General features: G+C 67.2%; 47 protein-coding genes and 2 tRNA genes (2 of these 49 only partly in view). 29 read left to right on the top strand and 20 right to left on the bottom strand.

Annotation, left to right across the window (positions count from 1 at the left end; genetic code table 11):
- On the top strand, positions 1-264 hold the end of the coding sequence (locus ACR65K_RS03860) for a 3'-5' exonuclease (RefSeq protein ID WP_440151385.1). 795 nt of this gene lie to the left of the window's left edge; 264 of the gene's 1059 nt are visible here — the last part of the coding sequence; the start codon falls outside the window, past its left edge; its stop codon occupies positions 262-264.
- An 82-nt stretch (positions 265-346) separates the two neighbouring features.
- Positions 347-826, top strand: coding sequence for a DUF4395 domain-containing protein (locus ACR65K_RS03865; protein ID WP_056335164.1), 480 nt, complete (start codon positions 347-349; stop codon positions 824-826).
- On the opposite strand, the gene ACR65K_RS03870 is transcribed toward ACR65K_RS03865, so the two are convergent.
- Positions 807-1892 carry an ADP-ribosylglycohydrolase family protein gene (locus ACR65K_RS03870; protein ID WP_440151386.1) on the bottom strand — a complete coding sequence of 362 codons (1086 nt, stop codon included), beginning with the start codon at positions 1890-1892 and terminating at the stop codon, positions 807-809. The two genes, ACR65K_RS03865 and ACR65K_RS03870, sit on opposite strands and share 20 nt — an antisense overlap.
- 232 nt (positions 1893-2124) lie before the next feature.
- Here ACR65K_RS03870 and ACR65K_RS03875 point away from each other — a divergent pair, with 232 nt between their 5' ends.
- From ACR65K_RS03875 to ACR65K_RS03890, 4 genes are all read left to right on the top strand, one after another.
- Entirely contained in the window at positions 2125-3057 is a 933-nt protein-coding gene (locus ACR65K_RS03875; protein WP_440151387.1) for an aquaporin, read from the top strand.
- Between the two features lie 57 nt (positions 3058-3114).
- Positions 3115-4293, top strand: a complete 1179-nt coding sequence (locus tag ACR65K_RS03880; RefSeq protein WP_440151388.1) for an exonuclease SbcCD subunit D — start codon at positions 3115-3117, stop codon at positions 4291-4293.
- Complete coding sequence (locus ACR65K_RS03885) at positions 4290-7403, top strand: AAA family ATPase (protein ID WP_440151389.1); 3114 nt, start codon at positions 4290-4292, stop codon at positions 7401-7403. The genes ACR65K_RS03880 and ACR65K_RS03885 overlap by 4 nt, the downstream gene beginning before the upstream one ends.
- Positions 7404-7485: 82 nt before the next feature.
- Positions 7486-8823: an MFS transporter gene (locus ACR65K_RS03890; protein ID WP_440151390.1), complete on the top strand. Its 1338-nt coding sequence runs from the start codon at positions 7486-7488 to the stop codon at positions 8821-8823.
- 36 nt (positions 8824-8859) lie between these two features.
- Here ACR65K_RS03890 and ACR65K_RS03895 read toward each other — a convergent pair whose 3' ends face one another.
- The gene (locus tag ACR65K_RS03895; RefSeq protein WP_440151391.1) at positions 8860-9591 is read right to left on the bottom strand and encodes an IclR family transcriptional regulator; all 732 of its coding nucleotides are present in this window, start codon (positions 9589-9591) and stop codon (positions 8860-8862) included.
- 254 nt (positions 9592-9845) lie between these two features.
- Here ACR65K_RS03895 and ACR65K_RS03900 point away from each other — a divergent pair, with 254 nt between their 5' ends.
- Positions 9846-11180, top strand: a complete 1335-nt coding sequence (locus tag ACR65K_RS03900) for an MFS transporter (RefSeq protein WP_440151392.1) — start codon at positions 9846-9848, stop codon at positions 11178-11180.
- A 124-nt stretch (positions 11181-11304) separates the two neighbouring features.
- Here ACR65K_RS03900 and ACR65K_RS03905 read toward each other — a convergent pair whose 3' ends face one another.
- The 3 genes from ACR65K_RS03905 to ACR65K_RS03915 form a co-directional block, all read right to left on the bottom strand.
- Positions 11305-11952 carry a phosphoribosyltransferase gene (locus tag ACR65K_RS03905; RefSeq protein ID WP_440151393.1) on the bottom strand — a complete coding sequence of 216 codons (648 nt, stop codon included), beginning with the start codon at positions 11950-11952 and terminating at the stop codon, positions 11305-11307.
- Between the two features lie 152 nt (positions 11953-12104).
- Positions 12105-12932: an alpha/beta fold hydrolase gene (locus tag ACR65K_RS03910; RefSeq protein WP_307089334.1), complete on the bottom strand. Its 828-nt coding sequence runs from the start codon at positions 12930-12932 to the stop codon at positions 12105-12107.
- Positions 12933-13013: 81 nt separating this feature from the next.
- Entirely contained in the window at positions 13014-14411 is a 1398-nt protein-coding gene (locus ACR65K_RS03915) for an amino acid permease (RefSeq protein WP_056335194.1), read from the bottom strand.
- Positions 14412-14714: 303 nt separating this feature from the next.
- On the opposite strand from ACR65K_RS03915, the gene ACR65K_RS03920 reads away from it, so the two are divergent.
- Genes ACR65K_RS03920 through ACR65K_RS03940 form a run of 5 tightly spaced genes read left to right on the top strand, consistent with a single transcriptional unit; the run spans position 14715 to position 20570 of the window.
- Complete coding sequence (locus tag ACR65K_RS03920) at positions 14715-15425, top strand: NUDIX hydrolase (protein WP_056335555.1); 711 nt, start codon at positions 14715-14717, stop codon at positions 15423-15425.
- Complete coding sequence (nadA, locus tag ACR65K_RS03925; RefSeq protein WP_056335196.1) at positions 15422-16726, top strand: quinolinate synthase NadA; 1305 nt, start codon at positions 15422-15424, stop codon at positions 16724-16726. The genes ACR65K_RS03920 and nadA overlap by 4 nt, the downstream gene beginning before the upstream one ends.
- Positions 16726-18486, top strand: coding sequence for an L-aspartate oxidase (nadB, locus tag ACR65K_RS03930; protein WP_440151394.1), 1761 nt, complete (start codon positions 16726-16728; stop codon positions 18484-18486). The genes nadA and nadB overlap by 1 nt, the downstream gene beginning before the upstream one ends.
- Positions 18479-19396 (top strand): carboxylating nicotinate-nucleotide diphosphorylase, encoded by a 918-nt coding sequence (gene nadC, locus ACR65K_RS03935; RefSeq protein ID WP_440151395.1) that lies wholly within the window; start codon positions 18479-18481, stop codon positions 19394-19396. The genes nadB and nadC overlap by 8 nt, the downstream gene beginning before the upstream one ends.
- Positions 19397-19403: 7 nt before the next feature.
- A complete protein-coding gene (locus tag ACR65K_RS03940) occupies positions 19404-20570 on the top strand; it encodes a cysteine desulfurase family protein (RefSeq protein WP_440151396.1) in 1167 nt (388 codons plus the stop codon).
- A gap of 17 nt (positions 20571-20587) precedes the next feature.
- Here the strand turns inward: ACR65K_RS03940 and ACR65K_RS03945 are convergent, their stop codons facing one another.
- Together ACR65K_RS03945 and ACR65K_RS03950 are read right to left on the bottom strand one after the other, a co-directional pair.
- On the bottom strand, positions 20588-21076 hold the full coding sequence (locus tag ACR65K_RS03945; RefSeq protein ID WP_056335207.1) for a GtrA family protein: 489 nt from the start codon (positions 21074-21076) through the stop codon (positions 20588-20590).
- Positions 21077-21162: 86 nt separating this feature from the next.
- Positions 21163-21825: a DUF1684 domain-containing protein gene (locus tag ACR65K_RS03950; protein WP_056335210.1), complete on the bottom strand. Its 663-nt coding sequence runs from the start codon at positions 21823-21825 to the stop codon at positions 21163-21165.
- Between the two features lie 195 nt (positions 21826-22020).
- Between ACR65K_RS03950 and ACR65K_RS03955 the strand changes: the two genes are divergently transcribed.
- Positions 22021-22848 (top strand): hypothetical protein, encoded by an 828-nt coding sequence (locus tag ACR65K_RS03955; protein ID WP_440151397.1) that lies wholly within the window; start codon positions 22021-22023, stop codon positions 22846-22848.
- A 69-nt stretch (positions 22849-22917) separates the two neighbouring features.
- Entirely contained in the window at positions 22918-23724 is an 807-nt protein-coding gene (locus tag ACR65K_RS03960; protein WP_440151398.1) for a transglutaminase-like domain-containing protein, read from the top strand.
- Between the two features lie 72 nt (positions 23725-23796).
- Here the strand turns inward: ACR65K_RS03960 and ACR65K_RS03965 are convergent, their stop codons facing one another.
- From ACR65K_RS03965 to bcp, 8 genes are all read right to left on the bottom strand, one after another.
- Complete coding sequence (locus ACR65K_RS03965; protein WP_142031582.1) at positions 23797-24264, bottom strand: MarR family winged helix-turn-helix transcriptional regulator; 468 nt, start codon at positions 24262-24264, stop codon at positions 23797-23799.
- On the bottom strand, positions 24264-25373 hold the full coding sequence (locus tag ACR65K_RS03970) for an LLM class flavin-dependent oxidoreductase (protein WP_056335226.1): 1110 nt from the start codon (positions 25371-25373) through the stop codon (positions 24264-24266). The genes ACR65K_RS03965 and ACR65K_RS03970 overlap by 1 nt, the downstream gene beginning before the upstream one ends.
- Positions 25374-25478: 105 nt before the next feature.
- Entirely contained in the window at positions 25479-28709 is a 3231-nt protein-coding gene (locus tag ACR65K_RS03975) for an efflux RND transporter permease subunit (RefSeq protein ID WP_440151399.1), read from the bottom strand.
- 69 nt (positions 28710-28778) lie between these two features.
- Positions 28779-30281: a malate:quinone oxidoreductase gene (locus tag ACR65K_RS03980; protein ID WP_440151400.1), complete on the bottom strand. Its 1503-nt coding sequence runs from the start codon at positions 30279-30281 to the stop codon at positions 28779-28781.
- A gap of 79 nt (positions 30282-30360) precedes the next feature.
- A complete protein-coding gene (locus tag ACR65K_RS03985; RefSeq protein ID WP_440151401.1) occupies positions 30361-32028 on the bottom strand; it encodes an ABC transporter substrate-binding protein in 1668 nt (555 codons plus the stop codon).
- A 161-nt stretch (positions 32029-32189) separates the two neighbouring features.
- The gene (locus ACR65K_RS03990; RefSeq protein ID WP_440151402.1) at positions 32190-32882 is read right to left on the bottom strand and encodes a fasciclin domain-containing protein; all 693 of its coding nucleotides are present in this window, start codon (positions 32880-32882) and stop codon (positions 32190-32192) included.
- Positions 32883-33111: 229 nt separating this feature from the next.
- Positions 33112-33193, bottom strand: a tRNA-Leu gene (locus tag ACR65K_RS03995).
- Between the two features lie 121 nt (positions 33194-33314).
- On the bottom strand, positions 33315-33788 hold the full coding sequence (bcp, locus tag ACR65K_RS04000) for a thioredoxin-dependent thiol peroxidase (RefSeq protein WP_440151403.1): 474 nt from the start codon (positions 33786-33788) through the stop codon (positions 33315-33317).
- 96 nt (positions 33789-33884) lie between these two features.
- On the opposite strand from bcp, the gene ACR65K_RS04005 reads away from it, so the two are divergent.
- Positions 33885-34343: a MarR family winged helix-turn-helix transcriptional regulator gene (locus tag ACR65K_RS04005; RefSeq protein ID WP_142033003.1), complete on the top strand. Its 459-nt coding sequence runs from the start codon at positions 33885-33887 to the stop codon at positions 34341-34343.
- A gap of 241 nt (positions 34344-34584) precedes the next feature.
- Here the strand turns inward: ACR65K_RS04005 and ACR65K_RS04010 are convergent.
- From ACR65K_RS04010 to ACR65K_RS04020, 3 genes are all read right to left on the bottom strand, one after another.
- Positions 34585-34660: transfer RNA gene (locus tag ACR65K_RS04010), tRNA-Lys, on the bottom strand.
- A gap of 114 nt (positions 34661-34774) precedes the next feature.
- Positions 34775-35995: a PQQ-dependent sugar dehydrogenase gene (locus tag ACR65K_RS04015; protein WP_440151404.1), complete on the bottom strand. Its 1221-nt coding sequence runs from the start codon at positions 35993-35995 to the stop codon at positions 34775-34777.
- Entirely contained in the window at positions 35949-37058 is a 1110-nt protein-coding gene (locus ACR65K_RS04020; RefSeq protein WP_440151405.1) for a sunset domain-containing protein, read from the bottom strand. The genes ACR65K_RS04015 and ACR65K_RS04020 overlap by 47 nt, the downstream gene beginning before the upstream one ends.
- Before the next feature lie 260 nt (positions 37059-37318).
- Between ACR65K_RS04020 and ilvD the strand changes: the two genes are divergently transcribed.
- From ilvD to ACR65K_RS04070, 10 genes are all read left to right on the top strand, one after another.
- Positions 37319-39040, top strand: a complete 1722-nt coding sequence (ilvD, locus tag ACR65K_RS04025) for a dihydroxy-acid dehydratase (RefSeq protein WP_056335245.1) — start codon at positions 37319-37321, stop codon at positions 39038-39040.
- 373 nt (positions 39041-39413) lie between these two features.
- A complete protein-coding gene (locus ACR65K_RS04030; RefSeq protein WP_056335248.1) occupies positions 39414-41321 on the top strand; it encodes an acetolactate synthase large subunit in 1908 nt (635 codons plus the stop codon).
- 2 nt (positions 41322-41323) lie between these two features.
- A complete protein-coding gene (gene ilvN, locus ACR65K_RS04035) occupies positions 41324-41836 on the top strand; it encodes an acetolactate synthase small subunit (protein ID WP_056335251.1) in 513 nt (170 codons plus the stop codon).
- A gap of 83 nt (positions 41837-41919) precedes the next feature.
- Positions 41920-42945, top strand: coding sequence for a ketol-acid reductoisomerase (ilvC, locus tag ACR65K_RS04040; protein ID WP_056335254.1), 1026 nt, complete (start codon positions 41920-41922; stop codon positions 42943-42945).
- Between the two features lie 124 nt (positions 42946-43069).
- The gene (gene serA / locus ACR65K_RS04045) at positions 43070-44659 is read left to right on the top strand and encodes a phosphoglycerate dehydrogenase (RefSeq protein ID WP_056335256.1); all 1590 of its coding nucleotides are present in this window, start codon (positions 43070-43072) and stop codon (positions 44657-44659) included.
- Positions 44660-44874: 215 nt separating this feature from the next.
- Entirely contained in the window at positions 44875-47673 is a 2799-nt protein-coding gene (locus ACR65K_RS04050) for an ABC transporter permease (protein WP_440151406.1), read from the top strand.
- Positions 47670-48425, top strand: coding sequence for an ABC transporter ATP-binding protein (locus ACR65K_RS04055; protein WP_056335262.1), 756 nt, complete (start codon positions 47670-47672; stop codon positions 48423-48425). Before ACR65K_RS04050 ends, ACR65K_RS04055 begins: the two co-directional genes overlap by 4 nt.
- 34 nt (positions 48426-48459) lie before the next feature.
- Complete coding sequence (gene metG / locus ACR65K_RS04060; RefSeq protein WP_440151407.1) at positions 48460-50016, top strand: methionine--tRNA ligase; 1557 nt, start codon at positions 48460-48462, stop codon at positions 50014-50016.
- A 91-nt stretch (positions 50017-50107) separates the two neighbouring features.
- Entirely contained in the window at positions 50108-51160 is a 1053-nt protein-coding gene (locus ACR65K_RS04065; RefSeq protein WP_440151408.1) for a 3-isopropylmalate dehydrogenase, read from the top strand.
- Positions 51161-51263: 103 nt separating this feature from the next.
- Positions 51264-52376 carry a branched-chain amino acid aminotransferase gene (locus tag ACR65K_RS04070; protein WP_440151409.1) on the top strand — a complete coding sequence of 371 codons (1113 nt, stop codon included), beginning with the start codon at positions 51264-51266 and terminating at the stop codon, positions 52374-52376.
- 84 nt (positions 52377-52460) lie between these two features.
- On the opposite strand, the gene ACR65K_RS04075 is transcribed toward ACR65K_RS04070, so the two are convergent.
- Entirely contained in the window at positions 52461-53054 is a 594-nt protein-coding gene (locus ACR65K_RS04075) for a hypothetical protein (protein ID WP_440151410.1), read from the bottom strand.
- Between the two features lie 140 nt (positions 53055-53194).
- On the opposite strand from ACR65K_RS04075, the gene ACR65K_RS04080 reads away from it, so the two are divergent.
- Genes ACR65K_RS04080 through ACR65K_RS04095 form a run of 4 tightly spaced genes read left to right on the top strand, consistent with a single transcriptional unit; the run spans position 53195 to position 57115 of the window.
- Complete coding sequence (locus tag ACR65K_RS04080) at positions 53195-54022, top strand: MBL fold metallo-hydrolase (RefSeq protein ID WP_440151411.1); 828 nt, start codon at positions 53195-53197, stop codon at positions 54020-54022.
- A 5-nt stretch (positions 54023-54027) separates the two neighbouring features.
- A complete protein-coding gene (locus tag ACR65K_RS04085; RefSeq protein ID WP_056335278.1) occupies positions 54028-54804 on the top strand; it encodes a fumarylacetoacetate hydrolase family protein in 777 nt (258 codons plus the stop codon).
- 56 nt (positions 54805-54860) lie between these two features.
- Positions 54861-56375, top strand: a complete 1515-nt coding sequence (gltX, locus tag ACR65K_RS04090) for a glutamate--tRNA ligase (RefSeq protein WP_440151412.1) — start codon at positions 54861-54863, stop codon at positions 56373-56375.
- Positions 56375-57115: an HAD family hydrolase gene (locus ACR65K_RS04095; protein WP_056335285.1), complete on the top strand. Its 741-nt coding sequence runs from the start codon at positions 56375-56377 to the stop codon at positions 57113-57115. The genes gltX and ACR65K_RS04095 overlap by 1 nt, the downstream gene beginning before the upstream one ends.
- 65 nt (positions 57116-57180) lie before the next feature.
- Here ACR65K_RS04095 and ACR65K_RS04100 read toward each other — a convergent pair whose 3' ends face one another.
- A protein-coding gene (locus ACR65K_RS04100) for a hypothetical protein (protein WP_440151413.1) crosses the window boundary here: on the bottom strand, positions 57181-57671 show its final stretch. Its footprint extends 1117 nt past the window's final position; only the last 491 of its 1608 coding nucleotides appear in the window; its start codon lies beyond the right edge, outside the window — the gene reads right to left on this strand; its stop codon occupies positions 57181-57183.

Consider the following 57671-nt stretch of genomic DNA (forward strand, 5'->3'; position numbering starts at 1 on the left):
AGGTGCGGGGCCCGGACGGAGAGCCGGGTCACCGGACGCACCACGGTCCTGGTGGTGGGGGACGGGTTCGTAGCCTCGGACCTGCGTTCCGGCAGGCTCACCGGCAAGGCCCGCCGCGTCCTGGAGCTCCATGAACGGGGACAGGCCATCGAAGTGCTGTCCGAGGGTGAGTTCCTGCAGATGGTGGGAGGCGGTGACCTCCGGCAGGCCGCGCACGCCGGCGTCGGGGAAGCCTGGGACGGCGCGGCTGCCGTCAGCGCCTGACCTGAGCCGGTACTGGAGTGGCGCACGGTCATGCGGCGCAACACAGCTTGGCCGCGCTGCGGCAGGGTCCTACCCTTTCGTCATGGCCTCCCTCTTTGCTTTCCCGAATCCGGTGAACGAGTACGCTGCCCGTGTCACGGCAGCGCTGGTGGTGGTGCTCGCCGTCGTCACCGCCGTGACAGGTTCCTGGCTCGGGCTGCTGGCCATCAGCATCGGGTTCTGGCTGCGGCTGCTCTTTGGCCCCAGGATTTCACCCCTGGCCCTGCTCTCGGTCAAGGTCATCACCCCGGCACTGGGAAAGGTGAAGCTGGTGCCCGGGCCGCCCAAGCGCTTTGCCCAGGGGATCGGCGCTGCCGTATCCACCGCCGCCCTGCTGCTGTCCGCCGCAGGTGCAGCCCCCGCAGCCTGGGCCCTCCTGGGGATCCTGGTGGTCGCGGCGTCGCTGGAGGCGTTCGCCGGATTCTGCCTGGGGTGCACCATTTTCGGCTTCCTGCAGCGCCGCGGACTGATCCCTGAGGACGTCTGCGAGGCCTGCAACAACATCAGCCTTCGCCGGTCGTAACCTTCACCAACTGGTCGGCCATGCCGCGGACCACCTCCGGCGCCTCCAGGGCCCCCAGCCACTGCGCCGGCAGGCAGTCCTCCCCGTACAGGGCTCCCAGGATGTTTCCCGCCAGCGAACCAGTGGTGTCGCTGGGGCCGCCGTGGTTCACAGCCAGCACCACAGCCTCCCGGAAATGCCGGGACGGCTGCACCTCTGCGCCGTCAGCCGGCAACGTGGCAAGTACTGCATAAAGCGCGACGGCGAGGGCCTCCCCGGCCGTCCAGCCTTCGCCGAGCACCTGGACAAGTTCCTCGGGGGCAACAATGGCTTTGTCGGCGAGTCGGAGGGCCGCCTCAAGCCGGTCAGGGAGCTCCGGTGCCACCTCCGGGAGGGTGGCTGCATGCGCGGTGACTGCGGCAGCGGCATCCCGGAGCGCCTCACCCGACACCAGCTTATGGATCAGGAGGCTGAAGATGCCGGCACCCTGGCGGGCGGAAGGATGTCCGTGCGTGAGGGAGGCGGCGTCGGCACTCAACTTGTAGACGGCGTCGGGCGCGATGTGCGGAACCAGCCCAAATGGCGCCGAGCGCATCACCGTGCCGGCGCCTTTCGCTTCGGGATTGACGGGCCGGATGGACGTACCCATCTCTCCCGTAGCCAGGCCCGTAATGCAGTCCTGGTCCGGATGCCGGCGCTGCCGGAGCACCCCGTTGCCGTCGATCCAGCGGGGCTGGGGTGCCGGCGCTGCCGGACCGGCGTCCTTGCCCTGCGTGGCCAGCCAGCGCAGGTACGCCAGCCAGAGGCAGGCGTTCACGTCCGCACCCACCCCCGAATTGGCCCACTCCAACGCCTCCACGAGTCCGTCCACGGTGTACAGGGTCAGCTGCGTGTCGTCCGAAAAGGGCCAGGGGCCGGACAGGGCGTCAAACCCGGTCAGGCCCTCCGCTCCGAACCGCTGCCGGATTGCTTCGATCGAATCAGCCTCCACGGCGTAGCCCAGCGCATCGCCGAGCGCCCCGCCCACCAGGGCGCCGTGGATCCGGGACTTGAGGGTGGGCGCCGGAGTGCCGTGGTCTGTGCTCATGCAGTAAATTTACCGTCCCGGTACCGGTTGCGGTTCAGCACCATCGCTGCAGGGAGTCCCTTCCACCCGGCACGCGCCACGGACAGCGGCCGTCCAGCAAACGCACAGCCTGGGCTGGAATACTGCACGGGTTGCCCCGCGCGCACCTGCCGGCCGGTTGAAGCACCGGAACGGGCAGCATCCGGACACCAGGCAACGCAAGCACCAGGCCCCAGGAAGCGAAGGTCCCATCATGAGCACCCCCGTCCCCGCCCGCGACGCACTGCACCCCGGCACGGCTGCCGGGCGGACGGCCCTGCTGCCCCGCCTCGCGGCCGAGGCCTTCGGCAGCCTGTTCCTGGCGGTGGCCGGGCTGGGCGTGCCGCTGTTCAGCATTCCGCAGTCCAGCCCGGTGCCGGCCGCCCTTGCTGCCGGGCTGGCCATCACCGCGGCAATGCTCGCGTTCGGACAGATTTCCGGCGGCCATTTCAATCCGGCCATCACCCTGGGCCACCTCCTGGCGGGACGCATCCGCGCCGGCGCCGCCGCAGCATACGCCGCCGCCCAGGTCGTGGGAGCCCTGGTGGGCGCGCTTGCCTTGTTCGGGATCCTGCGCACCCTGCCCGGCATCGCCGACAGCCGCACTGCCTTCGATACCGTGACCGCCGGCTTCGGCGAACACTCCATCATCCAGGCGCCGCTCGCCGCAGCCGTGCTCCTGGAATTACTGGGGGCCGCCATCATCGTGGCTGTCTTCCTCGGCGCCGGCCGCTCCGGCGGCAGCCGTACCGTAGCGCCCGTTGCCGTCGGCCTGTCCTTCGCGGCGCTGCTGCAGCTGGGCCAGTCGGTGGGGAACCTGCCCTACAACCCCGCCCGGGCGGTGGCGTCCGCAGTCTTCAGTTCCGGCTGGGCCGTGGAGCAGCTGTGGGTCTTCCTGGTCGCGCCGCTGGCTGGTGCAGCCATCGCCGGGCTGGTGTTCCGCATCACTGGCATGGAAGCGTCCGCTGCTCCCGTTCAGGACGGCGGGGACGTCGACGCCGCCGAGGCCGCGGGTCACGACGACGCCGATGACGAGGGCCTGGAAAGTGCGGGCCCGGACGCGGCTGCGCCGGCACCGGCTGCCCGCCATGAGAAGGCAGGAAGCGTCAGTGAGGCCCAGGAATTCTTCGAGGGCAAACGGTCCTGACCGGCGCCGGCCGCGGCGGTTTCTTTGAGTGTCAGTGGTTGCCGATAGCTTAGGGATATGCGGTTACTTCACACCTCGGACTGGCACCTGGGCCGTTCCTTCCATGGCGTAGGCATGCTGGACGCCCAGCGCGCTTTCGTTGACCAGCTGGTCGCTGCGGTCCAGCGGGACGGCGTGGACGTTGTCCTGATCGCCGGCGATGTCTATGACCGGGCGCTGCCGGGCGTGGACGTGGTCCACCTGCTCGACGACGCACTGGTCCGCCTGACTGCCCCGGGCGCCAGGGTGGTCCTCACCAGCGGGAACCACGACTCCGCCATCCGCCTGGGTTTCGCCTCGCGCCTGCTGGAACGCGGGGGAGTGCACCTGCGCACCCGGGTGGAGGACCTCGCCACCCCGCTCCTCCTGCCGCTGGGCACGGATGCCGCCGGAAAGGAAGCCGTCCTGGCGCTTTACGGCATCCCATGGCTTGAGCCCCGGCTGGTTGCCGAACAATTGGGCGCTGAAACGGCGAGCCATTTCGAGGTCACCAGGGCGGCCACCGGCCTGATCCGCGAGGACATCGCCCGGCGCGCGGTTTCCGCCACCGTCCACTCGGTGGTCCTGTCCCACACCTTCGCCAGCGGCGGCATCAGTTCGGACAGCGAGCGGGACCTCAGCATCGGCGGCGTGGGTGCGGTGCCGCTGGACCTGTTCAACGGTTTCAGCTACACGGCACTGGGCCATCTGCACGGCCGGCAGCAACTGTCCGGTTCCGTCCGGTACTCCGGTTCGCCTCTGGCCTATTCCTTCTCCGAATCCACCCATCAAAAGGGTGCCTGGCTGGTGGACATTGGTCCGGAGGGTGTCACGTCCGTCACGGAGGTGCTGTGGGAGGCCCCGCGTTCCCTCGCAGTGCTGCGCGGAACCCTGGAGGACCTCCTGGCGGACCCCGGCCATGCATGGGCCGAAACCGCCTATTGCCAAATCACGTTGACCGATCCCCAGCGTCCCGTCCGTGCCATGGAACGGCTGCGCGCCAGGTTCCCGGACACCCTGGTCCTGGCATTCGACCCGGAGGGTGCGGCTGCCACGCCCCGGACCAGCTACAGCAGCAGGCTTGCGGGCGCGCCGGACGATCTCGCCCTGTGCTGCGGATTCCTGGAACACGTGCGGGGACGCAGCGCTGACCAGGCAGAGAAGAACGCGCTCGCCGCCGCGCTGGAGAACGTCAGGCTGCTGGAGGCGTCACGGTGAGAATCCACCACCTTCGCATCTGCGGCTTCGGTCCCTTCGCCGGGAGCGAGGACATCGACTTTGACCGCCTTGGCGCCCACGGCCTGTTCCTGCTGAACGGGCCCACCGGTGCCGGTAAGACCAGCGTGCTGGATGCCATCTGCTTTGCCCTGTACGGCTCCGTCCCCGGAGCCCGCCAGGACGGCAAGCGGCTGCGCAGCGACCATGCGGAACCTGCCCAGGAACCGGCCGTGACGTGCGAATTCTCGTCGCAGGGCCGCCGTTTCGAGGTGACCCGCTCTCCGGCGTGGGACAAGCCCAGCGCTCGGGGCAAAAACGGCTTTACCGTCCAGCAGGCCAAGACGCTGCTCCGTGAGCGGGTGGACGGCGCATGGGTGGAAAAGTCCGCCCGCAACGACGAAGCAGGCGCGGAAATCACGGCCCTGCTGGGCATGGACCGCGAGCAGTTCACCCGGGTGGTAATGCTGCCGCAGGGTGATTTCGCCGCCTTCCTCCGCTCCAAGGCTGCCGACCGCCTGGACCTGCTGCAGAAGCTTTTTGGCACCCAGCGTTTCGAAGCGCTGGAACAGGAACTGTCGCGGCAGGCTGCCGCTGCCCGGGAGGACGTGGCTGCACTCTCCGGGCAACTCGCCCTTCTCGCCTCGCGTGCCGCCACCGAGGCCGCTCCGCTCCAGCTTCCGGACGCCGGGGCTCCGCCGGAGGAAGACGTCCCCGCCCGCCTCGACTGGCTCAAGGCTTCCGTTGCCGGCCGGCTGACGGAACTCACCGGGCATGCCGCCGCTGCCGCGGCCGCCAGCCAGGACCGCCGCAGCGCTGTGGACCGGGAAGCCGCGCGGCATGAACGGCACCGGAAACTGCAGGCGGCCACGGCGCGGCGAAACGCCGTGGAGGAAGGCGCCGCACGTCAGGAAGAGCTCTCCACCCGCCTCGCCCGGCACCGCCAGGCCGAGGTCCTCCAGGGGCAACTGCAGGCCGTGGACGCGGCGGCCGCCAAGGTCCGCAGTGCGGAGGCCGCTGCCGAATCTGCCATGACGTTGCTCCGCATGGCGGCCGGTGACGACGGCGAGCTGGCCCAGCTGCGCCTGGAAACACGGGGATGGGAAACAGCTGGCCTGGATCCTGCCGGCCCGGAAACACCAGGCCCGGAAACGGGGGTCAGCCTTGGAAGCCTGGCCGGGGCAGCGGACGAACTTGGCCGCCTGCGGTCACTGCTGGCCGTCGTCGAAGCGCGGCTGCCGGACGAGGACCGGCTCCAGGACCTTCAGGCCCGGCACCGCACCCTGGCCGGCCGGGAGGAAGAGCTCCGGCTGGCTATCGGGACCCTGGGCAGCCGGGCCCATGAGCTGCAGGGGCATCGGGCAACGCTGGCCGAGGGCATGGAGCAGCTGGAGTCCCGTTCCATCGAGGCGGCCCTGCGCCGCAAGGAAGCTGCAGCGGCAGCGGAGCTGCTGGACGTTGTCCGGAGGTACGGAAAAGCGGACCGGCGCAGGGATTTGGCCAGGATCCGCCACGACGAATCGCGGGAAACACTGCTGGAGGCCAAACGCCAGTGGCTGGACCTGCGGGAGGTGCGTCTGGCCAACGCAGCATCCGAGTTGGCTGCCAAGCTGGTGGACGGGGAGCCCTGTCCGGTCTGCGGCAACGGGCAGCATCCCCAGCCCGCAGATGGTGGTGATGCAGGCCCGGGCCTTGCGCAGGCCGAGGAAGAGGCCCACGGCGCCTACGAGGCCGCAGAGGCAGCCCACACCCTGGTTGCCGCTGATCTTGCGGAGGCGGAGCAGGCAGTGGCTGTCCTCGCCGGCCAAGGCGGGACCACCCCGGTTGAGGAGGCACGCTCCGGCGCCGATGCCGCACTCGCTGCAGCAGCTGATGCAGAGCAGGCCGCGGACGAGCTGCAGGACAGGCGGCAACGGCTGGAAGCGCTGGACGCCAGCATCGGGCAGGCGCTTGCCACGCTGTCTGAAACGGAGGCGGAGCTGTCCCAGACCGCCGTGTCCCTTGCCGACGTGGCGGAGCAGGCTGCAGCACTGGACAAGGCGCTGGCCGGCCTGCGGGGACACCACCGCAGCCTGAACCGCCGGCTGCGGGCACTTGAGGGGGCCGTGGCGGTCCTGGACAAGGCCGTTGAAGCGCAGGCGCGGCTGGATGCGGCGCGCCTTAGATCCGCTGAAGTGCAGGAACATTTGGAGCTGGCACTGCCGGCTGCGGGCTTTGCCACGGCCGGCGATGTCCGGGACCAGCTCCTCGGAGCGGCTGAAGCGGCAGACCTGGAAGCTGCCATCCGTGCAGCCCAGGACGAAGCGGCGCGCGTGGCCGGGCTGTTCGAGTCCGAGGACATCGTGCTCGCCCTAGCGGAGGCCGCCGACGGCTTCCTGGCGGACGAGGAACAGCTGGCGGCGCTGCGCCTCGAGGCCGCCGCTGCCCAGAACGACGCGAGGGAAGCTGACCTGGCCGCCGGCCTCGCCACCCACTGCCTGGAATCCCTGGAATCCATCACCGCCGAATACCATGACCTGGTCCGTTCGTCCCGGGAGCCGGCGGAGCGGGCACAGATGCTGGCCGGATTGGCGGACGCCGCTGCCGGCCGGGGCGAAAACACGTACCGGATGAGCCTGAACAGCTATGTCCTGGCCGCCCGGCTGGAACAGGTGGCTCTCGCCGCGTCGGAGCGCCTGGTGGCCATGAGTGACGGCCGCTACCTGCTTCAGCACACCGACGCCAAGGCGGCCCGCGGTGCCAAGTCGGGGCTGGGCCTTGAAGTGGTGGACCAGTGGACGGGATTCCGGCGGGACACCTCCACCCTGTCAGGGGGCGAGTCCTTCATGGCATCGCTGTCGTTGGCCCTGGGGCTCGCGGACGTGGTCCAGCAGGAGGCCGGAGGGGTGGAAATCGAGACCCTGTTCGTGGATGAGGGCTTCGGAAGCCTGGACGAACAGTCCCTGGAGCAGGTCATGGACGCCATTGAAGGGCTCCGTGACGGCGGCAGGGTGGTGGGGCTGGTCAGCCATGTTGCAGAGATGAAACAGCGCATCGGCACCCAGTTGCAGGTGCTCAAGAGCCGGAACGGCTCCACCCTGCGGATCTCCGAAAGCCTGGACGCCCTCCTCTGACCCGGCCGATATAATGGAGCCCGTTACCGGGTTGCGCGCATCGGGAGGAGGGACGATGCGCACCTACTGAACGAGCCCGGAATTGACGCCTCAAACTACTCCTTCAACCACCCGCAACACTCTTTCCCCCGCCGCCGGAGAGCAGGAAGGGCCCGGCCCGGCACTGACGGAAGGGGCAGCAAGGGGACGATTCTCCCGGCTGCCACAGCTTGCCGGCAGAAGCTTCATCCCGCTTGGACTTTTCGCGCGGCTTCCCCTGGCCATGCTGGCCATGGGCACCCTTACGCTCGTCACCTCGGTCAGCGGCTCGTTTGCCGCCGGTGGCGCCGCAGCGGGGGCCGTGGGCATTGGCTCTGCTCTGGGAGCTCCCGTGCTGGGATCCCTGGCAGACAGGCGGGGGCAGCGCCCCGTCCTGCTGCTGGCGGCGGTGCTCAATACCGTGGCTGTGCTGGCCCTGGTCCTCGCCGCAAACGCCACCGGGTCCGGGGACTTCCCGCCGGTTGTCCTGGCGGCTGCCTTTGCCGCGGGCGCCACCTGCCCCCAGGTGGGCCCCTTGGCCCGGGTCCGATGGATGGCGTTGACAACGGACGCTACAGGCCCCTCGATGCCGCCCGGGGGTGCTGCCCGTGACCTGGATACCGCCCTTTCCTACGAGAGCACGGCCGACGAAGTGACGTTTGTCCTCGGCCCGGCCCTGGTGGGTATCCTGGCCAGCCTTGTGGCGCCCTGGCTTCCGCTGGCGCTGGCGGCGGCCATGACCATTACGCTTGTCCCAGCCTTCGCCATCCACCCCACGCATCACGCCGTGCCTGCCGCTCCGCGCCGGGGCGGCAGGAAGGGGAAGGGTGCTGCGCCTGCCGCCAAGCTGCCGTGGGCAGTGGCCCTGCCGGTTGTTGCCATGGTCTGCATGGGGACATTCTTTGGTTCCACCCAGGCCGCCCTCAGCGCCTTCTCCGCCCGGCTTGCCGGCGCGGAAATAGCCGGTCTGCTGTATGCCGTCATGGGCCTCAGTTCCGCAGCGGCGGCACTCTCAGTTGCCTACTGGCCGCGGCGTGCCGGCCTGGCACTGCGCTGGGTGCTCTGCGCGGTCCTGATGGCGGGACTTGCGGTCCTGCTGCTGCTGCCGGCATCACTGCCCTCGATGGCGGCGGTCCTGCTGGCCCTTGGGCTCCCGGTGGGTCCGGTCATGGTCACCGTCTTCGCGGTGGGCGGAAAGCTGGCTCCCGCCGGCCGGCTGGGCACGGTCATGACTGGACTGGCCAGCGGCATAGTCGCCGGAACCGCCATCGGTTCCTCTGTCGGCGGTCAGCTGGCCCAGCATCAGGGGCCATCGGCCGCGTTCCTCGTCCCGGTCTGCGCGGCGGCGGCGCTGGCGCTGCTTGGGGCGGGAGCCGCCGTCGTTATCCGCCGGCGGGGCTGACAGGCCAATTCCCCGGGCCGCGGGCCTCCCATGCGGTCAGGCCAGTTGCCGCTCAATCCTGGCCGCGCTTTCGGCGAGGGCCGCCCCCACCGCTTCCGGATCATGGGCGGAACGGATATAGACCACCGCGAGTGCTGCCGGACGCCCACCGGGAACCCGGACAGGGGCTGCCAGTGAGGACACCCCGGCGATGACCTCGTCGTGGCTGGCCGAGTAACCCTTCCGCCGCGCTTCCGCCGCCTCCGGCCGGTAAGGAATTCCCGTTTCCAGCCGGTCCCACTCCGCCTCGGAAAGGGCCGACTGGATGGCGATGCCCGGCGCGCCGGCGTTAATGGGGTGCCGCGTACCCGGGTGCTGGGCCACGGTTGCCCCCGAATGCCGTGGTTCAACGGTGACCAGGGTAATGCAGTCATGGTGGTCCCACACCGCCACGAACGCCGTCATGTCCAACGAGTTTGCCAGCTGGGTGAGCTCGGGGAGGGCTGCGCTCTGCAGGTTGCGTGACACGCCGCGTGCCAGGACTGCAAGACCGGGGCCGGGCTGGACGCGTCCGGCGTCATCACGCACCAGGAGGGAATGGTCTTCCAGGGTACGCAGGATCCGGTACGCCACGGACCGGTGGACGCCCATTGCGTCGGCCAGCTCGGCGATGGTCAGCGGACCCGGGGCAGCTGCCAGGATCTCCAGGGCACGGATGCCGCGCGAAAGGGTCTGGGACGGCGAAGCCTGCGGCGCCGCCGTCCTGGCTGCGGCTGCTGGAGGTGTCATGACATCCATCCTAGGTGGCAATCCCGGGCATGCCGTGACCCTTGTCTCATCAGCGGTCGCAGAGTATTGTCCTCTATACGAACTGCTCGTTCAAATAAAGAACATTGAAGTTCCGGGTGATGCTCCCATAAAAATTTCCGCGCCCCGTGTCCCGCATCACAAATCCGTAGTACCCTACTAACTAACTGACCGTTCTGTCGGTAATTCTGAAGGCGTCCGGGCGGCACTGCTGCCCAATGAACAATGGAGTTTCAATGACCACACCTTCCAAGGTGGATACCCCCGCCGGTCCCAGCAGCCGGCGGGAGGAACGCAAGGTCCTCGCCGGCACCCTCGTCGGAACCACCATCGAGTGGTACGACTTCTTCATCTTTGCCCAGCTGACCGCAACGCTGCTGTCACCGCTGTTCCTGGCGCCGCTGAACGCGTCCAATCCGGGCCTGGCGCAGATCCTCTCCTTTGCCCTCATCGGCATCAGCTTCCTGTTCCGCCCCCTCGGCGCCGTCATCGCCGGCCACCTGGGCGACCGCCTGGGACGGAAGGCGATGCTCGTCTTCACCCTGGTCATGATGGGCGCCGCGACGGCCCTGATCGGCATGCTCCCCACGTATGCGCAGATCGGTGCCTGGGCTCCGGTGCTCCTGATCCTGCTGCGCGTCATCCAAGGCTTCTCAGCCGGCGGCGAATGGGGCGGTGCCGCCCTGATGGCCGTGGAGCATGCGCCGATCGGCCGCCGTGGCCTCTTCGGTGCCTACCCGCAGATCGGCGTACCGGTGGGCATGATCCTGGCCACCGGCCTGCTGTTCTTCCTCAACACCAGCATGTCCAAGGAAGACTTCGCCGCCTGGGGCTGGCGCGTGCCGTTCCTGCTGTCCATCGTCCTGATCGTGGTGGGCTACCTGATCCGCCGCGCTGTAGCCGAGAGCCCGGTCTTCCAGGAGATGGCCCTGCGGAAGAAGGAAAGCAAGGCGCCGCTGGGCGAGCTGATCCGGAACCACAAGCTGCCCGTCCTGTACTCCACCCTGATCTTCATTGGCAACAATGCCGCAGGCTACCTGCTGATCGCATTCTTCATCTCCTACGCGACCAAAACCCTGAAGATGCCCACCCCGCAGATCCTCCTGGCCACCACGCTGGCGTCCTTTGGCTGGCTGATCTTCACCCTGGTGGGCGGCTGGCTCTCGGACCGGATCGGGCGCGTGAAGACCTTCCTGACCGGCTACGCCATCGTCTTCGCCTGGATGATCCCCATGTTCGCGCTCATCGACACCAAGAACATCCTGCTTTACGGCATTGCACTGTTCGTCCTGACCATTGGCCTGGGCCTGTCCTACGGCCCCATGTCGGCCATGTACGCCGAAATGTTCCCTGCAGAAGTCCGCTACTCGGGCATCTCCATCGGATACGCGTTTGGAGCCATCCTGGGTGGGGCCTTCGCCGCCACCATTGCTGAGACCTTGCTGCAGTCGACCAAGTGGACCGGTTCCATCGGCATCTACATCATGGTCCTCTGCGTGATTTCGGCGGTCGGCGTGGTCCTGGCCAAGGAAACCAAGGGCCGCCCGCTCGGAGTCAGCAGCCACCACTGATCCCCACCGTCCCCCTGCCTCGCTTCGCGTCGGCAAGGGAACCCTGACGGCGTGAGCCCACCCACCGTCCCAACACAGCAGGCCCGGACCGAAAGGTCCGGGCCTGCTGTTGTTGACGGCTCCCTTAGCGCGCCAGCAGCCTGACCGCGTCGTCGTCGCGCAACTGCCCAAAGTGCCGGTAATAGCTGCCCACGGCCCGGAACCTTCCCGGCAGGTGCAGGCACACCACGGCATCGCACACCCGCTCCAGCGAGGCTTCGGCGTCGATCGATCCCACGGGCGCTGCCGCCACCACGGCAGCCGCCCCGCCTTCCCGCACGGCCTCCACGGCGGCACGCATCGTGGCCCCCGTGGCCAGCCCGTCATCCACCAAAAGAACCGTCCTGCCGGCCACGTCGGTGTTGCTTCCCGGGTACAGCTCCACCCGTCGGAGCAGTTCCCCGCGTTCGCGCCTCTCAACACCGTCCAGCCATTCCTGCTGCACGCCGTGTTCAAGGACGCGCTCCAGCAGGGGCTTGTTGATCAAGCGGACGGTGCGCCCGTGCGCCCAGGCCAGCGCCCCGTAGGCAGTTTCGTCGTGCCCCGGAATCCCCAGCTTCCGCACCAGGACGGTGCCCAGGGGCAGGTGGAGGGTATCCGCTGCCGCGGCGGCGACGGGGATGCCCCCACGTGCGAGGCCCAGGACCACAGTGTCCGGATGATCCCGGAACTGGCCAAGCGCAGCGGCCAGGCGTCGACCGGCGTCGGTGCGGTCTTCGAAACGCGTCCCCATGTACCCCTCCCGGCAACTGTGGCCTGACTGCCCCCAGCGTACTTCCGGCTGCCCCGGGCGTTCACGGCAGCGGCCGCCGTTTTTCCGGAACGCCCGGACGGGCGGGTGCCTGGACGGCCAGGCTGTACAGACGCTGTCTGGCGAGTCAGTGCCTAGACGGCCAGGAACGAGATGGCGGCCTGTTTGAAGGCCCTGCTGGTGATGGCGTTGGTGTGGTTCCGGCCCGGGAGGACCAGCTGTTCAGGCATGGAACCGGCGCCCCGGGCCAGTTCGGCGAGCTTGGGCAGGATTCCGGCGCGCTCGTCCTTGTCTCCGGCCACCAGCAGCATGGGAACGTGGGGGACTGCTTCGGCGGGATCGTAGGGCTCAGCCTTGATGGCTTCAACCAGGGATAGCAGCGCGAAAATGTTGTTGCTCGGCAGCAGCAATGCCATCTTCAGGAGCTGGGCGGTCGATTCGTCCTGGATCGGCGTGCCGTCCGCCAGGTAATCCTGGGCAGCCCGGAGGTCGAACGCGGCCAGGGGATCGGAATCGTTGGGCCCGCCAAGCACCAGCCGGTGCACCAGTTCGGGCTGGGTTGCGGCGAACTCCCAGGCGAGCCGCGATCCCAGCGAGTAGCCCACCACGTCCAGCCCGCTGGAAGGATCACCTTCCTGCAGGGGGCGTGTGCCGGCGTCGAACGCTGCCTGGAGAAGGTCCGCCCTGATCCTGCTGGGTGAGTAGGAGTCGCGGTCCTCCGGCGCGCCGCTGCGGCCGTGGCCGGGAAGGTCCACGGTGATGACCCGGCGGCCGGCGTCAAGCAGGGCGGACACCCAGCCGGTGTCTTCCCAGTTGAGCTTGGACGAGGAGGAAAAGCCGTGCAGCAGCAGGACGGGCCGCAGGCCGGCATCGGTTGCGGGGTCATGGACTGCCACGAACAGCTGGGGATCGGTCCCTTCAACGGTGTGCGCGTGCTGCTGTCCGGTGTGCCTGCCGCTCATGGTGTCAGTTCCCCAATCAGGTACGGCGCCTGGGCGGGCCCGGCGCGTCGGTGCGTCTTCCTTGGAAAGGTACGCACCACTCTACCTGCTGGCGGCCCGGTTCCTGCTGGTGAGGCAGGCCCCGGCGGCACAGGCCAGGGCGATGCCGGCGATCAGTGCGAAGGTACTAAAGAGCTGCACCCGGCTGCTCTCCGCGCTGAAACCGACGGCGAATATCAGGCCCAGGAGGACCAGGCCCAGGATGGTTAGCGCGGGGAAGCCCTTCATCCTCAGGGGCAGCGGGATTCCCTCCCGGTCGGCCCGCCGGCGCAGGATCAACTGGGAGACCAGCGCGCTGCCCCAGACCACCAGGCACGTGGAGCCCACCAACTGGAACAGGGCAGGCAGGATCCGTTCCGGAAACAGCAGTTCCAGGACCGTGGCGATGAAGCCGAAGGCCACCGATACCGCCACGGCCAGCAGCGGAACGGCCGCGCGGTTGAGGCGGGTCAGGACCCGCGGCGCTTCACCCCGCTGCGCCAGGGAGTAGGCCATCCGGGAGGCGCCATAGAGGTTGGCGTTCAGTGCCGAGAGGAGGGCGACGACGGCCACCAGGGTGATGGCGGTGGAGGCGCCGGGGATCCTGGCGGCGTCCAGTACACCGGCGAAGGGTGAGGCAAGGCTTTTGGACGTGGCGGGGAGGACGGCGGCGATGACGAACACTGAGCCGATGTAGAACACGAGGATGCGCCACACCACGGTGCGGATGGCCTTTCCCACGCTGCGTTCCGGATCCTCGGTTTCGGCGGCAGCCACGGAGACGATTTCCGTCCCGCCGAAGGCGAAGATCACCACAAACAGGGCCGACGCAACCCCGCCCAGGCCCTGGGGAGCGAAGTTCCCGGTGAGGTTGCCGGCACCGGGGGAGGCGACGCCGGGCAGGAGGCCAAGAAGCAAAGCGGCACCGACTGCCAGGAAGAGCACGATGACGGCGACCTTGAGGATGGCAAACCAGAACTCGAACTCGCCGAAATTCCGGACACCGGCCAGGTTGATGCCGGTGAACACCACCATGAACAGCAGCGCCAGCGCCCAGACCGGGACCACCGGCCAGACGGAGAACAGCAGTCCGGCGGCACCGAGTGCCTCGGCGGCGATCACGACTACCAGCTGCAGCCACCACAGCCATCCGATGGTGGCGCCGGCGGTACGGCCAAGGGCCCGCTCCGCGTAAACGGAGAAGGCGCCGCTGGCCGGGTTTGCGGCGGCCATCTCGCCCAGCGCCCACATCACCAGGATGATCAGTGTGCCGGCCACCAGGTAGGAGATGAGGACTGCCGGACCGGCTGCCTGGACCCCGGCACCCGATCCCAGGAACAGGCCCGCACCGATGGCACTGCCGAGCCCCATCATGGTGAGCTGGCGCGGTTTCATGCTGTGGACGCCTGTGGTCTTCGGCGGGAGTGTGGCGGACGCGGTCCGGTCAGACTTCATCGTCATGGGGCAGTGCACCTTCTGGGGCTGGTTGTACGGTCCGGTCCGGATGGTCCGGGGATCCTTTTGGGACCTCTTGAATTTACCGCTTCCGGTGGCGGGCCAAAAACGGAAGGGGAGCCCCGGCGACGGGAGTCGGCGCGGCGACAGGAACGGTTGTGTTGGCCGTGTGGTCCCGCAGCCATGAAAAGGCGGCAGAAACATTTCCTTTCCGGCGTTCCGGGCCGTAGAATTAGTTTTGGTCAAGTTGACCATAACTCTGAAGAACCGCCGGGGCGGGCACGATGAGCGCGACGGAAGGCGGTGGATGTGTACTACAGTTCGGCAAATGTTTCCGAGCGGCAGGCCGCGCCGCCGTCGCTCGCCATCTCCACGGTGATCTTCGCCCTGCGGCCAAGTGAAACCTCCGGCCGTCCCACGCTGTGGCTGCCCTTGGTGCGCCGCATCCGCGAGCCTTTCAAAAGGCTGTGGGCATTGCCCGGCGGCCCCCTCAGCCATGAAGAATCCCTCCAGGACGCCGCAGCCCGGAACCTGCGGGAGACCACTGGCCTCGCGCCCCGCTACCTCGAGCAGCTGTACGCCTTCGGTGGCCTGCACCGCTCACCCACCCAGCGCGTGGTCTCGATTGTCTACTGGGCCCTGGTCCAGCCGACGGAAGCCGCCCTGGCGGACGAGTCCGAGAACGTCAGGTGGTTCCGCGCCGACCGGCTCGGCGAACTGGCCTTCGACCACAATGCCATCGTGGACTACGCCCTCTGGCGCCTGCGCAACAAGCTGGCCTACGGCTCGGTGGCGTACCACCTGCTGGGCGAGTACTTCACCCTGGCTCAGGTCCGCGAAGTCTACGAAGCCGTCCTTGACCGCCAACTGGATCCCGCCAACTTCCGCCGGCAACTCAAATCCACCCCGGAAATCGAAGAAACCGGGGAATACCTCCAGGGCGGCAAACACCGTCCGCCACGCCTTTACCGCTACACCGGCCGGCCAGGCCTTGACCCAGACAACAGGAGCACACCATGAGCAGCGTCAACACGGCAATCCAGCTGATTACGCGCGAACAGGCCGCAAAAGGCGCAGCGGCTGAGCGCAGCACCTGCAGCCCGGCACTGGCCAGGGGCCCGTGGGACTACGACCTGGCCGAGGCGCTCGCCGGTGTTCCCGCCTATGGACCGGGCGCGTCAAGCGCCGACCCTGCCCCCGCCACCACGCCGCGCCAGGGCCAGCTCCCGGAGGAGTACAAGCTCGCCGGCGACGCCGAGCTCGGGGAACGGATCAACGCCGCCAAGGCCACGCTGGGCGAACGCGCCGTCATCCTGGGCCACTTCTACCAGCGCGACGAAGTGATCCAGTACGCGGACTTCGTGGGGGACTCCTTCCAGCTCGCCAACGCGGCGCTCACCAGGCCGGAGGCCGAGGCCATCATCTTCTGCGGTGTCCACTTCATGGCCGAGACCGCGGACATCCTTTCCACCCCGGAGCAGGCGGTCGTCCTGCCCAACCTTGCCGCCGGCTGCTCCATGGCAGACATGGCGGACGCGGACTCCGTGGAGGAATGCTGGGACCAGCTGGCGGAGATCTTCGGCACGGAGCCCGACGCTGAGGGCCGGGTTCCGGTCATCCCCGTCACCTACATGAACTCCTCCGCAGCGCTGAAGGCTTTCTGCGGCGAACACGGCGGCATCGTCTGCACCTCCTCCAATGCCAGGACCGTCCTGGAGTGGGCCTTCCAGCGCGGCCAGCGGGTGCTGTTCTTCCCCGACCAGCACCTTGGCCGCAACACGGCCAAGGCCATGGGCGTGCCCCTGGAGCAGATGCCAATGTGGAACCCGCGCAAGGAACTCGGCGGCAACGACGAACAGGCGCTGCTGGATTCCCGCGTCATCCTCTGGCACGGATTCTGCTCCGTGCACAAGCGCTTCAACGTGGCCCAGATCGAGAAGGCCCGCGCGGACTTCACCGGCGTGCAGGTCATCGTGCACCCTGAGTGCCCCATGGAAGTGGTGGACGCCGCTGATTCCGCCGGCTCCACCGACTTCATCAAGAAAGCCATCGCCGCGGCCACCGAGCCCACCACGTTCGCCATCGGGACGGAAATCAACATGGTGAACCGGCTTGCGGCCGAATATCCGCAGCACACCATCTTCTGCCTGGACCCGGTGATCTGCCCGTGCTCCACGATGTACCGCATCCACCCCGGCTACCTGGCCTGGGTCTTGGAGGAACTGGTGGCCGGCCGCATCGTCAACCGCATCACTGTGGACGACGACGTGCAGGCCAATGCCAGGACGGCGCTCGAGCGCATGCTCGCTGCGAGGCCCTGATGAGCCGCCGGCTCGCCGTGGTGGGAAGCGGCATCGCGGGGCTCTACGCGGCACTGCTTGGCGCGGAGGCCGGCGCCGACGTGGTGCTGCTGACCAAGGGCGCCCTGGAGCACAGCAACACCTGGTACGCGCAGGGCGGCATTTCTGCCGTACTCGCCCAGCCCGCCCCGGGGGACACCGTTGCCGCCCACATCGCCGACACCCTCCGGGCCGGGGCGGGGCACTGCAACGAGGCTGCCGTCCGGCTCATGTGCTCGCAGGCGCGGCAGGACATCGCGGGCCTCCAGCGCTACGGGGTGGCCTTTGACGCAGGCCACCGGGACGGGACGCACAACGGCGGCCCTGCCCTTGGGCTCGAAGCAGCGCACAGTGCCGCCCGCATCCTGCACGCAGGAGGGGACGCCACAGGCGCGCGCGTCGCCGGCGCGCTGATCCAGGCTGTCCTGTCCCGGCGGGACGAAGGAAAGCTCACGCTCCTCACGCATGCCCACGCCACAGCCCTCACCACCTCTGAAGGGCGCGTGGTTGGGGTCCAATACCTCCATGACGGCCGCCACGCCAGCCTGGAAGCCGACGCCGTCCTGCTCGCCACCGGGGGAGCAGGCCAGCTGTTCGCCCAGACCACCAACCCCGCGGTGGCCACCGCCGACGGCCTGGCGCTCGCCGTCCGCGCCGGCGCAGTTACCGCAGACCTCGAATTCTTCCAGTTCCACCCCACCTGCCTGGTGAGTTCCGCCACCGCCCACCCGTCCCGGCTGGACGGCCCGCTGCTGATCTCCGAAGCCGTCCGCGGTGAAGGCGCCGTCCTGCTCGACTCCAACGGCCGCCGCTTCATGAAGGCCTACCACCCCGACGCCGAACTGGCACCCCGGGACGTCGTCTCCCGCAGCATCGCCCTCCACCTCGCCAAACTCGGAGACCCCAACGGCCATGTCTACCTCGACGCGCGCGCCATCGAGCAGGCCGGGGGCCACGGCTTCCTGCAGCAAAGGTTCCCCACCCTCACCCGCAAGACCCTCGACGCCGGCATCGACTGGACCCGCGAACTGGTCCCGGTCGCCCCCGCCGCCCACTACTGGATGGGCGGGGTGCGGACCGACACCCACGGACGCACCACCGTCCCCGGCCTCTACGCCGCCGGCGAAGTTGCGTGCACCGGGGTCCACGGGGCTAACCGGCTGGCCAGCAACTCCCTCCTTGAGGGACTCGTCTTCGGCCGCCGCGCTGTTGAATCTTTCCTCTCCGGTGACCCTGCTTGGGGGTCGCCTGAAGGCGCCCCTCCGCGTGCTGTCTCGGCTGCTGCCGGCCTCCCCTTGACGCACGCTCCCGGGGCACCTTCAGACGACCGATCGAACGTCCCCCTCCCTGCTGCTTTAGAAGGCGCGCTGGGCGGAATGGACACGACGCGCGGGACCTGGCCGTCCTCCTTCGGTGGGGGAATCAGTGCCGGGGAGCCGTTTTCGCGGGACGCTCTTCGTCGCCTCATGACCTCGCACGCCGGGGTTTTGCGCTCCGGGGAATTGTTGGCCGGGGCCGCCCTGGTCCTGGCCGGCTGGGCCGGCGTCGTCCGTCCTGATGCTGACCGTTCCTCCGACCCTGTGGTGCTTGAGGACCGGAACCTGTTGTTGGCTGCGCAGCTGCTGGTCGCCGGAGCCCTCCGCCGGCCTGTATCCCTCGGGGCGCACTACCGCAGCGACGAACCCGTCCACACCGAAGCCCCTTACCCTCCGCGCACGAAAGCGAGCCTGCTCCATGACTGAACCCGCCGTGATCGACCAGGCAGCCACCCTGCGCCCCGCACTGGACCTCACCCTTCCGGCAGCACCGGTCCGGGAGATCCTGGAACGGGCCTTCGCCGAGGATGCCCCCTCCGGCGACATCACCTCCCAGCTGCTCATTCCCGCCCAGGCACGCGCCACAGCCGTCCTTAATGCCCGCGTCCCGGGCGTGCTCAGCGGCGCAACCGTGTTCCGCGACGCGATGCAGCTGGTGGACCCCGCCACCCGGGTGGAGCTGCTTGTAGCGGACGGGGAAACGTTCGACGCCGGCACGCACCTTGCGCGGGTCAGCGGCAGCGCCCGCTCCGTGCTGATGGCCGAACGCGTGGCCCTCAACCTGGTCCAGCGGATGTCCGCCATCGCCACCAAGACCGCCGAATTCGTCCGGCTGGCAGAAGGAACCAGGGCCCGCATCACCGACACCCGCAAGACCACGCCGGGCCTGCGCATCCTGGAACGTTTCGCGGTACGGTGCGGGGGCGGTTCGAACCACCGGTACAGCCTCTCCGATGCGGTGCTGGCCAAGGACAACCACCTGGCCGTGATGACCGGGGGTGACCCTGCGAAGCTCACCGGCCTCCTGCTGGCCGCCAAAGCCCACCTGGGACACACCACCCATTTTGAGGTCGAGGTGGACAGCATGGACCAGATCGAACCGGTCCTCGCCGCTGGTGTGGACACCATCATGCTGGACAACTTCACCGTGGCGGAGCTGAAGGCCGGCGTGGCCCTCGTGGCCGGACGTGCCCGCGTGGAAGCCAGCGGCAATGTCAACCCCGACACTGTAGCGGCCATTGCCGGCACAGGCGTGGACATCATCTCCGTGGGAGCACTGACCCATACCGTGGCCGCGCTGGACCTGGGCCTCGACGTCGAACTGACCGCCGGGTGAGCGTGCCGTGATCTTCCTTGACGCAGCTGCCACCACCCCGGTCCGCCGTGAAGTGGTGGACGCCATGTGGCCCCACCTCACGGGCGCATTCGGGAACCCTTCCAGCCACCACACCCTCGGTGAGGCGGCAGCCGCGGCGCTCGCGGGGGCGCGGGCAGCGGTTGCCGGTGTCCTCGGATGCCGTCAGGGCGAGGTGGTGTTCACCTCCGGGGGAACGGAAGCGGACAACCTGGCCGTCAAAGGCATTGCCCTGGCCCGGCAGGCCGCCAACCCGGGCTTGAACCGGGTGGTGATCAGCGCCGTCGAGCACCCTGCCGTGGAGGAATCCGCGCGCTACCTCGAGCGCTTCCACGGTTTTGTGGTGGATGTGGTGCCGGTGGACGCCACCGGCACGGTGACACCCGACGCCCTGGCCGGCATGCTGCGCCCGGAGACCGCGCTGGTCAGCATCATGTATGCCAACAACGAGGTGGGCACCATCCAGCCCATCGCCGCGCTCGCGGAACTGGCCCACCGCCACGGAATCCCGTTCCATACCGACGCCGTCCAGGCCGCCGGCTGGCAGCCGCTGGATACCAAGGCCCTGGGCGTTGATGCCATGAGCATCTCCGGGCACAAGCTGGGCGCACCCAAGGGCTGCGGCATGCTGTTCGTCCGGAGCCGCACCCGGCTGGAGCCGGTCATCCACGGCGGCGGGCAGGAACGCGGCCGGCGCTCGGGAACGGAAAACGTGGCCGGCGCGGTGGGCCTGGCCACCGCCCTCACGCTGGCCACGGACCGGCAGCCGGAGCAGCAGGCACGGGTTGCAGCCCTCCGGGACCGGTTCATCGGTGCGGTGGCGGCCGCGGTGCCGGACGCTGTCCTGACCGGCCACCCCACGGAACGGCTGCCGTCCGTTGCGTCCTTCTGCTTTCCAGGAACCAGCGGCGAGTCCCTGCTCCTGGAATTGGAACGGCAGGGCGTGGTGTGCTCCAGCGGTTCGGCCTGCGCTGCCGGTTCGGATGCGCCATCGCCCGTGCTCACCGCGCTGGGAATTTCCGCCGAAGTGGCGCAGACCGCCGTCCGGTTCAGTTTCGACGCGTCAGTAACCGGGGAAGACCTGGACAAGGCTGCGGACGCCGTAAGGTCCGCCGTCGCCAGGGTCAGGAGCCTCGGCGCAGGCCAGGCCCACTGACGGATGGGGCAGCCGAGTCAGCGGTGGCGGGCCCGGCGGAAAATCCAGTGCCGCAGCATGCTGAAGCGGACCGCCGTGGCCAGGAAGCCGGACAAGGTGGTCGCCAGCAGTTCGTCCCCCACGGTGGCGTCCGGATTGAACCAATGCAGCACGCCCAGGCTGCTGCCGGTAATCACCAGCGCCACGGCGATCACCACCAGGCCGTTGAAGTGGTCACGGGTACGGCGCTGCTGCCCGGCGATCTTGAAGGTCAGCCGCCGGTTCAGCGCGGTGTTCAGCAGGGACGTGAGGACCAGCGCCACCGCGTTGGCCAGCTGGGCGCCCAGCCACGGCCGCAGCAGCGCGTAGAGGCCAAGCGATGCCGCGGTGCAGATGACGCCGACCCCGGAGAAGCGGATCAGCTGCCGGATGACCGGAAAGCGCAGGAGACCCCGGTAGTGCCTGGTGGCCGGAAGGCGCCGGGGCATGGTTTCCTGCACAGCGGCTGCGGACGGTCTCTCCGTCATCCCGCGGCACCGGCTGCCCGCTCAGGGCCGCGGGCAGGCAGGAGGAAGGGGATGCGCCCAGGGCGCCCGGGACGAACCGCCATGCGTCAGTACAGCTCGCCCACGGGGATTTCCACTGCCAGCCGGTTGGAGGGTCCGGGCAGCGGGCAGGCCCACGCCTCGTTGTAGGCACAGGAGGGGTTGTAGGCAAAATTGAAATCCAGGACGAACGTCGCGCCGGGGCCTGTGCCGTTGACGCCGTGGAAGGCACCCTTGATGGTGTCCAGCAGGTAGCGGCCGGCGCCATAGGTTCCGCCCGGCTGTCCGGCTGTGGCATCGCGGAACGGAACGAAGATGCCGCCGCCATACCCGTGCAGTTTCCACACCCCGAGCTGGCCCATTTCCGGCAGGTCGAACGTCCCCAGCCGGACAAAGTGGACCACCCCGTCGGTGGCGGTTTCGACGCTCATCTCCCGGCCGGCGCCCTCTTTCGTCAGGGGGACGTGGAACCGGTAGATGGGATCGTAATCGGCAGTCTTCAGCCCCGAGAAGCGCGCCTTGTCCGTGGCGGTGAGCGCGGACGCCGGGTGGGTGCCGAACATCAGGTCACGCTGGTGGCGCCAGTACGAGTGCGCCTCCGACGGGCTTTCCACCGCGAACCGGCGGACGTTGTCATAGAGCGCAAAGGTCCTCAGCCGCCAGTCGGCGATGTCCAGGGCGGAGATATCCGCCGGGTTGTCTTCGGCTGCGCCGTGCTGCTCTTCCGCCATAACGTCCAGCCTAGTCCCAGGCCGGGGTGGTAAATGCCCGACGGCGACACGCCGGGCCGGGCGCCCACCGTCAGGGACGGCTGGAGGGCCGGGAGGGGCCGTCCCGGCAGGGCGCAGGAAACACCCGTTTCAGTGCGCATGAAACACTATTGCGGCAGCCCGGGCAGGCGCCATGGCGCCACTAGGCTGGCTTCCATGACAGGCAAGGCAGCAGTGACCGCCCTTTCCCGGACATCCCTGGCGGCGGCGGTGTTCCTGCTGGCGGGATGCTCTGGATCCCCGGCGGGCCCGGGATGGACGGCACAGCCCGCACCATCGGCGGCGGCAACCTCCGGATCTGCCGCGCCCGGCCCAACGTCGGGAACAGCACCGGCATCACCGGATGCTTCGGGCAGTGTCCAGGCCTCCGCCTCCACACCATCCGGGGAACCCGGGGGTGTTGCCACCGCGGCTTCCTGGAAGACGTTCTCCGATCCCGCCAAAACCGTCAGCTTCGACCTGCCGGCGGACTGGATCGCCCAGTCCGTGGCGCCTGAGGACGGCGTGCTTCCCGGCGGACTGAAGGTGGAAGTGAAGAAGCCCGACGGAACTTTCGTTGCCGCCCTCCGCACCGGACTGCCGCCGTCGTCCCCCGATTGTCCGGAAAGCGCCCGGCATCCCTACACCGTGATCAGCAGCGTACCCTTTGAGCTTTCCGCCCAGGGCGGGGAGGGGACCATCCCGCCGCACATGGTCTACCGGGTGATCCAGGGCTACCGGTATTTCGGTTCGTACGGGATCACCAACCTTGTGGGAGGGACGGATGGGCAGGCGTGCGTGCTGCGCAATGTGGTGCGGGGTCCGGCCTCCAAGGGCGACTACTCGTTCGGGGACCTGGTGAACCTCAAGGCCTTTGCCCCGGATGAGAAAGTGGCGCCGGCGAAGGCTTTCGACACCCTTGGCCAGGCCGCGCAGTACGTCAATGAGAGTCCTGACTTCGCCAACGTGCAGCGGATGCTAATGTCGCTGAAGGTCAAAAACTAGTCCCGCTGCCGGCACTCACAAGTGCGGGGCGTACGACTTGTTTTCCGCCCCCAACACCCCCGGAGAGACATGGAACGCTCTGTTTCCGCACGCCTGGCCTTCAGGACCATCGCCAACACCAAGGTGGCCATGGCCATTGCCGTAGCACGGAACAGCGGCTACTCATCCTTTGATGAGTCCCTCTCCGTCAAGGCCGGCGGGGCAGAGGTTCCATTGACCGAGGTTTCGGACCACCACGGCGGCCGGTTCCACTACATGGAGTTCGCCGAACCCACCGACGTCACCGTGGAATACACGGCCACGGTGGCCGGCCGCGCTGTCCCCGAAGACGCCACCCTGGCCGACCGGATCCGCTACGTCCGTCCCAGCCGGTATGCCGAATCAGACCGGCTCCTGCCTACGGCCTACGCAGAGTTCGAAGGGGTCCAGGGCGCGGACCTGGTGCAGGCCGTCCGCAACTGGGTCAACGGTGAGCTGCGGTACATCAGCGGCTCCTCCCGGGGCACAGACGGTGCGGTGGAAACCCTCCTCAGCAGGCGCGGCGTCTGCCGGGACTTTGCACACCTGGCCATCGCCCTGCTCCGCTCCAAGGACGTCCCGGCGCGTCTGGCGGCTGTCTACGCACCGGGCCTGAGCCCCATGGATTTCCACGCTGTGGCCGAAGCCTACGTGGAGGGTGCCTGGCACATCATCGACCCCACCGGGCTTGCGCCGCGGGAGTCGATGCTGCGCATCACCGCCGGGCGGGACTCCTCTGACACCGCCTTCCTGTCCACGGTGGGTGGAAGCCTGGTGCTGAACCAGCTGCGCGTCACCGCCGTGGTCAACGGGGAGCTCCCGGTCGAGGATCCCGCCCGGCTGGTGGCGCTGGGCTGACTTCCGGGCCCGGCTGGCTCTCCCGTCGGCGGGCCCGGGGGCTGGCTCCCCAGCCGGGCGGGCAGCCGCCTGTTATTTGGGGAGGGGACCCAGCGAGCTCCGCAGCTTGTCCGTGAGCCGCATCAGTTCCTTCTGCTCCGCGGCCGTCAGGGCAGGACCCACCAGCGCCGAGATGTCCCGGACGTGCTCGCGGCCGATCTCCTTCTGCAGCTCCCGCCCCTCGTCGGTCAGCTTCAGCAGGATGCCGCGGCCGTCCTCGGGTGCCGGCATCCGGGCAACGAGCCCGCGCTTTTCGAGCCGCTCCACCAGCCTGCTCAGGCTGGACTGGCTCAACAGCACATTGTCGTTGAGCTCGTTGAGCCGCAGCCAGCCGGACGGGCACCGGGAGAGCGTGAACAGGACGTCGTATTCGTTCACCGCCAGCTTCCGGAACGCCCGCCCGGACTGCAGCCTGCGCATCACGGCAACCTGGGCCCGGAACAGGGACTCCCAGGTTTCCGCTGCCAGCCGCACCGGCGATTCCGATCCTCCCGCAGCCATCACGCCTCCGCGGCGGCTTTGTCGGCGTCCTGCGATGCAAGCAGGGCGGCCACGCGGCCGGCGTGGGTGGGTGGCTCGGGAACGTGGGCGGGCTTGAGGGCCGCGTACTCCCTGCGGAGGACGGGCAGGACTTCCTCGCCGAACAGGTCCAGCTGCTCCAGGACGGTCTTCAGCGGCAGCCCGGCGTGGTCGATCAGGAACAGCTGGCGCTGGTAGTCGCCGAAGTGCTCACGGAACGTCAGGGTCTTTTCGATGACTTCCTGCGGACTGCCCACCGTCAGCGGGGTCTGGGAGGTGAAGTCCTCCAGGGACGGTCCGTGGCCGTACACAGGGGCATTGTCGAAGTACGGGCGGAACTCGTTCACGGCATCCTGGGAGTTCTTCCGCATGAAGAACTGGCCGCCAAGCCCAACGATCGCCTGGTCCGCCTTGCCGTGGCCGTAGTGTTCGTACCGTTCGCGGTAGAGGCCGATCAGCTGCTGGTAGTGCTCCTTGGGCCAGAAGATGTTGTTGGCGAAGAAGCCGTCACCAAAGTACGCGGCCACTTCCGCGATCTGCGGGGTGCGGATGGAGCCGTGCCACACGAACGGAGCCACCCCGTCCAGGGGCCGCGGGGTGGAGGTGAAGTTCTGCAGCGGGGTGCGGAACTTGCCGGACCAGTTGACGGTGTCCTCATCCCACAGCTTGCGCAGGAGGCTGTAGTTCTCGATGGCCAGCTCCACGCCGTCCTGGATGTTCTTGCCGAACCACGGGTATACCGGGGCGGTGTTGCCGCGGCCCAGGACCAGGTCCACGCGCCCGTCGGACAGGTGCTGGAGCATGGCGAAGTCCTCGGCGATCTTCACCGGGTCATTGGTGGTGATCAGCGTGGTGGCCGTGGAGAGGATGATCCGTTCGGTCTGGGCCGCAATGTACGCGAGGGTGGTGGTGGGGGAGGAGGAGAAGAAGGGCCGGTTGTGGTGCTCGCCCAGGGCGTAGACATCCATGCCGATTTCCTCGACCTTTTTGGCGATGGCCACCGATGCCTTGATGCGTTCGTGCTCGGTGGGGGTGCGGCCCGTGGTGGGGTCCGTGGTGATGTCGCTGACGCTGAAAACACCGATCTGCATGGCGTGCCTTTCCGTTGCTGGGCTTGGCTCCAGTATAGGCCAATGTAGATGCATTTGCATCTATCGCCGGATACAACGCAGTAGGGCCGGAAATATTCCGTGCTTTTATTCGGCGCCGGGAGCGGCTCGCCGGCCGCTGACTTTTGGCACCTGGCCCGTGGTCCAGTCGCGGAACTCAGCATCCACGTCGGCGGCAGGACCAAACTCCGGGCGGGTCTTGAGGTCGCGCAACAGCGCCTTCTTCTCGCGCCGCCCCTCCACCAGCCGGTACAGCACCGGAACCAGGACCAGGGTCAACGCGGTGGAGGACACCAGGCCGCCGATCACCACCACGGCCAGCGGCTGTGAGATGAACCCGCCGCCGCCCGTGAGGCCCAGTGCCATGGGGGTCAGGGCAAAGACCGTGGCAAGTGCCGTCATCAGGATGGGCCGGAGGCGCTGGCGTGCACCGTTCGTGATGGCGTCTGCCACATTCATGCCGGGCCGGCCGTCGCGCGGTTGCCGGTACTGGTTGATCAGGTCGATCAGCACGATGGCGTTGGTGACCACAATGCCCACCAGCATCAGCATGCCGATGAGCGACGGCAGGCCCAGGGGCACGCCGGTGAGCAGCAGCAGCGCCACGGCGCCGGTGGCCGCGAACGGAACCGAGACCAGCAGGATCAGCGGCTGGATGAGGGACTTGAAGGTGGCCACCATGATCACGTAGACGATCGCGATGGCCGCCAGCAGGGCCAGCCCCAGCTGCCGGAACGATTCCGCCTGCTGCGTGGTGGCGCCGCCGATCTCCGCGGTGACGCCGGCTGGCAGCTGGACGTCCGCCAGGCGTTTTTGGACTTCCGTGTTCACCGCACCCAGGTTGGAGCCCGACGGCGTGATGGACACCTTGGCGGTGCGCTCACCGTTGCTGGCGGTGATGGAGACGGGGACGTCCACCTGCTCCACGGAAGCGATGCTTCCCAGCGTCACGGGCCGGCCACCCGCCGGCAGCGGGATGTTCCGGACGGCGTCGATGCTGGTGAACTTGGTGCCCTGGCCGATGCGGACGGGGAAATCGTCGGTGTCGATCCGTACCGTGCCGGCAGGGATGGGGCTGATGGTGGATGCCAGCACCCCGGCAACCTGTTCCTCGTTCAGGCCTGCGGCGGCGGCTTTGGCCCTGTCCACCCGGACCTGGACCACGGGGTTGCTGGCGGCCAGGTTGCTGGCCACCTCACTGGTGCCGGGGACGCCTGTCATGGCTGCCACCATCGTGTCGCTGGCAGCCTGGAGGTCGGCGCTGTCAGCAGCCTTCAGCGTGATGTCCACGGTGGATGAGGTGCCAAAGCCGCCCTGCTGGGTGCCCACCGATACCTTGCCTGAGTCGGGCACCTTCGCAAGCTCCGAGCGCACGGTCTCCTGCAGGCGTGCCTGGTTGGCCTTTTCGTCCGTCACCACCGTGAAGGTGGAGTTGGAGGAACCGGTGGATGTGAGTGCGGCAAAACCGGCCTGGGCGTTGCCGGAGGTCACCTGGACGTCCTTGATGCCGTCGATCCCACGGAGCACCTCTTCGAGGCGGACGGCGGCGGCGCTGGTGTCGGACAGGCTGGTGCCGGCCGGCAGTATCTGGCGCACGGTAAGGCTGTTCTGTCCCGAATTGCCCAGGAGGTTCGTGGCCAGCAGCGGTGTCATGGCGCCGGTGGCACCGAGCACCAGCACTGCAGCCACGAGGGTAATGACTGGATGTTTCTGGGTGGAGCGGAGGATGGGCAGGTAGCCGCGCTGCAGGCGGCTGCGCTGTTCGGCGTCGTGGGCCTTCGCTTTTGCCTCATCGGCGATCCGCCGGGCCTCGGCGGAGCCGGCAGCAGCCGTACCCGCCGGGTCCTTGGGATTCCTGAGGAACCAGTAGGCGAGCACCGGGACGATGGTCAGTGACACCAGCAGCGAGGCCAGCAGCGCCATGGTCACCGTCAAGGCGAAGGGCCGGAACAATTCGCCGGCCAGTTCGCCGACGAAGGCGATCGGCAGGAACACGGCCACCGTAGTCAGGGTGGAGGCGGTGATGGCACCGGCCACCTCCCTGATGGCGGTGAGGATCGCCGTCGACTTATCCTCGCCGTAACTCAGGTGCCGCTTGATGTTTTCGATCACGACAATCGAGTCGTCCACCACGCGCCCGATCGCGATGGTGAGCGCGCCGAGCGTCAGGATGTTCAGCGAGTAGCCGGTGGCCGACAGGCCAATGAACGTGATCAGCAGGGACAGCGGAATGGATACCGCCGTGACCAGCGTTGACCGGGCGGACATCAGGAAGAGCAGGATAATGGCGACGGCGAACCCCAGCCCCAGCAGGCCTTCCGTGGTGAGGTCCTTGATGGACTTCTCGATGAACGGTGCCTGGTCAAAGACAGGGGTGAACCGGGCGTTGGACCCCAGTTCGGCTTCCAGGTCCTTCAGGGAGTCCCGCACAGCGTGCGAGATGCCCACCGTGTCGCCTTCGGGTTTCTTGGTGACGGAGATGGCCAAGGTCTCGGCGCCGTTGGTGCGGGTGATCGAGGTGCGTTCATCGTCCTTGAGCGACACATCCGCGACAGTACCGATGGTTGCCCCGTTTTTGGCACCTCCCAGCGGCAGTGCCTTGATTGCGTCCAGGGAGTCCACCGGGCTGCCGATCTGGAGCGACAGGGTCTTGCCCTGGTCCTGCAGGGTGCCTGCCGGGACCAGCGCGCCGTTGTTGGACAGGGCGTCCCGGATGGAGGTGACGCTTGTCCCCGCTGCCGTCATGGCGTCGGGCTTTGGAAGGATCTCGATGTGCTGGGAGGCGCCGCCGGTCACGTCGGCGCTGCGAACGCCGTCGATCTTCTGCAGCCTGGGCACGGTCAGGCGCTGCAGGTCGGCGTTCAGCCCGCTCAGCGGCTTGTCGGAGGAGACGGCGAGGAAAACGATGGGGAAGTCACTGATGCTTCCGGCAATGGCCTGCGGCTGGACATCGCTGGGCAGGGTCCGCTTGGCGTTGGAGATGGCCCGGTCGATCTGGTTCCGGGCCCGGTCCAGGTTGGATCCGTACGTGAACACCATGGTGATCTGGGAGACGCCGGTGCGCGACGTGGAGGAGGTGGACTCCAGCCCCTCCACGCCGTTCAGCGCCTTTTCGAGCGGGCCACTGACCTGCTTGTCCACCACTTCCGGAGACGCACCCGGCATGGAGCTGAGCACCGTGATCTGCGGGAACTCAATGGAAGGAATGAGCTCCTGCTTCAGCGATGACATGGTGATCACGCCGAAGACCGAGGCGAAGACGGTGATCAGGGCGATCAGGGCCCGGTTCGCCAGGGAAAGGTGCGCCAGCCGGAACATGGGTGGTCTCCTGGGGGTCTGAGTGACTGGTACATGCCCTGGGGGTGCCAGCCGCTGGCCCCGGCAGGGTCAGTGGCTGGCGGAAACGCTCTCCAGCTGGAGGGATTTGGCCGTGGCCCGTTCCAGCTCCGCGGCCAGGTCCGGATTCTCATCCAGCTTCACCCCGTAGCCAGGCATCATGTCCTTGAGCTTGCCCTGCCAGCCCTTGAAGTTCCGGGGGAACGTCTTCTGCAGGAGCTCGATCATGATGGGGACAGCGGTCGAGGCTCCGGGCGAGGCGCCCAGGAGCGCACCGATGGAGCCGTCGCGGCCGGCGATCACTTCGGTTCCGAACTGAAGGATGCCGCCCTTTTGCGGGTCTTTCTTGATGATCTGTACACGCTGACCGGCCGTAATGAGTTCCCAGTCCCCGCCCTTTGCCTCGGGGTAGTACTCGCGCAGTGCCTCGACCTTCTGGTCGTGCTTCTTCACCACTTCCTTGACCAGGTAAGCGGTGAGGTCCATGTTGTCCTTGGCAACTGCCAGCATGGGAATGATGTTGGACGGCCGGATGGACAGCGGCAGGTCCAGGTAGGAGCCGTTCTTCAGGAAGTTCGTGGAGAATCCGGCGTACGGGCCGAACAGGAGCGAGCGCTTCCCGTTGACGTAGCGGGTGTCCAGGTGCGGAACGGACATGGGCGGAGCGCCCACAGACGCCTGGCCATAGACCTTGGCGCTGTGCTGGGCCGCGATGGCCTCGTCCGTGCAGCGGAAGAACTGGCCGGAGACGGGGAAGCCGCCGTAGCCCTTGCTTTCCGGGATGCCGGAGGCCTGGAGCAGGTGCAGGGCGCCGCCGCCGGCCCCGACAAAGACGAACTTGGCATGGATCTTGCCGTGCTCGCCGGACTTGGGGTGCTTCAGCGTCAGGTCCCAGCCGCCGTCCGACGCCCGCGAGATTCCGGTGACGTCGTGGTTGTAGTTGATTTCGACGCCGTTGTGCCCCAGGTAGGTGGTCAGCTCGCGGGTGAGTGCCCCGAAGTCGACGTCGGTTCCCTCGGCGGCGCGGGTGGCGGCGATGCGTTGCTGGGGGTCGCGGCCCTTGACGATCAGCGGCGCCCACTTGGCAATCTGGGCGTGGTCCTCGGAGAACTCCATGCTGCGGAACAGGGTGTGCGGCTTCAGTGCCTCATAGCGGGTCTTCAGGAACCGGGCGTGGTCCTCACCGATCACGAAGCTCATGTGGGGGACGGTATTGATGAAGCCCTTGGGTGAACCGATCAGGTTGTTGTCCACCAGGTGGGACCAGAACTGGCGGGAGAGCTGGAACTGTTCGTTGATGAGCAGTGCCTTGGCGGGGTTGACCGAGCCGTCTTTGGCCGCGGGGGAGTAGTTGAGCTCGCAGAGGGCGGCATGGCCCGTTCCTGCGTTGTTCCAGGGATCTGAGCTTTCGAGGCCCGGCTGGTCCAGCCGTTCGAACAGGGAGATGGTCCAGTCCGGTTCCAGCTGCTTGAGGAATGCCCCCAGCGTGGCGCTCATGATGCCGCCGCCTATCAGGACAACGTCGGCGTGTGGGGTCTTGGAAATGAAGGTCACGATCAGTCTCCGATTGCAGCGGCTCTGGCTGTCACAGAATATCCCCGCGCAGCCCGCATACTGAAATTGGCCCGGGCCGTCAAGGCTTTAGCTGGACCTTCGTGAAAACTTCGTTTAAGACCGGGGAGGCGGGGTAGCTCAGCACGCGGTCTGACAGGGCAAGCGCGGAGATGGGGAAGGCGATGGGAACAGCCGGCACGGTCGCCGCTATCTGGGTGTTGATGGTGTGATAGAGCTCATCGCGTTCCTTGCCGTCGGGCAGCCCCCGTGCCCGGTTGATCTTTGAGAAGACCTGGGGGTCCTGGTAGCCGAACTCCCCGTTCTTCTCGCCGAAGAGCGGGCCCACGAAGTTGTCCGCATCCGAATAGGAACCGTTCCAGCCGAGGATGTGGAGCGCGTGGTCGCCGGCGGACTGGACCTTCTGCAGGTAGCCGTCGGACCAGTCAACCGGGACGGGCCGGATGTTGAAGCCCACTGCGGTCAGCTGGCGGCTGAGTTCCGCGTAAACCTTCTCCGGCGTGGGCAGGTAGGGGCGGGTGACGTTCATGGGGTAGTAGAACTTCAGTTCCTCGCCCGCGTAGCCGCCCTCCTTCAGGTAATCCTTGGCCTTCAGTGGATCGTGTCCGAGTGCCGGCGCGTCGTTGTTGAAGCCGCTGATCTTGGGCGGAACAAACTGCGTGGCCTTGGCGGTGTTATCGATGAAGAACTTCCGGATCAGGGTTTCCTTGTCGATCGCCAGCTCCACCGCCTGCCGGACCTTCTGGTTCTGGAGCACCGGGATGTCCTGGTTCATGCCGACGTACATCACCGAGAAGGGGTCGCGCTGCACAATCTGCTTGCCGCGCTTGACCAATTGGTCGAAATTCCCCACGGTGACGGCGTCATAACCGTCGATCTTTCCGTCCAGCAGGGCCTGGAGACGGGTCTGGGGATGGTTGTAGGCCAGGAAGTTGATGGTGGCGATCTGGCCGCGGTCGCCCCAGTAGGTCTTGTTGCTGGACAAGGTGACGTTGTCGTTGCCCCATGCGGCCAGGGTGAAGGGTCCGGTGCCCACCGGGTTGGTGGCGAACGCGGACATCGCCTGGCCGCCCCGGTTCTGGTCCAGGACGTCGGCCCTGCCGGCGGCGAGGGCAGCAGGGGACGCAATGGCGAAGGCCGGCAGCGTCAGTGCCTGGAGGAACGCCGTGAAACGCTGCGTCAGGTCAATCTGGACGGTGTCGGCGGAGACCGCTGTGCAGCTTTTGAAGATGGACAGCCCAGGCTCGTCCGAGTGCGCCTTGAACACGCTCTTGAACGAGCTGCCGGGCGCCTGTTTCCGCAACTCCACGGGAAACGTGAACCAACGGTTGAAATTGGCGCAGACGGCGTCGGCGTTGAATGGTGTGCCGTCCTGGAAGGTCACCCCCGTGCGGAGCTTGAAGGTGTAGGTCCGGCCTTCGTTGGACTCGTTCCACTCCGTGGCCAGCAGCGGGGTGGGCTTGCCGGTGGTCTGGTCAACGCCTACCAGCCCTTCGAGGATCTGGCGGGTGATGCGCTGGGACTCCACGTCACTGGACAGGGCCGGGTCCAGTCCTAGGGGCTGGGCGGCGGTGCCGAAATTGAACGTGGCATCCGGCTCGGCGGGAGTGGAATTGGGCGTTCCGGAGGTGGGGGACGGGGACGGCATTCCCGTGCATGAGGTCACGCCCAGCGCCATGAGGACGGCGCCGGCTTTGATGACCGTCCGCCGCGATGTACTGCTGGGCACTCGTTTATCACCTCTGGATGCTGCCGGCTCCGCCGCTTGCGGGCCGGGACCCAGTCTAGAGGACAGGACCTGGGGCGGACCCCAGGTACACGCGTGACGCGCCAAGGCCCGGGTCCGCTGGTTGCCGGCGGACCCGGGCCTTGAGGGGGCGTGCGCGGTGCTTACTTGGGCATGAGGACCGAGTCGACCAGGTAGACCGTCGCGTTCTTGGTCTTGACGCCGCCGCAAACGACGTTGGCGTTGTCCACCTTGAGGTTGTCCCCGCTGCCGGTCACCGTGACGGAACCGCCCTGGACCGTGGCGTGCGTGCCGGCGATCTTGTCCGGGGTGATCTGGCCGGGAACCACGTGGTAGGTCAGGATCTTGCTCAGCAGCGCGTCGTCCGTCTTCAGGGTCTCGATGGTGGCGGCGTCGATCTTCTTGAAGGCGTCGTCAACCGGTGCGAAGACAGTGAATTCGCCGCCGTTGAGGGTGTCAACCAGGTCCACCTTGGGGTTCAGCTTGCCGGAAACGGCGGCCGTGAGGGTGGTCAGGATCGGGTTGTTGGAGGCGGCCACGGCCACCGGATCAAGGGCCATGCCCTCCACCGAGCCGGCACCGCTGGGAACCTGCTGGGCGTAGGCGGCGCAGCCGGGGCCAACCAGGTTGGCGGCCGGGTCCATGCTGGCCGCAGACGGGGACGCCATGGCGGAGCTGGACGGCGATGCCATGCTGGAGCTGGGGGAGGACGCCATCGGCGCAGACGACGCCGAGGAACCGGAAGTGCTGCCGGAACCGCCACATGCGGTGAGGCTCAGCAGTGCGGCCGCTGCAACGCCGGCGACGGTGAAAGTGGTGCGCTTGAAGTTCTGCATTTCAGTTCTCCTTGGATCGTTTTGCCTGCCGCTTGTGGACGCTGTCCGCGGCCTGCACCTTGCCTTGGTGTAAGCACCTGCCCTTGGCTGGTGTCTCAATGGCTATTCGGCCGTTGGGCCGCGGCGGATGGGTGATCTTTGGAGTTTTTCTAATCGGGGCAGAAACCGGCGGCAGCCAGGCGGGTGCTTAAAGCACGGATCCCCCGGCCGAAGCCGGGGGATCCACAGGTGCGCAAGGGGGGACTTGAACCCCCACGCCCGAAGGCACAGGAACCTAAATCCTGCGTGTCTGCCAATTTCACCACTCGCGCGCGGCGTCCTGCTGCCAACCTTTAAGGTCCGACGGCGGATGCCAGTGTCCATTGTAGCGTTGCCCCGCGGGCCTGCCTGGGCGGGTCCTTGGCAGCGGGCCCGGGGTGGGCGCCGGACGGATCAGGTGTCCAGGTTGAGGTCCCGCCGCAGTTTGGCCACGTGGCCGGTGGCCCGGACGTTGTACTGGGCAAGGGAAACGGCGCCGGACGGGTCCACCACCACAGTGGACCGGATGAGGCCCTGGTAAGTCTTGCCGTAGTTCTTCTTTTCGCCCCAGGCGCCGTACGCCTCGGCCACCGCGTGGTCCGCGTCGGAGAGCAGCGGGAACGTCAGCGACTCGTTCGCAGCAAACTTGGCCAGTTTCTCAACGGGGTCGGGGGAGATGCCCAGGACGTCGTAGCCGGAGGCCTGCAGGGAGGCGAGGCTGTCCCGGAAGTCGCAGGCCTCCTTGGTGCAGCCGGGCGTGGAGGCGGCAGGGTAGAAATAGACAATGGTGGAGCGGCCGGGCCGGGGAGCCAGGCTGACGTCCTTGCCGGTTGAATCCTGCAGGGTGAAAGCGGGTGCTTTGTCGCCGGTAACGAGCCTTTCAGCCATTGTTTTTCTCCTTGTTGCGGGCGGGACACAACAGCCTAGTAAGCAGGTGGGACGAGTGCTAATCGGCATTTGGCTATACTTGCTGCTATGCCTGATATGGATCACTGGCCCACAGGGCGCCTCCTGTCCACTGCTGCGCGCCTCGTTGAACACTCATGGAACGAAAAACTTGGCGCCATCGGACTTACCCACGCCGGTGTTATCGCCATCGAAGTCCTTGCCGCGCAAGGACCCATGACCCAGGCGCAGCTTGCCCAGTATGTCCGCGTCCAGGCCCAGACCATGGGCAAGACGCTCAGCCGGCTTGAGTCCCACGGCCACATCGTCCGGGTGCGCAGCACCTCGGACCGCAGGAGCCACGTGGTCTCGCTCACCGAGCAGGGCAAGGACGCCGTGGCCCAGGCTGTGGAGATGGAGCGCTCGGTGCTGGCATCGGCGTCGATTGACCCCGAACTGCTGCGGCAGGAACTCAAGGCCGTGGTGCGTGAGCTCGCCAGCCAGTTCTCCACGACGCCCGGCAACGCCGCTGCCCTGGTGGACAACGCCGCCAAGTAGCTGTGGCACCGCAGACCGCTTAACGAAAGCGCGGCTCTGGCTTGGAAAAGCCGGGCCGCGCTTTTTTGTGCCCAGCCACCGGGCCGTCGTCGTACTTCTCCCCGTCCCGCCACCATCGATTGCTCCGTACCTGCCGTTTTGAGCCCTCAAAACGGCACTTACGGAGCAATCGATGACCAAGTGGGCAAAACAAAACAGCCCCCGGCTTGTGTTTCCACAAAGCCGGAGGCTGTTTTCCCAGTGGTGCACCCCCCGGGACTTGAACCCGGAACCCATTGATTAAGAGTCAATTGCTCTGCCAATTGAGCTAGAGGTGCATCTTGTTCGCTTCCATCCCCGGGCTTTTTCTTTCCCGTTGATCTCCGCAACGACATGAAACTCTACACGAACTTTTGGTGCAAGTGAAATCGGCGCCGCCGGCGGTGCCTGGATCACTGGAGGGGGCGCAAAACCAGCACGAAATCAGGGTTTTCGTTGTTCGTCAGCAGCCAGAGCCCGCCCTCCGGGGTCCGGATGACGTCCCGGATCCTGCCGTACTCACCTGTGAAATAGGCCACAGGATTACCTGCCTCCGTCCCTTGGAGCGGGACCGCCCAGAAGCGTTCACCGCGGAGGGCGCCCAGATAGGCAACATCTCCGGCAATTTCCAGTCCGCTGGGTGAAGAGTCGCGGGTGGAAGGCCACACCACCTTGGCGTCCTGGAACTCCGCACGGTGCGGAGCTCCGGTGACCTGCGGCCAGCCGTAGTTGGCCCCCGGGAGAATCAGGTTCAACTCGTCGTCCACGTCCGGGCCGAACTCGCTGGCCCACAGCCTGCCTGATCCATCCCAGGCCAGGCCCTGGACGTTCCGGTGCCCCAGGCTGTAGACAGCGTTGCCAAACGGGTTGCCGGGGGCGGGGCCGCCGTCGGCGGTGAGCCGGAGAATTTTGCCGCCCAGCGCATTCGGGTCCTGGGGCTGTTCGCGGCGCTGGGCATCGCCCGTGCCTACATACAGGAAGCCGTCCGGGCCGAAACGGATCCTGCCGCCATTGTGGGTACTGGCCTTTGGTATCCCCGACAACACCACCTGGGGCTGGCCGAGCGTCAGGGAACCGCCGGCATCGCCTTGGACGGTAAGCCGGACCACCCGGTTGTCATCACGGGCGGTCAGGTAGGCATACAGCAGGTGGTCTGCGTCGAAGTGCGGGGACAGCGCCAGGCCCAGCAGGCCCCCTTCGCCGGCGGGCACCACGTCCGGGACCTTGCCGAGCGTGGTGGCTTTTCCGTCCCGTACGGCCTTCAGGAGCGCCGTTTCCCGCTCGGAGATGATGGCAGTCCGGTCCGGAAGGAACACGGCGGCCCACGGGATGTCCAGCTGCAGCTCCAGCCGTTCCTGCACCGTGGGAACAGGGACAGTTTGAGGAGGAGGGGCCGGGGTAGAGGAAGAAGCGGCGGCGGGGACGGTGGGCGGCGGAGGGATAACGACGGCGGTTCCCGGCGCGGTGCCGCTGCTGGCCGTGCCGGTGCCCGGTTGAGGCGGCCCGGACGTTCCCGTGCAGGCGGCCAGTACCAGGCACACGGCCAGGCAGGGAAGGCCCGCCGCGGCGCGGCGGGCCTTCCCCCTGCTAGAGCCGTTTGCGGCGCGGGGCCCGGAAGCCTGCAGCCTCCGCATGCGCAGCAGATTCAAACCAGACTTCCGCCCGGGTCTGCTCATAGTCGGGATGCCCTTCTTCGTAGTAGACCATTGCGGCGGCATCGCCCTTGACCGTGTAGTCCGCCGGTCCGCTTCCGTCGGGACCCGGCGCAGCCGAACCTGCCCCATATGGCTCATCTGCTGCAAGGTGCCCGGAAGGCAGGGCGGAATCCGGGCCCTGTGCCTGCACGGCCGGCCCGGCCGCAGCCACGTCCTGGCCCTGCCCGGATGGCTGGTGGTGGTCCGCGCCGTTCTCCACGAGGGCGGAGGACTGGGTGCGGTCCAGCGTTTCGGCCGCGGCGGCTTCCCCCTGGCTCCCACCGGCAGCGGCAGGCGCGGCCGGCGGCTGCCGGTGTACCGATTCGGAGGAGTCGGCCCGGTGCTGGGACGGGTGTCCGCCCGCCGGCACCTCAGGTGACGGGCCGGCGTCGTCCGCGCTCTCAATGGCGGCCGTTTCAGCGCCGGGAAGCGTGGGGGCGTGGGGGGCCGTGTATTCGTCATGGTGGACCGGGCGGGAGTCCGGCGGGGAAGCCTGACCGGAGGCTGTCCCGGCGGAGGCTTCGGTCCGGTCAGCCTGATGCGCAGGAGTACCGGCTGACCCCACCGCCGAGGAGCCTGACCCGGCTCCTGCCTCGGACCATTGGGTTTCCCATTCGGCCTGGTCCGCAGCCTCGTTTTGTGACTGACTCTCCGATTGGTCCTGGTGATGGCGCTGCCCGGCCTCGGCGCCGCTGGCTGAAGCGCTGCCGCCTGAAACGCTGCTGCGGGACGTGCCGGAGCCGGAAGCGGACGAATCCGCCGGTTCCTCGGCAGCGGCAGGGACGGCGGGTTCGGCCGGCTTTCCGAACCCCGCCGCGGTGGGGATACCGGTGGTGCCCGCGGCATCGGCGGACGCGGCGGCACTGCCGCCCTCGAGCGCTCCGTCCGTCCTGGTCCCTGCCGATGGCCTGCCGGACGGACCGGCTGACTTGCTGCGGTTCAGCAGCCACCAGATGATGACAGCGATGACAACGATGAGAATGATCCAGAAAACAATGTCCATGGCAAGCCTTTCGCTCCAGGGGGCTGGGGTGTCCTGCCCCCGACGCTACGTCGGGTCAACACAGCTGTCCAGAGACGCCGCGCGACCCGGAGCCCTGCGCTGGCCGGAAGCCCTTCGGCGGGGCCGAATCGGGGCCCACGGCACCCTGGTCTCAAAATATGAGACAGAAGTCCACTATTTGGCGGGTTTTTCAGGCGTTTTTGCCACATCCCTGGTCCGGCGGTCGTTTCCGCCAGGGTCCGAGCCCTAGACTTTCCCCTATGAGTGACGCCCAGACCGCAAGCGAGAACACGCCTGACATCAAGCCCCGCAGCCGTGTTGTGACCGATGGGATCCATGCGGCCCCTGCACGCGGCATGTTCCGGGCCGTCGGCATGGGGGATGACGACTTCGCCAAGCCGCAGGTGGGCGTGGCAAGTTCCTGGAATGAAATCACCCCCTGCAACCTCTCCCTGAACCGGCTCGCGCAGGGTGCCAAGGAAGGCGTCCACGCGGGCGGCGGTTTCCCCATGCAGTTCGGCACCATCTCCGTCTCCGACGGTATTTCCATGGGCCACGAAGGCATGCACTTTTCCCTGGTCTCCCGCGAAGTCATCGCCGACTCCGTCGAGACCGTGATGCAGGCCGAGCGGATCGACGGTTCGGTCCTGCTGGCAGGCTGTGACAAGTCCCTCCCGGGCATGCTCATGGCCGCTGCCCGCCTGGACCTGGCCAGCGTGTTCCTCTACGCGGGCTCCATCATGCCCGGCTGGGTCAAGCTCGAGGACGGATCCGAAAAGGAAGTCACCCTCATCGACGCCTTCGAAGCGGTCGGCGCGTGCGCGGCCGGCAAGATGAGCATGGAGGACCTCACCCGCATCGAAAAGGCCATCTGCCCCGGCGAAGGCGCCTGCGGCGGCATGTACACGGCCAACACCATGGCCTGCATCGGCGAGGCACTCGGCATGTCCCTGCCCGGCTCGGCCGCACCACCTTCGGCAGACCGCCGTCGTGACGAATTCGCCCGCAAGTCGGGCGAAGCAGTGGTCAACCTGCTGCGCCATGGCATCACAGCCCGCGACATCATGACCAGGAAGGCCTTCGAGAACGCCATCGCCGTCACCATGGCCTTCGGCGGCTCCACCAATGCCGTCCTGCACCTGCTGGCCATCGCCCGCGAAGCCGAGGTTGAGCTCACCCTTGACGACTTCAACCGCATCGGCGACAAGATCCCGCACCTGGGCGACCTCAAGCCGTTCGGCCGCTACGTCATGACCGACGTCGACAGGATCGGCGGCGTACCGGTGATCATGAAGGCCCTGCTCGACGCCGGCCTGCTCCACGGGGATTGCCTCACCGTCACGGGCAAGACCGTCGCTGAAAACCTGGCCGCGATCAACCCGCCCGACGTGGACGGAAAGATCCTGCGCGCGCTGGACAACCCGATCCACAAGACCGGCGGCATCACCATCCTGCACGGCACCATGGCCCCGGAGGGCGCGGTGGTGAAGAGCGCCGGGTTCGACGCCGACGTTTTCGAGGGAACGGCCCGCGTGTTCGAGCGTGAGCAGGGTGCCCTGGACGCGCTGGACAACGGTGCCATCAAAGCCGGCGATGTTGTGGTCATCCGCTATGAAGGGCCCAAGGGAGGCCCGGGAATGCGCGAAATGCTCGCGATCACCGGTGCCATCAAGGGGGCAGGGCTGGGCAAGGACGTCCTGCTGCTCACCGACGGCAGGTTCTCCGGCGGCACCACGGGGCTGTGCATTGGCCACGTTGCACCGGAAGCGGTCGACGGCGGCCCCATCGCCTTTGTGAAGGACGGGGACCGGATCCGGGTGGACATCGCCGCCCGCAGCTTCGACCTGCTGGTGGACGAAGCCGAGCTCGAAGCCCGTAAGGCAGGGTGGGAGCCGCTCCCGGCCCGCTACACAAAGGGCGTGCTCGCCAAGTACGCCAAACTGGTGCACAGCGCGAGCCAGGGCGCCTACACCGGCGTCTGACGCCTTCCCTTTACATAAGGCGCTGAGCGCCTTATGTAAAGGGACCCTCGGTGTCACCCTTATTAAGCCCTTCCGGGCTTGGGTGGGTCGCTGAGGGATTGGTCCCTGCGAAGAGGGGATCGAAAGATGGACAATGGAGTCCATATGGTGAGATTGGGTTGTTGCTCGTTGACACTGAACTTGCCAAGAGGGAACACTGAACACATGACCTTCGTTACCGGCACTGTCGTCGTCCTTACCAAGCGCGTGGCACATTAGCCTCCACTGGTAACGAACCGTCACGCGCGAAACCCCTCACAGAGCCACCCGGCTGAGGGGTTTTTTTATTTCCCTCAGTCACCAACACCACAGAAGATCCACAAGGAAGAGTCCGATGAGCAAAGGATCGCCCATCAGCCCCTCGCTGATGGCCACCAAGTCCGCTGGAGCCGCCAAGGCTCCGGAACGCGCCGACCGGACGGCTGACCACGCCGCCGTCGTCGCCGACCTTGCTGCCGTCTCTCCTGTCCTTGGGCCGAACAACGTCGTACCCCCGACGGTGATGACCGGCTCGCAAGCGATCGTCCGCTCGCTCGAAGAACTCGGCGTCGACGATATTTTCGGTTTGCCCGGTGGCGCAATCCTGCCCACCTACGACCCCTTGATGGCCTCCACCATGAACCACGTGCTGGTCCGTCACGAACAGGGAGCCGGCCATGCTGCGCAAGGCTACGCCATGGTCACGGGGAGGGTTGGCGTCTGCATCGCCACCTCCGGCCCCGGAGCCACCAACCTCGTTACCGCCATCATGGATGCCCACATGGACTCCGTGCCCCTGGTGGCCATCACCGGCCAGGTATCCAGCGGCGTCATCGGCACCGATGCCTTCCAGGAAGCCGACATCGTGGGCATCACCATGCCCATCACCAAGCACTCCTTCCTGGTGACGGACCCCAACGACATCCCCCACGTCATGGCCGAAGCCTTCCACCTTGCTTCCACCGGCCGTCCCGGGCCGGTGCTGGTGGACGTTGCCAAGGACGCCCAGGTTGGCCAGATGACGTTCTCCTGGCCGCCGAAGATCGACCTGCCCGGCTACCGGCCGGTCACCCGCGGCCACAACAAGCAGGTGCGCGAGGCCGCCAAGCTCATTGCGGCGTCCACCAAGCCGGTTCTGTACGTGGGCGGCGGTGTGGTCAAGTCGCACGCCTCCGCCGAGCTGCTCGCCCTCGCCGAAGCAACCGGGGCACCTGTGGTCACCACACTGATGGCCAAGGGCGCGTTCCCGGATTCGCACCCCCAGCACGTGGGCATGCCCGGCATGCACGGCAGCGTCTCGGCCGTCACCGCGCTGCAGCAGTCCGATCTGCTGATCACGCTCGGCGCCCGCTTCGATGACCGCGTCACCGGCGTGCTGAAGACCTTCGCGCCCAATGCCAAAGTCATCCATGCGGACATCGATCCGGCTGAAATTTCCAAGAACCGCACCGCTGACGTGCCCATCGTGGGATCCGTCAAGGAGATCATCCCCGAACTCACCGAGGCCGTGCGCAGCCAGTTCGAGGCCTCCGGCACCCCCGACCTCACCACCTGGTGGGCGTTCCTGAACAACCTCAAGGAAACCTACCCGCTGGGCTGGACGGAACCGGATGACGGCCTGATCGCCCCGCAGAAGGTCATCCAGCGGATCGGCGCCCTCACCGGGCCTGAAGGCGTGTACGTGGCCGGCGTGGGCCAGCACCAGATGTGGGCTGCCCAGTTCATCAAGTATGAGCGCCCCCACGCCTGGCTGAACTCCGGCGGCGCCGGCACCATGGGTTACGCCGTCCCGGCGGCCATGGGCGCGAAGGTTGGCGAGCCCGACCGGGTGGTCTGGGCCATCGACGGCGACGGCTGCTTCCAGATGACCAACCAGGAATTGGCTACCTGCGCCATCAACAACATCCCCATCAAGGTGGCTGTCATCAACAACTCTTCGCTGGGAATGGTGCGCCAGTGGCAGACCCTCTTCTACGAGGGCCGCTACTCCAATACCGACCTCAACACCGGCCATGACACTGTCCGTATCCCGGACTTCGTCAAGCTGGGGGAGGCCTACGGCTGCGCCTCGTTCCGCTGTGAACGCGAAGAGGACATCGACGCCACCATCCAAAAGGCCCTCGAGATCAACGACCGCCCCGTGGTCATCGACTTCGTGGTGAGCCCCAACTCCATGGTGTGGCCAATGGTGCCCGCCGGCGTTAGCAACGACCAGATCCAGGTTGCCCGCAACATGACCCCGGAATGGGAAGAGGAAGACTGAGCATGAGCCGCCACACACTCTCCGTCCTGGTTGAGGACAAGCCCGGCGTCCTGACCCGCGTGGCCAGCCTCTTCGCCCGCCGCGCCTTCAACATCAACTCCCTGGCCGTTGGCCCCACCGAAGTGCCGGGCGTATCCCGCATGACGGTGGTGGTCGACGCCGACGGCGACCTCATCGAGCAGGTCACCAAGCAGCTCAACAAACTGATCAACGTGATCAAGATCGTTGAGCTGACTCTCGAATCTTCCGTACAGCGCGACCACATCCTGGTCAAGGTACGTGCGGATGCCGCAACACGTCTGCAGGTAACCCAGGCCGCAGACCTGTTCCGCGCTTCAGTGGTTGACGTCTCTACAGACTCCGTCGTCATTGAGGCCACAGGCCACCCCGAAAAGCTCACAGCCCTGCTCTCAGTGCTGGAGCCCTTCGGCATCCGCGAAATTGTGCAGTCCGGCACCCTGGCCGTTGGACGGGGATCCCGCTCCATGAGTGACCGGGCGCTCCGCTCCGCCTAGGCACCTGCCCAAGGCGGGACTGGCGCCCGTAACCGCAGCACCGCAAGACCACTATCTACAACCACTCAAGAGGAGTTACGCAAGTGACTGAAATGTTCTACGACGACGACGCCGACCTGTCGATCATCCAGGGCCGCAAGGTTGCCATTGTTGGCTACGGTTCCCAGGGCCACGCCCACGCGCTGAACCTGCGCGATTCCGGCGTCGAGGTCGTCATCGCCCTGAAGGACGGCTCCAAGTCGACCGCCAAGGCGCAGGATGCAGGCTTCACGGTCAAGAACGTTGCCGACGCCGCCGAATGGGCCGACGTCATCATGATCCTGGCGCCGGACCAGCACCAGCGCTCGATCTACAATGACTCCATCAAGGACAAGCTGACCCCCGGCAAGGCGCTGGCCTTCGCCCACGGCTTCAACATCCGCTTCGGCTACATCCAGGCACCGGAAGGCGTTGACGTCATCCTGGTGGCCCCGAAGGCTCCGGGCCACACCGTCCGTCGCGAGTTCGAGGCCGGCCGCGGCATCCCGGACATCATCGCCGTCGAGCAGGACGCGTCCGGCAATGCCTGGGAGCTGGCCAAGTCCTATGCCAAGGCCATCGGCGGCACCCGCGCCGGCGTCATCAAGACCACCTTCACCGAAGAGACCGAAACCGACCTCTTCGGCGAGCAGTCCGTCCTCTGCGGCGGTGTCTCGCAACTGATCCAGTACGGCTTCGAAACCCTGACCGAAGCCGGCTACCAGCCGCAGATCGCCTACTTCGAGGTGCTGCACGAGCTCAAGCTCATCGTCGACCTCATGTGGGAAGGCGGCATCGCCAAGCAGCGCTGGAGCGTCTCCGACACCGCAGAGTACGGCGACTACGTCTCCGGCCCGCGCGTCATCACCCCCGAGGTGAAGGAAAACATGAAGGCAGTCCTGGCCGACATCCAGTCCGGTGCATTCGCCAAGCGCTTCATCGAGGACCAGGACAACGGCGGCGTGGAGTTCAAGGAACTGCGCGCCAAGGCCGAGCAGCACCCCATCGAGGCTGTTGGCCGCGAACTGCGCTCCCTGTTCTCCTGGCAGCAGCAGGACGTCGACTACGTGGAAGGCTCCGCAGCCCGCTAAGGCTGCCAGCCCAACCACATAGACCGCAACGGTGAGGCCGGGTTCACACTTAACAATGTGAGCCCGGCCTTTCCGTCGGCCTAGACTTGTTCCATCCCCAGGACTGCAACGCAGAGGATCAGCCGTGTCAAAACCCGTAGTACTGCTCGCCGAAGAACTTTCCCCCGCCACCGTCGAGGCCCTTGGCCCGGACTTTGAGATCCGCCAGACCGACGGCGCAGACCGTTCCCAGCTGCTCTCGGCGATCAGCGACGTAGACGCGATCCTGGTCCGCTCCGCCACCCAGGTTGATGCCGAAGCCATCGCGGCGGCCAAGAACCTGAAGGTCATCGCCCGCGCCGGCGTGGGGCTGGACAACGTGGACATCAAAGCCGCCACGCAGGCCGGCGTCATGGTGGTCAACGCGCCCACCTCCAACATCGTCTCCGCCGCCGAACTCACCGTGGGCCACATCCTGAGCCTGGCCCGCCACATCCCGCAGGCCAGCGCCGCCCTCAAGGACGGCGAATGGAAGCGCTCCAAGTACACCGGCATCGAGCTGTTCGAAAAGAAGATCGGCATCATCGGCCTGGGCCGCATCGGCGCCCTGGTGGCAGCCCGCCTGAAGGGCTTCGACACCAAGATCCTGGCCTACGATCCCTACATCACCTCCGCCCGCGCCGCGCAGCTGGGCGTGCAGCTGGTCACCCTGGATGAACTCCTGGCCCAGTCCGATTTCATCACCATCCACATGCCCAAGACGCCCGAGACGGTGGGCATGCTGGGTGCTGACGCGTTCAGGAAGATGAAGAAGACCGCTTACGTGGTCAACGTGGCCCGCGGCGGCCTGGTGGACGAGGAAGCCCTCTTCACCGCCCTCCAGGATGGCGAAATCGCCGGTGCGGGCGTTGACGTCTTCGCCAAGGAGCCCAGCACCGACCTGCCGTTCTTCAAGCTCGACAACGTGGTGGTGACCCCGCACCTGGGCGCATCAACGGATGAAGCGCAGGAAAAGGCCGGCGTCTCCGTGGCCAAGTCCGTCCGCCTGGCCCTCGCCGGCGAGCTGGTGCCGGACGCCGTCAACGTTGCCGGCGGCGTCATCGCCCCCGATGTCCGCCCGGGCATCCCGCTGATCGAGAAGCTGGGCCGCATCTTCACGGCGCTGACCCACGCATCGCTGACCCAGTTCGACGTCGAGGTGGCCGGCGAGATCTCGTCCCTGGACGTCAAGGTGCTGGAACTGGCGGCGCTGAAGGGCATCTTCGCCGACGTCGTGACCGAGCAGGTGTCCTACGTCAACGCCCCCGTCATCGCCGAGCAGCGCGGCATCAACGTCCGCCTGATCACCACCCCGGAGACCGAGTCCTACCGCAACGTCCTGACGCTGCGCGGCGCCCTCAGCGACGGCAGCCAGATCTCCGTGGCCGGCACCCTGACCGGCCCCAAGCAGATCGAGAAGCTGGTGGGCATTAACGGCTTCGAGGTGGAAATCCCCATCAGCGAGCACCTTGTGGTGGTTGCCTACACCGACCGCCCCGGCGTGATCGGCACCATCGGCCACATCCTGGGCATGAACAACATCAACATCGCCGGCATGCAGGTGGCCCGCTCCAACGAGGGCGGCCAGGTCCTGGCCCTGCTGACCATCGACAGCTCCGTTCCCCAGCAGGTGCTCGACGCCATCAAGGCCGGCATCGGCGCCGAAATGGTCCGGGAAGTGGACCTGGAAGACTAAGGGGACACACCGGCCGAAACGCCGTAGCCGCTCCTCCTCGAGGCCCCGTCCAGGCGGAGCCACGTATGATTGGCCGGTCTGCTTACAATGGCTTGGTCCTGATTCAGGACCGTAGCCGGCAGACCGGCCAATACCTTTTGCACATCCGTCCGTCATAGTCCACGCCCTCGGGCGGATGGAAGTGTGCGCACGCAATCCAGGTTTCAGGGAGTTCCATGAACGCCGTCCAGAGGTTCATCAGAAGCAGGGTGCTGCTGTTGACCGCGGCCATCTTGATCGCAGCCATGTGCTTGTCGGTCCTCGTCCAAAGCCAGTCGCAGGCTGCGCTCAACCGGACGGTTGATGAAAATTCGAGGGGGCTCTACGACATCCTGGTGCAGGCGAAGGCGCCCTCCGGTGCCCTCCTGCAGCCCGAGATCGCCAACGGCGCCGGCGGCATCGGCTTCGACCAGCTGGACTCCATCCGGAAGCTGACCGGCACTTCCGTGGCGGCCCCCATCAGCCTGGTGTCGCGTGTCACGCAGAACCTGGAGACGCCCCGGCTGGACGCCATGGACTACCTTGGCTACAACGCCGGGCTGGCCGGAACGGCCACCGCGGACCAGGCAGCGGGTGCCACCGCGCCGGACAAGTGGCCCGCCGCGGAATCCGTCCTGACCGACGCCGCAAAGAAGTACCGGCTGACTGCCAGCGCCGTAAGCTCCGACGGCAGCTCAGAGCAGACCCTCTTCAAGACCACCGCCGAAGGCACGCTGGGCAAGGCCCGGCTCGTGGAGGAAAAGGCGCAGGGCGGCAGCAGCATCCGCATTGCCCCGGCGGCAGGGGAGACGGGCATTAAGTTCCCCGCTCCCGCCGGCGGCTCCGAGCACAACCTCTTCAACCTTTCCGTGTCACTGCCGCTGGCCCCCGAAGTCACCGAATCCGTGGTGGCGGTGGACCCCGCTGCCGAACGGGCCCTGCTCGGCACTGCCGGCGACTTCCTGGCCCCGCTGGAGAAGGCCCCGCCCGCCGATGCCCGTGACGCAGGCGCCGTGGGCCGCTACCTGGAAGGGCTCTTCACCAACGGCATCAGCATGGACCAGCTCAAGGAAGGACCTGACTTCCTGGGCGTCAAGCTCAAGTACTGGGCTCCGCTGATGACCCAATACCAGCAGGCCAAGCGCACCGGCCAGCTGACCAGCGGCTCCCAGGCCGTCCCGCTGATCGTGCGCTCCGGCACGTCCCTGGACCTGAAGTACAACGTCAAGATCGAGGAAATCGACGACGCCGGCAAGGTGGTCAAGGACGTCGGTACAGTTTCGAAGTCCCTGGGCAAGGATTACCTGCCTTTCGTGTCAAAGGACCCCTTCGTTTTGTCCTGGCCGGGCTCCACGGACCACTCCTCCCTGCTGGGCAGCAACGGCAACTTCAACCCGGGCCTGTACACCCCGGCCAAGTGGAGCACCGCTTTCGCCGGCGCCCCCAAATACACGGACGGCAGCACCGCGGCCAACGGCGCCGTGGACAAGACCGCCGTGCCCGGCGAATGGGTAACCGTCAACCGCCTGCCTGACAAGGCCGCCAACGGTGCGCCCGTTGACCAGACCCAGCGGAACCCGGTGGACGAGCGGTCCTACCGGGAAAACCTCTCCACCGGCCAGCAGCAGGCCGCAACGCCGCTGCCCATGGTGTACGGCACGTTCGACCCCGCCGCCGTCGAGGCAGCCTCCGGCGACGTCAACAAGCTCCCGCTGGGCGGATACGACCCCACGCCCTTCACCCTGGTCAAGGATGCGGCCGGCAAGGATGTTCCCGCCGCGGACCTGAAGCCTTCGTTGAGCGCCACCGGGCTGGCCAGCCAGTCCGCCGGCGCCATCACCGACTACTACGGACTCGCAGCAGCGCGCGGCTACAAGCAGAACGCGGCCGTCATCGACGCCGTTCGCGTCCGCGCCAAGGCGCCGGGCAGCTGGAAGGACGCGCAGCCCGAGGTGGAGAAGCTTGCCGCCCAGATCCGGGGCATGGGCCTGGATGCCACCGTGGTGGCCGGTTCGGCCCGCGAGGACACCAGCATTTTCGTCCCCGGCTACTCCAAGGACGGAGCCGGCAAGGAGTCCGCGCTGGGCACCGTCCAGCAGTCCTGGGTCCGGCAGAACGCCGCTGAAGCGGTGGCGGGAGCACTGTCGGGCACCAACATCACGCTGCTGTTCCTGACACTGTGCGGCGCGGCCCTGCTGACCGGTGCCTCCACCGTGAGCTACATCCGGAAACGCCGCAGCGAAGCAGGCACCCTGCGGGCCATGGGCTGGACCCAGCGGCGGATCCGCAGCTGGGTGCTTGAGGAATTCGGCGTAGGGGCAGTGCTGCTCGCCGCCGCAGGCATCGTGCTGAGCCTGCTGAGCTGGAGCCTTGCCACCGCACTGGTGTGTATCGCCGTCCTGGTCCTCTACTGCGGCGCGGCCCTCTTTGCCGCGCAGCAGCTGCGCCACCGCGACGAAATCGACCAGGAGCCGCAGCACGATGAACGGCTCATCCCGGTGGATTCGCCACTGACCTTCGCAAACCGGCAGCTCAGCACCAACAAGTTCAACACGCTGTCCCTGGCGGTTGCGGTGGGCGTCTTCGGTGCCGCCGTCGGCGGGCTGATCGCCCTGCTGATCGACATCCCCCGGGCCGCCGGTGCCAGCGCGCTCAGCGGGCTGGCCGCGGCCAGCGTGACCCTGCCGAGCATCCTGCTGGCGCTTGCGGGCGTGGCCGTGGGGCTGGTGCTGACCTTGGTGACGGGCCGCTTCGAACTCAATGCCAAGCGGCAGTACCTTGGCATCCTCCAGGCGATGGGCTGGAACCCGGACATGCTCCGCCAGGTGCGGTTGTTTGAAAACGCACTGGTGGGAACCGTGGCCTTGCCGCTGGGCGTGCTGGGCGCCCTGGGCATCGGCCTGCTGCTGGCACCCTACGCGGCCATCTGGGCCGCCGTGGCCGGCCTGGCGGCTGTTATTTGCTGGATACCGATTGCAACGAAAGTGGTCCAATGACAAACCCGACGAACCTCCAGCGCAGCCGCAGGAGCGGCTCCAATGAGGTCCCCCTGCAGACCCGGGCCAACACCATCGTCAAGTCGGCAGACCACGCCACCCCGCTGGAGATGCGCGACATTACCATCCGTTATGGCGGTGGAAAGGGCGGCGCCGAAGCCGTGAGCGTGGTGGAAGGCTTCGACCTGACCCTGCACGCCGGCGAGATGCACTGCGTGGCCGGCCGAAGCGGCTCCGGCAAGACCAGCATCCTGACCGTCGGCGCCGGACTCACCCTGCCGACGTCGGGCCGTGTCTTCTGGGAAGGTGATTCCCTCGAAAGCATGGGCGACGACGAAATCGCCGACCGCCGTCGTGCGCTGATCGGCTATGTGGACCAGGGCGGCGCCCTGATCGACGGCATGAGCGCGCTCGAGAATGTCCTCCTGCCCGCCGTTCCCGACGGCGAGGTGGACCAGCGGCGCGACATGGCCAAGGACCTCCTGGACCTGGTGGGCCTGGGCCGGCGCATGCGGCACCGTCCCGCGCAGCTGTCCGGCGGTGAACGCCAGCGCGTCGCGATCGCCCGCGCCCTGATCCTGGGCACCAGGGTCCTGGTGGTGGATGAGCCCACCGCCAGCCTGGACCGCGCCTCCGCCAACCGCATCATCAGCATCCTGAAGGACACCACCAATGACGGCATCGCCGTGCTGGTGGCCTCGCACGACCACGAACTGGTCCGGCTCAGCGATACCCTGACAGAACTGATCTAGCCCACTCCTCCGTACCGAAGGTAACCGTCCGACCGTGACAGCTTCAGAGAAAACGCCGTTCTACATCACCACGGCCATCACCTACCCCAACGGCGTGCCGCACATCGGGCACGCCTACGAGTACATTGCCACCGACGCCATGGCGCGCTTCAAGCGCCTGGACGGCTATGACGTGATGTTCCTGACCGGCACGGACGAACACGGCATGAAGATAGCCCAGACCGCCGAAAAGGAAGGCATCACCCCCAAGGAACTGGTGAACCGGAATGCCGAGGTCTACAAGGCCGCGCATGCCGCCCTGGGCATCAGCTACGACCGCTTCATCCGCACCACGGACGAGGACCACTACGCTGCGTCCCAGGCGATCTGGAAGAAGATGGAAGCCAACGGCGACATCTACCTCGACAAGTACGAGGGCTGGTATTCCGTCCGGGACGAGGCTTTCTATGCCGAGGATGAAACGGTGGTGAAGGACGACGGCGTGCGCTACTCGAAAGAGACGGACACCGAGGTGACGTGGACGGCGGAGGAGAGCTACTTCTTCCGGCTGTCCGCCTACCAGGACAAGCTGCTGGCCCTCTACGAGTCCCACCCGGAGTTCGGCGCGCCGCAGTACCGGTTCAATGAGGTCATCAGCTTCGTCAAGCGCGGCCTGGAGGACCTGTCCATCAGCCGGACCACGTTCGACTGGGGTGTTCCCGTTCCCGGGAACGACAAGCACGTCATGTACGTGTGGGTGGATGCCCTTACCAACTACCTCACCGGCGTCGGCTACCCGGACACCGAATCGGAGCAGTTCCGGAAGTACTGGCCTGCGGACGTGCACATCATCGGCAAGGACATCTCCCGGTTCCACGCCATCTACTGGCCGGCCTTCCTGATGAGTGCCGGCCTTGAACTGCCCAAGCGGGTCATGATCCACGGTTTCCTGCACAACAACGGGGTCAAGATGTCCAAGTCCCTGGGCAACGTGGTGGCCCCGGCGGACTTCGTGGCCCGCTACGGCCTGGACCAGGTGCGGTTCTTCTTCCTGCGCGAGGTGCCGTTCGGGGCGGACGGCAGCTACAACCATGAGGCCATCGTGGGCCGCATGAACTCGGACCTGGCCAACAACTTCGGCAACCTGGCCCAGCGCTCCCTGTCCATGGTGGCCAAGAACTGCGGCGCGGCCGTACCGGCTCCAGGGGAGTTCACTGCGGCGGACACCGCCATCCTGGCGCAGGCAAACGGGTTGCTCCGGGCTGCCCGCGCCGCCTTCGACAAGCAGGAATTCAGCCGGGCCCTGGAAGCCATTTGGGGCGTACTGCACCACACCAACGCCTACTTCGCCGAGCAGGCGCCCTGGGTCCTGCGGAAGACCGACGTCGAACGCATGAACACCGTGCTGTACGTGACCCTGGAAGTGCTGCGGATCGTGGCCATCCTGGCCCAGCCGGTGATGCCGAACGCCACGGCCAAACTCCTCGATGCGCTGGGCCAGGCCGAAGGTGACGCCCGCGTATTCGCTGCCATCGGCACGCCGATCGTCCCCGGCACGGCCCTGCCGGCACCCACTCCGGTGTTCCCCAAGTTCGAAGAACCTGCGGAGTAGGTCGGGCCCAGGAAACCAGCGGAGGGTGCGCTCCTGTCCAGAAGCTGAGACGGTTTGACCAGCATATGGATGTCTTGGCTACCCTGAAAACATGAGCGCATCCTCCATTGATCTTGCAGTTATTCCCGGCGACGGCATCGGCCCTGAGGTCATTGCCGAAGCCCTCAAAGTCCTGGAAAAGGCTGTCGCGGCGGAGGGTGTGGAGCTCAAGCCCACGCATTATGAGCTCGGTGCCGATCACTGGCTCCGCACCGGCGAGACCCTGCCGGATGAGGTCCTGGCGGACCTGAAGACCCGTGACGCCATCCTCTTCGGTGCCGTGGGTGCCGCACCCGGGGACACCCGGATCCCCTCCGGAATCATCGAGCGTGAGCTGCTCCTCAAGCTCCGGTTCAGCCTGGACCACTACGTCAACCTGAGGCCTTCCCGGCTCTACGGCACGGTCGGCAGCCCCCTTGCCAACCCCGGCACCATCGACTTCATCGTGGTGCGCGAAGGAACCGAGGGCCCCTACGTCGGCAACGGCGGCACCTTGCGCGCAGGAACCCGCCACGAGGTTGCCACCGAAGTCTCCCTGAACACCGCCCACGGCGTGGAGCGCGTGGTCCGCGACGCTTTCCGCCGCGCCAGCGTCCGGGAGCGCAAGCACCTCACCCTGGTGCACAAGCACAACGTCCTGGTCTACGCCGGACACCTGTGGAAGCGCACCGTGGAAGCCGTTGCGAAGGAATTCCCCGAGGTCACCCACGACTACCTGCACATTGATGCCGCCACCATCTTCATGGTCACGGACCCGTCCCGCTTTGACGTCATCGTGACCGATAACCTCTTTGGCGACATCATTACCGACCTCGCCGCAGCCATCACCGGCGGCATCGGCCTGGCCGCCTCCGGCAACATCAACATGGACCGCACCGCGCCCTCCATGTTCGAGCCGGTCCACGGTTCCGCGCCGGACATCGCCGGCCAGGGCAAGGCGGACCCCACCGCCGCCATCCTCTCCGCCGCGCTCCTGCTGGACCACCTGGGCTACACGGACGCTGCCCGCAGGATCGAAGCCGCCGTGGTTGCCGACGTCGAAAAGCGCGACGGCACCGCACGCAGCACCAGCGCCGTCGGCGATGCCATCGCCGCCGGCCTCTAGCCCGCGCCGGGGCCGCCGGCTTCGGGCGTAAGCTTGTCTCGAATCACCAAATGCCGCCTCGTTGTTCAGCGCTGAACCGCAGGCGGCCGATCGTGGAGGAACCATGACTCAGACCGCCCATGGCGTCGAATTCACCCGGCAGCCCTCGGAGAACCCGAAGTCCGCCGAAGAGCGTGCAGCCATCCTGGCGAACCCGGGATTTGGCAACTACTTCACCGACCACACCGCCATCGTCGACTACACCGTGGACGCGGACGGCAACGGCGGCTGGCACGATGCAAGGATTGAACCCTATGGTCCGATCGTGCTGGACCCCTCCGCTGCCGTCTTCCACTACGGCCAGGAGATTTTCGAGGGGCTCAAGGCCTACCGGCACGCGGACGGCTCGGTCTGGACCTTCCGGCCGGAGGCCAACGCAGCCCGCCTGAACAAGTCGGCCCGCCGCCTGGCCCTTCCGGAACTGCCGGCCGAATACTTCCTTGGCGCCATCCGTGAGCTCGTGGCCGCGGACAAGGAATGGGTCCCCTCCGGCGACGGCGAAGCCCTCTACCTGCGGCCCTTCATGATCGCAACGGAGGCATTCCTTGGCGTCCGCGCCGCCCGCGAGGTGTCCTTCCGCGTGATCGCCTCGCCAGCCGGCAACTACTTCGGCGGCGAGCTGAAGCCCGTCTCCATCTGGATCTCCCGTCAGTACGCCCGCGCCGGGCGCGGCGGCACCGGAGACGCCAAGTGCGGCGGAAACTACGCGGCCTCGCTGATCGCACAGCAGGAGGCCGAGGCCAACGGGTGCAAGCAGGTCCTGTTCCTGGACCAGGCCAACGACAATGCCGTGGAAGAACTCGGCGGCATGAACGTGTTCTTCGTCATGAAGGACGGCTCGCTGGTGACGCCCGCGCTCACCGGCACCATCCTGGAAGGCGTCACCAGGATGTCCGTGATACAGGTGGCCAAGGACATGGGCCGCGAGGTCTCCGAGCGCAAGATCACCCTTGACGAGTGGCGTGACGGGGTTGCCTCCGGCGACATTGCCGAGGTCTTCGCCTGCGGCACCGCGGCCGTCATCACCCCCATCGGCGTGCTCAAGGACGCCACCGAGTTCATTGGCTCCGAGGACGCCAAGGCGGGGGAGACCACCATGGCCATCCGCGAAAGGCTCCTGGGCATCCAGACCGGCGCTGAGCCGGACACCCACGGCTGGCTGACCCGCCTGGCATAGCCCGGCTTTTTTCCAACGTACGACGGCGCCTGCCGGACTTGGGTCCGGCAGGCGCCTTCTGCGTTCCAGCCGACGGCGAACTGGTCAGCGGCGGGCGGCTTTCCGGGCGGCGTTCTTCATGGCTTTGCGCGATACCGGCTTGAGCGCCTTGCGGGCGGCTTCCTCAGCCAAAGCCCGGGTGCGGCGGGCGTCGATGATGTCGTTCCAGAGTGTGGTGGCGAAGACGCCGCCGTCCTGGGCGTAGACGTCATAGGGGTAGCCGGCGAAGACGGAAGGCGTGGCACCGCCGGTGTGCAGGTCCTTGCCGTTTGCCTTCGCCACGGCGTCGCCCAGAGCCCAGGTGCGGGTCAGGTGGCCGGTGAGGTTTTCCTGTACGAACGCGTTGGCATCACTGGAGCGGGCGGCCTGATCCAGCAGCGTTTCCAGTTCGGCGGCCGCCAGGGCAGCGCCGGCCTGTTCCGCCGGCGCGGAAGCAGCAGCCAGTTCTGCGCCGGCGCCGTTCACTGACTCCTGCCAGTCCGCCGTTTCGCGGAACTTCTTCCACGTGGGAAACCAGGTGATGGCGCCCGTCGCGTGGTTGTGGATGTGCAGGAGGCCGGTGGCTTTTTCGGTTGCCGAGTGGTCGTGGCCGTCAGCGTCCGCCTGGGCGAGAAGGTCTGCGAGGGTTGGGGTGCTCATAGGTGGTATCCGGATTCCTGGGGCGATGGGTTGTCACAGGTGCCAACCGGCGGCCGCCGGTGTTCTATTCCGCTGTTCCGTTCCTGCAGCCCATCCTGCAGGGGTGGGGCGGGAAGGGGCCCGGATGCAAGGATGGGGAAGTGACCTTCGATTCCGGCCCCCGCCCGCAGCGCAGCTCCGGGCTCACAGAGTTCATCCTGGCTCCCAACCCCGGCCCCATGAGCCTGGACGGCACCAACTCCTATCTCCTGCAAACCCCCGGCCATTCGTCCCTGGTGATTGTGGACCCGGGCCCCCTGGACGAAACGCACCTGAATGCCCTGGCTGGTGCCGGCGTCGTCAAACTGATCCTGGTGACCCACCGGCACGCCGACCATACGGCGGGTGCTGCCCGGCTGCACGAACTGACCGGTGCGCCGGTCCGTGCCGCGGATCCCAGCCATTGCCACGGCGGGGGAGAGCCACTGGTTCATGGCGAGGCGATCCGGGCTGCGGGACTAAAGATCGCTGTCCTGGCCACCCCGGGCCACACCTCCGACTCCGTCTGTTTCCACCTGGCGGCGGATGGGGACAACGGATCGGTGCTGACCGGTGACACTGTCCTCGGCCGCGGCACCACCGTCCTGGACTATCCGGACGGCACGCTGGGCGACTACCTCGCGTCCCTGGACTGCCTCGAGGCCTTGGGGCCGGCAACCGTCCTCCCGGCCCACGGCCCGGTCCTGCCTTCCGTTGAAGCCATCGCCCGGGACTACCGGACGCACCGGGAGGAACGGCTGGCGCAGATCCGCGGCGCACTGGACCGGCTGGGCCGGGACGCAACCGTGGGGGAGGTCGCCGACGCCGTCTATTCCGACGTCGGCCCGTCCGTCCGCCGCGCCGCCGAGCTGTCCGTGGCCGCCCAGCTGGAATACCTGCGCGGCGGCGGCAACCCGGACAGGTCCGGCCGCGGCGAAACGGTAGGGTAGGAGCCATGCGTATTGCCAGGTTTGTCGTTGATTCTGATCCCCTGTACGGCGTTGTGGAAGGTGAACCGGGCAGTGAGGAAATCACTGTCATCCATGGCGACCCCTTCTTCAATGGCGTGGAGCGCACCTCCGTGCGCCACAAGCTGGAGGACGTCCGGCTGCTGGCCCCCATCATCCCGCGGAGCAAGGTGATCGGCGTGGGCCGGAACTTCGTGGAGCACGCCCATGAACTCGGCAACGAAGTACCCGCCCAGCCGCTGCTGTTCCTGAAGCCCAACACCGCCGTCGTCGGCCCGAACGATCCCGTCGTGCTGCCGGAATTCTCGGAAGAGGTCTCCTTCGAAGCTGAACTCTGCGTGGTGATCGGGCGGATCTGCAAGGATGTGCCGGAAGACCGCGTGGACGACGTCATTTTCGGGTACACCTGCGGCAACGACCTCACGGCCCGCGATGTCCAGAAGACGGACCTGCAGTGGACCCGCGCCAAGGGCTTCGACACCTCCGCTCCGCTGGGTCCCTGGATCGAGACCGACCTTGACACGGAAGACCTGCAGATCCAGGGCAGGCTCAACGGTGAGGTGCGACAGGACGGCAGCACCAGCCAGATGATCCGCGGCGTGCGCGAACTGGTCTCCGTAGTGTCGCAGGCGTTTACCCTGCTGCCGGGCGATGTGATCATGACCGGCACGCCTGCCGGCGTGGGCCTGGTCAAGGAGGGCGACCGCTTCGAGGTGGAAATCGAGGGGATCGGCCGGCTGTCCAACCCCATCGTCCGCCGTTAGGCCTGTCCGTCCGGCGGAGGGCGGAGCCCGGCCAGGCGGGTAAAGTTGAAGCCACTATGACTATCGCTTCTTCGTCACCTGCCGCAGCCGTCCCGCCCGTTACCGCCGAGACGCCCGTCCGGGTCCGTTTCTGCCCCTCGCCCACGGGCACCCCGCACGTTGGACTGATCCGGACCGCCCTGTTCAACTGGGCCTACGCGCGCCACACGAAGGGCACGCTGGTCTTCCGCATCGAGGACACGGACGCGGCGCGGGACAGCGAGGAAAGCTATCACCAGCTGCTGGATGCGCTGAAGTGGCTGGGCATCGACTGGGACGAGGGTGTGGAAGTGGGCGGCCCGCACGAGCCGTACCGGCAGTCCCAGCGCGGTGACATCTACCAGGACGTCATCAAGCGGCTGCATGACGGCGGGTTCATCTACGAGTCCTTCTCCACCCCGGAGGAGATTGAGGCGCGGCACCGTGCGGCCGGCCGGGACCCGAAGCTTGGCTACGACGGCTTTGACCGGCACCTGACGGAGGAGCAGCTGGCACAGTACCGGGCCGAGGGCCGGCAGGCTGTCCTCCGCCTGCGGATGCCGGACGAGGACATCACGTTCGCGGACCTGGTCCGCGGCGACATCACGTTCAAAGCCGGTTCCGTCCCTGACTTCGCTGTGGTGCGGGCCAACGGCGCTCCCCTGTACACGCTGGTCAACCCGGTTGACGATGCGCTGATGGGCATCACCCACGTGCTGCGCGGCGAGGACCTGCTCAGCTCCACGCCGCGCCAGATCGCCCTGTACCGGGCGCTGTACGCCATCGGCGTCGCCGAGTACATGCCGGAGTTCGGCCACCTGCCCTACGTCATGGGCCAGGGCAACAAGAAGCTTTCCAAGCGCGACCCCGAGTCCAGCCTGTTCCTGCACCGCGAGCGGGGCTTCATCCCGGAAGGGCTGCTGAACTACCTGTCCCTGCTGGGCTGGTCCCTCAGCGCGGACGAGGACATCTTCACCGTGGAGCAGCTCGTGGAGCACTTCGACATCCACGACGTCCTGGGCAACCCTGCCCGCTTCGACCTGAAAAAGGCTGAAGCCATCAACGGCACGCACGTGCGGATGCTTGAGCCCAAGGTGTTCCGCGACCGCGTGGCGCACTATCTGCGCGAAGCGGGTCTGGTGGGGGAGATCCTGACCGACCGGGAGGAGGAGATCCTCACCGAGGCCGCGCCCCTGATCCAGGAGCGCATCACGCTCCTGGGCGAAGCCCCGGACATGCTGGCGTTCCTGTTCAAGGCCGATGACGCCATCGACGTTGCCGACGACGCACGCAAGGGCCTTCCGGCCAACCTTCCCGAGGTCCTTGATGCCGCCATCGCCGCCCTGGAACCCGTGGCCGAATGGACGCCGGAAAACATCCAGGCTGCACTCAAGCAGGCCCTGGTGGAGGACATGGGCATCAAACCGCGGCTGGCCTTCGGCCCCGTGCGCACGGCTGTTTCCGGCCGCCGCGTTTCGCCGCCGCTGTTTGAATCCATGGTGATCCTGGGCAAGGAGTCGTCCCTGCGCCGGCTCCGCGCCTTCCGCGGCTGATGACAGCGCCCAGCGAAGCGGCGCGCGCCGGCATCCTCAAGACACCCTTTGGGAGTGTCCGCGGCGTCCTGTTCGACATTGACGACACCCTGGTGGATCTCGAGTATTCAATGACCACCGCGCTGCGCGAGGTCAGCGAACACCTCCTGCCCCGCCTGGACCAGGCCGGATGGGAGCGGTTCGGGCGCATCTTCACCCACGAAACCACCCATTTCTACGACCGCTACCTGGCCGGCGAGCTGACGTTCAACGAACAACGCCTGCTCCGTGGCCGGGCGGCGTTGGGGCACTTCGGGGTTGAACTGGACGAGGGCGAGGAATCGCACCGGTGGCTGACGGCCTACTCGGAGAAGCAGCCCGCGTACGTGAAGCCGTTCCCCGATGTGCTGCCGCTCCTGGACGTCCTGGACAATGCCGGTGTCCCGTACGGGGCCGTCAGCAACAACGTCCACGACTACCAGCGCGCCAAGCTCGACGGTGCGGGGCTGGAGCGCGTCACGCACCTGGTGGGCACCGACACCCTTGGCGTAGCCAAGCCCCATCCGGCCATGTACCTCGAGGGCGTCCGGCTCCTTGGCACGTCCCCCGGTGAAACGCTCTACGTGGGTGATAACCGGCTGCTGGATGCGGAGGGCTCGACGGCGGCAGGGCTGGTGGGCGTTTGGCTCAACCGCATGGGTGAGGTAGTGGAGGGCTTCGAGGGCAGCATGGTGGCGTCCTTGGAGGAACTGCTGCAGTAACCCCCGTCCGCCGGGACCGCCGCCCTTCTGAGAGGGCCGTGGTCCCGGCGTGTTTGCAGTCGCCGTCAGGCGGCGTGCAGCCGCACGGCACGCCGGCGCAGCAGCAGGTAGGCCGTGACCGCGGCGGCCACCAGGAGCGCGATCAGCAGCAGCGCGATTAACGGGTTGTCCAGCCACGACGACGGCGACACAGCAGCCACCTTGGTGTGCAGCTCCTGGGTGCCGGCCGCGATTCTTGCGTTGCCATCCGCCAGTTTTCCGGCACCATCGGCAAGTTTGCCGGAGCCGTCGTCCAGCTTGCCGTTGCCGTCAGCCAGCTGGCCGGTTCCGTCGGCGAGCCGGGCGGAGCCCGATTCCAGCTGCCCCGTTCCACTGCTGAGCTTGACGGTGCCGTCGGAGAGGGCTTCCGTGCCCGCCAGCAGGCCAGGGTTTTCCGGATCTCCGTTGCCGTTGATTCCCGCGCTGAGCCTGGTGGTGCCGTCCTGGAGGTTGTTGGCGGCGTAAATTAGGCCGGGACGCTCGGGGTCGCCCGGCACCCCGTCCATTCCCACGCGGA

The organism is Arthrobacter sp. SAFR-179, from assembly GCF_059414945.1.

Bases quoted from the DNA above. Each gene is read 5' to 3' on its own strand.
- ACR65K_RS03865 (WP_056335164.1), top strand. From the start codon at position 347: ATGGCCTCCCTCTTTGCTTTCCCGAATCCGGTGAACGAGTACGCTGCC.
- ACR65K_RS03870 (WP_440151386.1), bottom strand. From the start codon at position 1,892: ATGAGCACAGACCACGGCACTCCGGCGCCCACCCTCAAGTCCCGGATC.
- ACR65K_RS03875 (WP_440151387.1), top strand. From the start codon at position 2,125: ATGAGCACCCCCGTCCCCGCCCGCGACGCACTGCACCCCGGCACGGCT.
- ACR65K_RS03880 (WP_440151388.1), top strand. From the start codon at position 3,115: ATGCGGTTACTTCACACCTCGGACTGGCACCTGGGCCGTTCCTTCCAT.
- ACR65K_RS03895 (WP_440151391.1), bottom strand. From the start codon at position 9,591: ATGACACCTCCAGCAGCCGCAGCCAGGACGGCGGCGCCGCAGGCTTCG.
- ACR65K_RS03900 (WP_440151392.1), top strand. From the start codon at position 9,846: ATGACCACACCTTCCAAGGTGGATACCCCCGCCGGTCCCAGCAGCCGG.
- ACR65K_RS03905 (WP_440151393.1), bottom strand. From the start codon at position 11,952: ATGGGGACGCGTTTCGAAGACCGCACCGACGCCGGTCGACGCCTGGCC.
- ACR65K_RS03910 (WP_307089334.1), bottom strand. From the start codon at position 12,932: ATGAGCGGCAGGCACACCGGACAGCAGCACGCGCACACCGTTGAAGGG.
- ACR65K_RS03915 (WP_056335194.1), bottom strand. From the start codon at position 14,411: ATGACGATGAAGTCTGACCGGACCGCGTCCGCCACACTCCCGCCGAAG.
- nadA (WP_056335196.1), top strand. From the start codon at position 15,422: ATGAGCAGCGTCAACACGGCAATCCAGCTGATTACGCGCGAACAGGCC.
- nadB (WP_440151394.1), top strand. From the start codon at position 16,726: ATGAGCCGCCGGCTCGCCGTGGTGGGAAGCGGCATCGCGGGGCTCTAC.
- nadC (WP_440151395.1), top strand. From the start codon at position 18,479: ATGACTGAACCCGCCGTGATCGACCAGGCAGCCACCCTGCGCCCCGCA.
- ACR65K_RS03945 (WP_056335207.1), bottom strand. From the start codon at position 21,076: ATGACGGAGAGACCGTCCGCAGCCGCTGTGCAGGAAACCATGCCCCGG.
- ACR65K_RS03950 (WP_056335210.1), bottom strand. From the start codon at position 21,825: ATGGCGGAAGAGCAGCACGGCGCAGCCGAAGACAACCCGGCGGATATC.
- ACR65K_RS03955 (WP_440151397.1), top strand. From the start codon at position 22,021: ATGACAGGCAAGGCAGCAGTGACCGCCCTTTCCCGGACATCCCTGGCG.
- ACR65K_RS03960 (WP_440151398.1), top strand. From the start codon at position 22,918: ATGGAACGCTCTGTTTCCGCACGCCTGGCCTTCAGGACCATCGCCAAC.
- ACR65K_RS03965 (WP_142031582.1), bottom strand. From the start codon at position 24,264: ATGGCTGCGGGAGGATCGGAATCGCCGGTGCGGCTGGCAGCGGAAACC.
- ACR65K_RS03970 (WP_056335226.1), bottom strand. From the start codon at position 25,373: ATGCAGATCGGTGTTTTCAGCGTCAGCGACATCACCACGGACCCCACC.
- ACR65K_RS03975 (WP_440151399.1), bottom strand. From the start codon at position 28,709: ATGTTCCGGCTGGCGCACCTTTCCCTGGCGAACCGGGCCCTGATCGCC.
- ACR65K_RS03990 (WP_440151402.1), bottom strand. From the start codon at position 32,882: ATGCAGAACTTCAAGCGCACCACTTTCACCGTCGCCGGCGTTGCAGCG.
- bcp (WP_440151403.1), bottom strand. From the start codon at position 33,788: ATGGCTGAAAGGCTCGTTACCGGCGACAAAGCACCCGCTTTCACCCTG.
- ACR65K_RS04005 (WP_142033003.1), top strand. From the start codon at position 33,885: ATGGATCACTGGCCCACAGGGCGCCTCCTGTCCACTGCTGCGCGCCTC.
- ACR65K_RS04015 (WP_440151404.1), bottom strand. From the start codon at position 35,995: ATGCGGAGGCTGCAGGCTTCCGGGCCCCGCGCCGCAAACGGCTCTAGC.
- ACR65K_RS04020 (WP_440151405.1), bottom strand. From the start codon at position 37,058: ATGGACATTGTTTTCTGGATCATTCTCATCGTTGTCATCGCTGTCATC.
- ilvD (WP_056335245.1), top strand. From the start codon at position 37,319: ATGAGTGACGCCCAGACCGCAAGCGAGAACACGCCTGACATCAAGCCC.
- ACR65K_RS04030 (WP_056335248.1), top strand. From the start codon at position 39,414: ATGAGCAAAGGATCGCCCATCAGCCCCTCGCTGATGGCCACCAAGTCC.
- ilvN (WP_056335251.1), top strand. From the start codon at position 41,324: ATGAGCCGCCACACACTCTCCGTCCTGGTTGAGGACAAGCCCGGCGTC.
- ACR65K_RS04050 (WP_440151406.1), top strand. From the start codon at position 44,875: ATGAACGCCGTCCAGAGGTTCATCAGAAGCAGGGTGCTGCTGTTGACC.
- ACR65K_RS04055 (WP_056335262.1), top strand. From the start codon at position 47,670: ATGACAAACCCGACGAACCTCCAGCGCAGCCGCAGGAGCGGCTCCAAT.
- ACR65K_RS04065 (WP_440151408.1), top strand. From the start codon at position 50,108: ATGAGCGCATCCTCCATTGATCTTGCAGTTATTCCCGGCGACGGCATC.
- ACR65K_RS04070 (WP_440151409.1), top strand. From the start codon at position 51,264: ATGACTCAGACCGCCCATGGCGTCGAATTCACCCGGCAGCCCTCGGAG.
- ACR65K_RS04075 (WP_440151410.1), bottom strand. From the start codon at position 53,054: ATGAGCACCCCAACCCTCGCAGACCTTCTCGCCCAGGCGGACGCTGAC.
- ACR65K_RS04085 (WP_056335278.1), top strand. From the start codon at position 54,028: ATGCGTATTGCCAGGTTTGTCGTTGATTCTGATCCCCTGTACGGCGTT.
- gltX (WP_440151412.1), top strand. From the start codon at position 54,861: ATGACTATCGCTTCTTCGTCACCTGCCGCAGCCGTCCCGCCCGTTACC.
- ACR65K_RS04095 (WP_056335285.1), top strand. From the start codon at position 56,375: ATGACAGCGCCCAGCGAAGCGGCGCGCGCCGGCATCCTCAAGACACCC.